Origin of the sequence: Paramagnetospirillum caucaseum (assembly GCF_000342045.1) — a bacterium.
Taxonomy (GTDB): domain Bacteria; phylum Pseudomonadota; class Alphaproteobacteria; order Rhodospirillales; family Magnetospirillaceae; genus Phaeospirillum; species Phaeospirillum caucaseum.
Genome location: NZ_AONQ01000037.1, coordinates 1 through 46,114 on the forward strand (window position 1 = coordinate 1; position 46,114 = coordinate 46,114).

Here is a 46,114-nt window from a genome sequence, read left to right on the forward strand (position 1 = left end):
GGCGCGCTTGAACTCGGCGTAATTGCAGGCGCTGCACACGCCGTGCTCGTCAAAGGCAATGCGGGGCCGCTGGTTGGAAATCGTACACTTCTTGCAGAACTTGACCTCACGCGGCAGGTTATACTTCGTAATGATATCGTGCTTTTGCATGGGTTCTACTCTGTGGGACGGAATGGTCAGGCCGAGACGAGTTTAGCCAGGTTCCTGAAAATGGCGAGCCCGATGGGGCCGCTGCGCTCAGGGTGGAATTGGAAGGCGGCGATGTTGCCGTGCTGAACGGCGGAGCAATAGCTTTCCCCGCCATAGGTGGTCAACGCCAATCTGGCCTGGGGATCGCTGGGCCGCACGTAGAAGGAATGCAGGAAATAGACGTAGGAATCCGGGGCGATGCCGTCGAGCAGGTTGCCGGTCCACGTCTCGCCCTGCGATGGCCGGATGCGGTTCCACCCCACCTGCGGCACCTTGCTGCGCAAGCCTTCCTCACGGGTCTCGTCGAAGCGGACCACGTCGCCCTTCAGCAGTCCCAGGCCGCCATGGGTGCCGAATTCCCGGCTTTCCTCGAACAGAAGCTGCATGCCCAGGCAGATGCCGACGAAGGGCCGGCCCGAGGCGGCGGCCTTTTCGATGGGGGCGATCAGATTGCGGGCGCGGATCTCCTCCATGGCGGTGCCGAAGGCGCCGACCCCGGGCAGGATCACCGCGCCGGCATCGGCGATGGCGCCGGCATCATGGGTGACCAGTGGCTCCAGTCCGACCCGCTGGCAGGCCTGGGCGATGCTGAACAGATTGCCATGGGCGCAATCGATGATGGCGATAGTGGGCCTGGCATCAGTCATGGTCGGTCACCGCGGGCCGGACGGGAATGTGCGCCGCCGCCATGGCCTGCTTGAGGCTGTCCACGGAATTGGGTTGGACGCCGCGCGCCGAGTGGCCGTAATGGGCGTGTGATGAACTGGTTCCCACATCGGTCACCTGGATGGTGTGGTAGTGCAGGATCGAGGCCACCGCCACCGCGTCGGCTCCGGCCGTGGTGACGGCCTCGCAGACATGGGCGGGGGTTCCGGCCCCGCCATGGGCGATCACCGGAATGGGCACGGCGGCGGCGATGGCGGCGATCAGTTCCAGGTCGAAGCCCTTGCCGGTCCCATCCCTGTCCACCGAGGTCAGCAAGATCTCGCCGGCACCGGAGGCGGCGACCTGTTTGGCCCAGGTGATGGCGTCGCGGCCGGTGAATTCGCGACCGCAATCGGTGAAGCACAGATGGCGACCGTCGGGCTGGCGGATGGCCTCGATGGCCACCACGATGGTGGACGAGCCGAACATGTTGGCCGCCTCGGCGATGAATTCAGGGCGGTTGATGGCGGCGGTGTTGATGGACACCTTGTCGGCCCCCGATTGCAGCGCCACCCGGATGTCGTCCACGCTTCTGAGGCCGCCGCCGACGCACAACGGAATGAAAATCTCGCGCGAGGTGCGCTCGATGATGTCGAGCAGGCTGTTGCGTTCGTACAGCGAGGCGACAGCGTCCTGGTAGAACAGTTCGTCGATACCCTCCGCCGAATAGTGCCGCGCGAACAGCTCGGGCTTGCCCAGGACGCGCAGCCCCTCCAGCTGGATTCCCTTGACCAGGTTGGGGGCCTTGATGTCGAGGCGGGCGATCAGGCGGACGGTCATGGCGGGTGGCTCGTCACGACTCTTTTGGTGCTGGGGCCTCGACCGCCCGAGCCATGGTGTCGGTGGGCGGCTCGATGATGAAGGAATCCAGGGACATTCCGGCCTCGGCCAGGATGGCGCGGCAGCGCGCCACGTCCTCGGGGGTGAAGACCGATTTCCACTGGCCGATTTCGCCCGACCGGGTGAAGAAGCCCTTGTAGCCGGGGCGCGAATGGATGGGGCCGGCGGCCTCCTCCTCCTTGCGCACCACCTTGATGTCGGAATCGCGCACGGCGCGGTCCAGCACGTCCACATCGACGGGAATGTTGAGATATTCCAGCAGCGGCCGGTAGGAGGCATGGGGATAGAGCATCATGTTCTCATAGGTGATGGAGAACATGTCGCGCTTGGCGCCGATGCGCTGCATGTCGGTGTAATGACGGATGTAATTGCCCAGGTCACCGTCGATGATCTCCTGGACCATGGCGAACTTGTCCGACAGCTCGGGGCGGTACTTGTATTGGTTGTAGAAAAACGAGACCAGGTAATCGAGCGGATTACGGTAGACGAAGACCAGCTTGCCGTCGAAATACTCGAGGAAACGGGTGGTGTGGCAGTTGATGATGTCGTCATAGGGCAGACCCTTGAAGACATGTCGCCACTTGTCCCTGGGCTTGTAGTTGTCGGGATTGGCCAGATAGGCTTCGCGCGTATTGGGGATTATGTCGTCGGTCATGGCGTAGGTGACCAGCGTGTCGCGATCCACGTAGTACTTGTACAGGTAATTGGCCAGGAAGATGCGCAGCTTGTTGGTTCCCGATTTGGGGATCGAGTTGCAGATGGCCACGTGGCTGTCGATGCGCGGATGGATGACGGCGCGATAGAACGCCTGCTTCAAGAGCGGCTTGACCGGTCCCGCCAGCCGCGAGCCCGCCACGTAAAGGGGTTGAAACTTCATGATTCTTCCTTCTGTGCGGGCTTGGAGCCAGCCTCAGGTGTCGCGAACAGGTCCATGTAATCCCAGCAATCCTTGCACACCGGCAATTCGTCGTGGCGCATGTCCACCAGCATCTCGCGGTACTTGGTGATGACCCGGTCGCTCCAGATCTCCGCCAAGGTCTGGGTCGCGGTGTCGCCCACCAGCATCAGATTGTCCGGATCATTGCAGCAGGCACTGACCGAACCGTCCCAGTTGATGGACAGCTTGTCGAAGATTTCGGGGCATTCCGGATGGTTCTTGACCAGGCTCTCGTGTTCCTTGAGCCAGCGCAGGCGCTCGACCTCGTGGGGCTTGAGACGGACGGCGTTGAGATCGACCAGATCCAGGATGGTGCGCCCGACGCTGACCTTTTCCACCAGGCCGGTGACGCGCTTGGTGAAGGCCTCCACCTGCGCGGGTGTCTCGTAGGTGATGGTGGTCGAGATGTGCAGGTAGGGAAAGGCACGGTCGCCCCTGACCCGGGCCAGCATCTCGATGGTCTCCAGCAGGCCGTCGAAGAAGTCGGTATTGCGCATCTCCTCGTAGGATTTGCGGTCCACGCCCTGAAACGAGAATTTCAGCGATTTCAGGCCGGCATCGATCAGCTGCCCGGCCAGTTCCTCGGTCAGCTTGCTGCCATTGGTGTTCATGTGGCTGACGATGCCTGCGCGCGAGCAGGCCTCGATAAAGTCCACCACCTTGGGATGGAGCAGCGGCTCGCCCCAGCGGATGAAGCGGATGGGGGTGCGGGTGGGGGCCAGCTGGTCGAGGACGCGGTAGAACACCTCCTCGCTCATCAGGCCCTTTTCCCTGCGCTGCGAGAAATTACCAGTCGGGCACATCAGGCAGCGGAAGTTACAGGTATTGGTCAGTTCCAGGTCCACCAGCCGGGGAAAGGCGGGCAGTCCGGCGTACTTCTCGGCCGAGTTGCCCTGGTTGCACAGGGCGTAAAGAGGATCGAGGGGATTGGCACGCTCGGTCATGGCTCTATTCCGCGGCGACACGGGCCTTGACCCGCTCGCATTTCCGCCAGAAGAAGGTGATGTCGTAGTATTCCAGGATGCGCGGGATGGTCAGCGACATGTCCTTGCCGTACATGGACACGCCGGTGTTCAGGATGTCGCGGATCGACTTGGCGTCCCACCACAGGCGGTAGGTCACCTGGCCGGCATAGGTGACCAGCGGACCGCTTTCGTCGCGCCCGTTGTACCAGGACATGACGTCGAAGGCGAAGGGGACCTCTTCCTCGCCGGACTCCAGGCGACCGGCGAAGGCGTCGTGGGCCATGCGCACGGTGGTGGCCCAGCGCCGTGCCTCGCGCAGGCTTTCGGCCTGGTCGGCGGTGACGCGGCCCTCGGCCAGTTCCAGCAGGCATTCATAGGCGAAGTCGAGGGCGGCTACCGCCTGCTGGCTGAACACTTGGCCACGGAAGCGGCGGATCAGGTTGTCACCGATCTCGCCGTTGAGCAGACGTGCATGGTTCTCTGGGCGGGCATAGAATTCCTCGACGGCAGCCTGGGTGTCGAACAGTTCACCTTCGGACTGGCGCAGATATTCGGCGTAGATGCCGGCGACCGGGCTGTCGCCCTGGGCCGAGCGGCCCCAGATCTTCAGCATCAGGTCGTGCTGGGACAGGCCGAGTTCGCGCACATGGCGCCGCACGATGTCGAACTGGGGTTCGGAGAACACCGTGGAGATGAAGCCGAAGCCGCGGCATTCCAGATATTCGGCGAAGGACATGGTGCTGGTGGCAATGCAGACCTCTTCGACCTCGAAACAGGTCTCGCCGTAATAGGTGCCGTGCTGACGGGCGACCAGGCGCCATTTGGTCTGCATGGCGTATTTCTCGCGGCAGGCCTTGGACGCCATCTCGGTGCCCTTGAGCATGCACAGCGTGTTGGAGGAAATCCAGTCGATGCCGGCCTCGGTGTTCATGCGGTAGGCGTCGAAGAAGCTTTCCTTGGTCTCCAGCGGCATGGGCATGATCAGGTCCGAGGAGGACAGCATGCCGCGCTTCTTGATCTCCGAGTGCACCATGTGGAACTGCTCGGGCGTCATGTTCTTGCGCTTGACCACGTCCAGGGTATCCAGGTTCATGGATTGCAGCGCGGTCAGGATCTTGAAGCGGTTCTGCATCAGGTCGGAGACGTGCAGGATGCGCTCGTACTGGCTCTTGCCGGTGGTGAAGTCGAAGGCCATGGGCCAGTGGTAGGTGTCCTGGAGCTTGCGGATGTGCTCGGCGATCTCCACGTCACGCTTGAAGCTGCCAAAGTTGGAATCGGTGATGGCCAGGATCAGCTCGGGCTTGTCCTTGACCCGCTCGGCGATGAAGTCCAGTTCGGCGCGGATGCGGTCCAGGCTGAAGGCGGCGATCTTGTTGTACCAGTCCTGGGCTGCGTTGCAGAAGGTGCAGGAATAGGGGCAGCCGCGCGCCGTCTGGATCATGGGCGAATGCTCGCCGTCGAAGAACTGGTCCATCAGGCCGTCGAGGAAGGGCGAGGGAATGACGTCGATGTCCATCAGGCGCGCCGGGCGCTCGCCCTTGAGCAGGTGACCGTCATGGACGGCCATCAGGCCTTCCTGCACCTCGGCCTTCAGCGTCGCCAGGGTATCGCCGGCCATCAGGCGACCGAGCAGCTTGGCGAAGGGGACCTCGCCCTCGCCATAGGCGAAGAAGTCGATTTCCGGGTGGCTGGACAGCAGCTCGATGCATTCCCCGTCATTGTCGGGGAATTCCGGCCCGCCGGCGATGCAGGTCACGTCCGGCAGCATGGCCTTGGCGTGGCGCATGGACAGATAGTTGAGCTCGGCGTTCCAGCAATAATGGGACATGCCCACCACGTCCGGCTTCCACTCGGCCACCAGCCGTTCGAACTCGTTGGGGTCCTCGACGATCCGGATGTCGAGGTTCTCGGGGCCGCAGACCTTGCGGCCATAGGCGGCGATATAGCCCAGCGCGATGGGCATGAAACTGGAATGGCGCCCCGAGGTGATGTGCTTGAGATGGCTCAACAGGATGCGCAACGGCTTGGTGGACATCGGTAACCTCGTGGAGGGTCGGTTTAGATCTGGCCGCGACCGCGCAGCACGCGCAGGGCCTCGGCCAGTTTGCGGGCGTCGGCGAGCGCGTCGTGGGCCGCCAGGTCACAGGTGAATCCCAGGACTGAATCCAGCTGGCCGGTCACCAGCCGGGGCCTCGGAATGCCGGTACGCTCCACCAGGATGGGGCGCAGATTGGTGAAGGTGGCGTTGGCAAGCGGAAATTCAAGGCCGTACAGTTCGGCATTCTCGCGCATGATGACATCGTCGCCGCCATTGCTCGCCCCCCAGCCCTCAGGCGTCATGAAGGTGGCGAAGCGGTCCAGCGCCTCGGGCAGATCAAGCCCCTCGCGGTCCACCCGCGACTGCTTGATGCCGGTGAGATCCTTGAAATAATCCGACAGGACCGGATTGAAACGGGGCCGGACCATCAGTTCCAGCCGGTCGGTTTCCTCCAGGGTCAAGGCATCCAGCTTGACCGCGCCCACCTGGACCAGTTCGCGGTATTCGCCCGGCCCCGACCAGTCGCGGGCCATGGATCCTTCCCAGGCCGTCCATTCGGTATCGAAGACGACGAATTCGGGGTCGTCGGAGAAACGCATTGGCGGGAAACTCAGGGTCTCCACAGCACGGATGGTGTCCAGGGACATTCTGCTTCCGCTCAATCAAGGTGCATGTTCATCGCACGAACAGGCGGCAAGAATCAAGGATGAGAGACGGGCCTGGGGCCGTCGTCAGGCTGCCGGCGGATCGCCAGCAGGCCGCCGGCGATGATCAGCACCGCTCCTGCCACGTCCGCCCCGCCGGGTGTCTCGCCGAAGAGCAGACTGCCGCCCAGCACCACCACCACGAAGGAGAGGTATTGCAAGGTGGCGACCAGAAAGGCCGGGATCCGCCGCAATGCCTCCAGGAAGAGGATCTGCGCCAGGTTGGCAATGGTTCCCACGGCCAGGTATCCGGCCAGTTCCAAGGCGGTGGGCTTTTGCCAGACCAGGGGCAGGACCAGGGCCGACAGACCCAGGCTGACCAGGGTGAACCACAGCAGGGTGGTCAGGCCGTCGTCGCTTCGACCGATCACCCGGGCCTGGACGGTGCACAAGGCCTCGAACACCGCCGAGGCCGCCGCCAGCAGGAACGGCCATGACGGCAGGCCCAGATCCGGGCGGGCGATCAGCACGATGCCGCAAAATCCCGCTCCGACGCCCAGCCAGCCGTTGCGTCCCGGCTGTTCGGCCAGCAGCGGCCAGGACAGTGCGGCCAGCAGCAGCGGCGACGTGAAGACCACCGCCGTGTAGGTGGCGGCGGTCATGTGGCCGATGGCGGCGAAGCCGGCCAGCATGGCGGCAAATCCCAGGATGGCCCGGACCAGCTGTTGTTTCGGCACCCGGCTCGGGACCAGCGGGCCGCGCAACCGGATGAGCAGCGCCACCATGGGCAGGCCCAGCAGGAAGCGGAAGAACACCACCTCGGGGGCCGCATGGCTTCCTCCCAGCCACTTCAACAGCAGCAAGGTGGCGCCGCCCGCCATGGCGGCGCCCAGGGCCAGGGCGATTCCCGCCCGATGGACGGGTGTCATTCCAGTCCGTTGACGAAGTCGGCGTTGGCCTTGACGAAATCGTCGGGCTGGCCGATGTCGAGCCAGTATTCCCGGATGGGGAAGGCCACCACCTTGCGTTCCGCGGCGATCAGGTCGGTCAGCAGGGTGGTCATGTCGTGATAGGTTCCCTGGGGCAGCAGGGCGAGCACGCTTGGCTCCAGCACGTAGATGCCGGCATTGACGAAGAACTTGTTGACCGGCTTCTCGTCGATGCCCCTGACCTGGTGGTCGTCCATGTTGACCACGCCGAAGGGAACCTCGAACTCGTATTCCCGCACGCCGATGGTGGCGTCGGCGCCGTTCTCCTGGTGGTATTCCAGCAGGCTTTCGAAATTGACGCTGGTCAGCAGGTCGCCGTTCATCACCATCAGGGGGGAGGCCGGAGGCTCGGGGATCAGGCCCAGGGCGCCGGCGGTGCCCATGCGCTGGTCCTCCTCGATGTAGCGGATCTCGCAGCCCCAGCGCGAGCCGTCGCCGAAATGCTCCATCACCATTTTACGCTTGTAGTTCACCGCGAGGTAGAAGCGGTGGAACCCGTGCTTGATGTAGCTTTCCAGGATGATTTCCAGCACCGGCTTGTTGCCGACGCGCAGGAGCGGCTTGGGCGTGCTCTGGGTCAGCGGGTGCAGTCTGGTGCCCAGTCCGCCGGCCATCAACACCACCCAATTGTCACGGGTGGAGGGGCCGCGCTCCAGTTCCTCGATGGTCTCGACGCCGACCACGATGCCTTCCGAATCCACCAGGGGAATCTGGCGGACCTTCAGCGTGTGCATCATGGTCAGGATATTCTCGCGCGAATCCTCGTTATTGGCGGTCTTGGGCGTCGGGTTCATCACCTGGGCAACGCTGTCCTCCAGCCGATGCCCGCTGAGCAGGCCGCGGCGGACATCGCCATCGGTGACGGTGCCCAGCAATTTGCGCCGCGGGTCCACCACCAGCAGGGTGCGGCCCGACACCTCGTCCAGGCGCCGCACCGTGTCGAGGATCGTCACGTCGGATGAGATAAGGCAATTCATCCACTTCATTTGAACGTCCCGATCTCCTTGGCGGGAATTCCGAGCGCCAGCTTGCCGGCGGCCACATCGCGCACCACGGCGGCCCCGGCGCCGATCACCGCCCCCGCTCCGATGCGGATGCCTTGTATCACACTTGCCCCGGCTCCGACATGGGCACCTTCACCGACGCTCACCTCGCCGGCCAGCACGGCGCCGGGGGCAATATGGGCATGGGCGCCGATCCGGCAATCGTGGTCGATGGCGGCGCGGGTGTTGACGATGGCCCCGTTGGCCAGGCGGCAGCCGGGTTGGATGACGGCACCCGCCATGACCTGGGCGCCGTCGGCCAGTTCAACCTCGCGACCGATCACCACCGAGGGGTGGATGATGGTGGCGAAGCGGTAGCCGAGGGCGGCGAAGGTGGCCTGGATTCCGGCCCGCGACGAGGAATCCCCGACCGAGCCGATGCCGTTGACCAGCATCACGTCGGCGCAGGCAAACGTACGGACCCAATCATCGCCACCGGTGACCGGGATTCCCAGCACCTTGGTGCCATGGCGCGAAGAATCGGCATCGGCAAGGCCAAGCACGCGGTGGCCGGTCGCCAGACAGGCATCCAGCACCACCTTGGCGTGGCCGCCGGCACCGATGATGATCAGGGGGAGATGGGAGGGCATGGGGGAGGATAAGGCATGGGGGAGGATTCCGGCACGCTACCGCAGTCCGGGTGAGCCAAAACAGGCCCGCCACGGCTGGGGAAACGGCGCGCAGCATAGTGCGTTCATGTCGTGAACGTCAAGCCGCACGGCGGCCCGAAGGCTCCGATCCGGGCCAGGGCGCCGGCCAGGGCACGGGCATCGTCAAGGGCATCGTGGCGGCGCCCGTCGGCGGGAGCGGCGGTGCCCATCAGGGCGGGGAGGTCGGCGCTGACCAGCTGGGCGCTGGGCAATCCGGTGCTGGCGATCAGCAGCGGATGGCCGTCCTGGAAGCGGTTTTCCTCCAGGGCCAGGGTCAGGCCTTCGAGGTGGCAATTCGCCTGCAGGATCGTTTCGTCGCCGCCATTGCTCCAGATGGCACCATCATCGCCGACGAAGCGGGTGAAGGCGTCCAGCGCCTGGGCCAGGGGCACGCCGCCGGCATCCAGCTCGGCCTGGGTGATGCCGGTCAGATCAATGAAATACGCGCTCAGGATGAAATTGATTCGGGGCCGAATCAAAAGGGACAGGGCGGCGGTTTCGGCCAGCCCGTTCGTGTCGCGCTCAAGGCGGATGGCGCCGATCTGCACCACCTCCATGGTCTCGCCCGGCCCGCTCCAGCCGCGTGCCTGGGCGCCTTCCCAGGTGGTCCATTCCATATCGAAAACGAAGATGGGGGGGGTCATACCTGCCAACCTTTGAAGTGACTCGTTGACCGGTATCTGGCCGCCATTGCCCTTAGGTCCGGGCGGACCATGGTCCGCAGGGCGGCGGCGGCCAAGCGGGCGGAGGCCCGCGCCCGGCGAGGGACGAGGTCGGTCATTTCAATGGCCGACCGGTATCATGGGTCGATCAACTCGTCGGTCCGGTAGCCGTGTCCGGCGACACGGCCCAGCATGTGCCAGTACAGCAGCGGCGAGAGGCCGGTGCCGGGGCGCTTCACCGCCAGGTCCGCCTCGGTCAGCACGGTACCCGCCGCGATGGGCCGCGCGGCCACCAGGCTGGCGCGGGCCACCTTGGCCACCTGCAGCTCCGCCGGTGTGGGCGCCTTCTCGGCCACGCCCAGGGCCTGCTCGACCTCGCGGATGGCGCCGACCATGGCGGCCAGCTCGTCAGGCTCCAGCGAGGCCTTGTGGTCGGGGCCGGGCAGGGCGCGGTCCAGGGTGAAGTGCTTTTCCACCACCATGGCGCCACGCGCCGCCGCCGCCACGGTGACGGTGATACCCTGGGTGTGATCGGAATAGCCCACCGGCAAGCCGAAATGGGCGGCCAGCCCATCCATGGCCCGCAGGTTGACCTGGTCGAGGGGGGCGGGATACTCGGTGGTGCAGTGAAGCAGGGTGACCCGCCCGGCCAGCGGAGCAAGGTCACGGGAGGCCAGGACGTCCTGGCTGGGGTTTCCCACGGGCTGGGTGACGCCGAAGGCCAACACCGCCAGGGCGCCTTCGATCTCGCCCATGGTGCTCATGCCGGTGGACAGGATGATGGGCAGGCCGGTGCGCGCCGCCGCCAGCAGCAGCGGCCCGTGCACCACGGCGCCCGATGACAGCTTCAGCAGATCGATGCCCACTTCGTCCACCAGGAAGCGCAGGCTGCCCAGGTCGAAGGGTGTGGACAGGAAGCGGATGCCTCGGCTACGGCAGCGTTCCTGCAAAGCGGGATAGCACTCCTTGGGCAGCACCAGACGGCGCAGCATGTCCAGCTGGCTTTCACCGCTGCCGGTGGTGACCTTCTGGTACTCGGCCTTGCCGGCGGCACCGGTGGCCAGGGCCTCGGGCTCGAAGGTCTGGAACTTCACCGCGTCGGCTCCGGCCCTGGCGGCGGCGTCGATCAGCTCCAGCGCCAGGGCGGGATCGCCGTTATGGTTGACGCCGGCTTCGGCGATGATGAACACGCCCATGGCTCAGACTCCCAGATCGCGGAACGGCTTGATGAGGCAAGGCTCGGCTTCGGCCAGGATGGCGGCGATGCGGGCCGCGCTGTCGCCCTGGCCATACAGGGACAGAGGGTTGGGCCAGCCGGCGCGGAACGCGGGGTCCAGCGCCCGGACGATGGCGTCCGTGATGGCACCGTCATCCTCGGCGCAGTCGATGATGCTGGCGGCGCGCAGGCGCCCACCCTGGCGCGGCCCGATATTGACCGTGGGTACGCCCAGTGCCGGCGCCTCGATGATGCCGCTGGACGAATTGCCCACCACCGCCGCCGCCAGGGCCATGGCGCTGAGATAATTGACCTGTCCCAGGCTGTCCTTGACCAGCACGTTGGCCCGTCCGGCGGAGAAGGCGGCGATACGCCCGGTGACCGCGTCGCGGCCCGCATCGGAATTGACGCCGGTGATGATGACGCGGGCCTGGGGAAACCTGTCCAGCGCCCGCAGCAAGGCCTCGATCCCGGCCACCGAGGCGGTCGGGTCCATGGTCACCGGATGGTAGGTCGCCAGCAGAAGAGGACCCGGCTCCAGGGGGAAGCCCAGCTCGGCCCCCAGTTCGGGCGCGTCCTTGAGGCGCAAGTCGCGGATGGCGTCCAGGCCGGGCGCGCCGGTCATGTGAACGCGGGAAGGGTCCTCGCCCATCTGGATGATGCGGCGGGCATAAGGCTCGGCGGCGGCGAAATGGAGCTGGGCCATCTTGGTGATGGCATGACGGACCATGTCGTCCACCGCGCCCTCGGTGGCTTCTCCGCCATGGATGTGGGCCAGCGGAATGCGCAGCAGCATGGCGGCCTGGGCGGCGCCCAGGATCTCGGTACGGTCGCCCAGCACCACCACCATGGCGGGCTTCAGGCGCTCGAAGGCCTCGGCCAGGCCGATGACGGCGCGACCGACGGAGCGGGCACTGGCCAGCTCGCTGTCCCCGTCCTCCAGGATGGGCACCCGCGCGGCGATGGCGAAGCCGTCGCGCTCGATGGCTTCGATTGTATGGCCGAAGCGGGGCTCGAGATGCATGCCGGTCACCACCACCTGCAGCTCGATTCGGGGATCGGCGGCCAGCAGGCGCATCAGCCCGGCCAGCAGGCCGTATTCGGCCCGCGACCCGGTGACCACGGCGATGCGCCGGCGATTCATGGCTCTCCGGCCATCTGGGGCGAGGACGGAATGTTGATCAGGCGGCCCGCCACGTCCTCTGTCGTGGACAGGTCCATGCGCGGGCAGCCTTCATGCATGGCCAGCAGATGCATGGGCCGCCAGGCCGGGCGGGTCTGCAACCCGGCGGCGTTGGTGGCGTCGAGCACCGGCTCCAGCAGGGCCGCGTCGTCCAGCAGCATGACGTTCAGCCAGTAATTGCTGCGTGCGAAGTCCGGCTCGGTCAGGAAGCGCAGGCCGGACAGGCCGGCCAAGGCGGCGGCATAGGATGCGGCCAGGGCGCGCTTGCGCTCCAGCTTGGAGGGCAATTGCTCGAGCTGGGCGCAGCCCATGGCGGCGTTGAGGTTGGGCAGGCGATAGTTGAAGCCCATCTCGTCGTGAACGAAATCCCACTTGTGCGGCTGCTTGGCGGTGGTGGTCAGGTGCTTGGCCCGGTCGGCCAGGGCCGGGTCGTTGGTCAGGATCGCCCCGCCGCCGCCGGTGGTGACGATCTTGTTGCCGTTGAAGCTGAGTGTCGAGATCAGGCCGTGATTGCCGGTGTGGCGGCCCTTGTAGAGGCTGCCCAGCGACTCGGCGGCATCCTCGATCAGCTTCAGGCCCCAGGCGGCGCACAGCTCCACCAGCGGGTCGAGATCCACCGGATGGCCGTAGGTGTGCATGCAGACCAGGGCGCGGATCACCCGCCCGGTCTCCCTGTTGACCACATGGCCGTTCTTGCGGATGGCCACCCGGTCGAGATGGGCGGCCAGCTTCGGGATGTCGAGGCCGAGATAATGGGGCTCGGCATCCATGAAATGGGGGATGGCGCCCAGGTAATGGGCGGCGTTGGCGGTGGCGACGAAGGTCAGCGAGGGCATCAGCACCTCGTCGCCCGCCCTGACGCCGGCCAGATGCAGGGCCACATGCAGGGCGGCGGTGCCGTTGACCACCGCCACGGCCCGCGCCGCGCCGGTATAGGTGGCCAGATCCTTCTCGATGCGGTCCACGTAGGAGCCCACCGATGAGACCCAGCCGGTATCCAGGCATTCCTTGACATAGGCCCATTCGTTGCCGGCGATCTCCGGCTCGTGCAGGCCGCAGCGCCCCGCCGGCAGGACCGAGCGCATGGCCGCCACGATGGCCTGGGGCAGGGCGGCGGGCAGGCTGCTCATGGATAGGCCAGTTCGTAATTGCCGTAGAAGGGCTTGTTGACCTCCACGTCGCTGAACAGGCCCTGGTTGAGGGCGCCCAGCAGCTCGGCGACGCCGTCACGCACGGTCATGGCGGGCTCGAAATGCAGGACCCGCTTGATCTTGGCGAAATTGACCCGGTAATTGCGCGGGTCGGCGCCATGGGCCTGATAGCGCACCGGCGCCGCGGGCAGGAAGGCTTTGATGGTATCGACGATGGTCTGCTTGGTGGCGTTGTTGACGTCGCCGCCAGCGTTAAACACCTCGAAGGCGACGCGCTCGGGCGGGGCCTCGATCACCCGGCGGATGACCTCGGAGAAATCCTTGAGGTGGCAATAGGGCCGCCAGGTATGGGCGTCATAGACCAGCAGGTCCTCTGCGCGGAACATGGCGCGGGTGAACTCGCCCACCGTCAGGTCGAAGCGCATGCGGGGCGACAGGCCGAAGGCGGTGGCAAAGCGCAGCACGGTGGGCTGGTAATCCACCTTGCCCTTGAGCGCCATCAGCTTCTGCTCGGCGGCCACCTTGGACTTGGCGTAGAGCGACAGCGGCGTCAGCTCGAAATTCTCGTCGGCGGTGGCGTCTTCCGGGATCAGGCCGTAATTGGAGCAGGTGGAGACGAAGATCACCCGGTTGAGACGGCGCCCGTTGCAGGCATCGATCAGGCGCAGGATGCCGTCATCATTGATGCGGCCCGAGGCCTCCGGGTACTTCTTGGTGATGGGATCGCCCACCAGCCCGGCCAGGATGACCACGTCGGTGATGCCGTCGAAGGCCTTCTCCAGGTGGGCGGGATCGGCCAGATCGCCCTTCATGAACTGGTAATCGGCGTGGTTGAGGTAGGGCGTGACGGTGACGCCGTTGCGGTACAGCAACAGGTCCGAGCAGCGCACCTGATAGCCGGCATCCAGCAGCTTGCCCGTCAGCACCGAGCCGATATAGCCCGCCCCGCCCACCACCAGCACCTTGCGCCGGGCCAGGCCGCGGGGGGCCAGCACCTCCTTGGCGGCGCGCAGCTGCTCGGTCAGGATCTCGGCCTGATACTCCTCGGGCAGATGGGCGTTGACGGTGAAGGCGACCTGATCGGCCCGACGGTACATGCTGGCGCTGATGGTCACGCGGAACCCCTTCTTGCAGTGTCGGCCACCCAGGGCCGACAGTTCGGATCATTATGACTGATACCTCATTCCCGTCCGGGCATGCTAGGGCCAAAACCCGGCAAGACCATAGATGCCGTGGGCGTGAACCACCGAATCCGGGCGATGAGATAATGGTGGAATAATGCCTCCAGGCACTATAATCGTCGGCACATTGTGGTCTATGCCGGGACGGTTCATCGATCGCAATGGTCGATGGAACCTTGAGGGGCGGGTTCATGTGCGGGATTGCCGGGACGGTACGATGGGACGGCCGTGATGATGAGGCCGTTGCCGGGCTTATGAGCCGTGCACTGGCACATCGCGGTCCCGACGCGGACGGATTGGCCCGGCGTGGCCCTGCCGTCCTTGCCCACCGCCGGCTGTCGATCATCGACACCGGCTCCGCCGCCAACCAGCCCATGGATCTGCCCGAGGCGGGGCTGACCATCGTCTTCAACGGCGAGATCTATAATTTTGCCGTTCTGCGGACAGTGCTGGAAGGGCGAGGGCATCACTTCCAGACTCACAGCGACACCGAAGTCCTGCTCCACGCCTTTGCCGAGTGGGGAACCGGTTGCCTGGAGCGTCTGGTGGGGATGTTCGCCTTCGCGGTGTGGGATCAGAGGCGCCGGGTCCTGACCCTGGCACGGGATCGTCTGGGGAAAAAGCCACTGTTCTTTGCCCTGCGCGGGGAAGGCATCGCCTTCGCCTCGGAGCTGAAGGCCTTGCGGCTGCATCCTTTCGTGGACGGTTCCATCAGTTCCAGGGCCGTGTCGCAGTTTCTGTCGCTGGGATATGTGCTGGGGGATGCCTGTATTCTGGACGGCGTGGAAAAGCTTGGTCCGGGGGAAGTGCTGGAGGTGGGCGAAGCCCATGTGGAGCGCCGTTCATACTGGAATCTGGCGGCCCATTTCCAGGCCAAGCGCCGCTTTACCAGCCGGGACGCGGCCATGGACGAACTGGGCGAACTGATCGACACCGCCGTGCGGGACCGGATGGTGAGCGATGTCCCACTTGGGGCCTTTCTGAGCGGGGGGCTGGATTCGGCGATGGCGGTCGAGGCCATGGCGCGGAGCGGTCGCCTGGGCGGAATCGAAACCTTCACCATCGGCTTCAGCGAGCGCGGCTATAGCGAGGCGGCGGAGGCGCGGATTTCCGCCGATGCCCTGGGTGTGCGCAATCACGCCCATCACGTGGATGCGGCCATGGCGGGAATCCTGCCGGCCATGGTCCATGCCGCCGACGAACCCTTCGCCGATACCTCGATGATTCCGCTCTGGTTCCTGTCGGAATTCGCCAGACGCCACGTCACCGTCTGCCTGTCCGGCGACGGCGGGGACGAGGCTTTCGGCGGCTACGTCACCTATGCCGCCGACCGTATCCATCAGATGACCCGCTGGATTCCGGGCTGGGCCGCCGCCTCCGGGGGTAGGATTCTCGATGCCGTGGTGCCGGCTACCCACGCCAAGGTCGGCTGGGACTACAAGGCCCGGCAATTCCTGGCCGGCCATCCGCTTCCCTTTCCCCAGGCCCATTATTCCTGGCGAACCCTGTTCGAGGGAGACGCCAAGACGGCGCTGCTCCACCCTGACCGGCGGGCGGCGGTGTTGGCCTGCCGGCCTTTCGACAGCTTCGCCCGGCATTTCCAGGCGGTTGAGGGCTGCCATTACCTTGATCAGGCCATGTACGTGGACATCAAGACCTGGCTGGCTGACGACATCCTGGTCAAGGTCGACCGCATGACCATGGCCCATTCGCTGGAGGCACGGGCTCCGCTGCTCGACCACCGGGTGGTGGAGTTCGCCGCCGCCCTGCCCGTCGACTGGAAGCTGCGCGGGCTGACGACCAAGTATATCCTTAAGGAGGCTGCCCGCCGCCGCCTGCCGGCCCGGGTCATCGACCGCAGGAAGGCGGGATTTAATGCGCCCGTCGCCCACTGGCTGAACGGCGGATTGGCCGAACTGGCCCGCGGCGTCACCTTGGGCGGGCCGCTGCTGGAATGATGCGACCGGGCGGCGGTGGAACGACTGTGGCGCGAGCATGGCGAGCGTCGTGCAGACCACGGCTTCCGCCTGTTCGCGCTGACTTGCCTGGGCCTCTGGCTGGGCGAAGCCGATGGACTTGGGTCCGGCCTCGGCATATGATCGCCGCCGCTTTTGGGGCGGAGCCCCGCCTTGCAAACAGGGATCTCTGCATGATTTCCGTCGTCATACCGGCCTATAACGAAGAGGGTGCCATCGCCGATACGGTCGAACGTGTCCGCGCCATTCTGGCCGGCATGGAGAGGGGCGGCGAGGTGATCGTCGTCGATGACGGTTCCCTGGATGACACCGCCGCCCTGGCCGAGAAGGCGGGAGCTGTACTGGTGCGCAAGCCGCACAACGTGGGTTACGGCCATTCCCTGAAGCTCGGCATCAAGGCGGCCACCCACGACACCATCGTCATCGTGGATGCCGACGGCACCTATCCCATAGAGACTATCCCGGCGATGATTGAACGATATCGTCAGGGATTCGATCTGGTGGTCGCCGCCCGTACCGGCCCTCATTACCGCGAGTCGGCGCTCAAGCAGCCGTTGCGCCAATTGTTGAAATTCCTGGTGGAGTTCACTGCCGGGCGCACCATTCCCGACGTCAATTCCGGCCTGCGGGTGTTTTCCAAGGCGACGGTGACGTCCTATTTCCCGCATTTGTCCAACGGGTTCAGCTTCACCACGTCGCAGACCCTGGCCTACATGCTGTGCAGCAAGTATGTGAATTACATGCCGGCGGACTACCACAAGCGAGTGGGGGGCACCAAGGTCAGGCTGTTCCGCGATTCGCTGCGCACCCTGCAATACATCGTCCAGGCGATTCTGTTTTACAATCCGCTCAAGCTGTTTCTGGTTCTATGTGCGCTGACCGGGTTGCCCAGCCTGCTGCTGCTGGCGCTGAGCGCCGGGTTCGATGGTGAGACGGGCGTACTGATCGGTTTCCTGGGACTGATGACGACGGTGTTGATTTTCTGTTTCGGCCTGCTGGGTGAACTGCTCCGTCAGTTCCTGGTCGTGTCGAAGAACGAATGAAGGGCGTGCCGTGAGTTCCCTGCTGCGCGAGTTTCACCGTCGCCATTTCACCACGCGCCGGGCCGAGGTGCTGGCGGCCAGGATCGCCGCCCTGCTGCCACAGGGGGCGTCGGTCCTGGATGTCGGCTGTGGCAACGGCCTGGTGGAAAGCCTCATGCTGCGCCGGCGGCCTGATCTGTCGGCCCAGGGCGTCGATATCAGGATTCGACCCGAATGCCTGATTCCGGCACGGGAATATGACGGCAAGACCATTCCTCTGGCCGATGACAGCGTCGACTACGCCATGATCATCGACGTCCTGCATCATACCGACGACCCTGAGGTGTTGATGCGCGAAGCCTGCCGGGTGGCGCGCAAGGGTCTGGTGATCAAGGACCATCTCATCCACGGCTTGTTCGCCGAATCAACGCTCAAGCTGATGGATTGGGCGGGTAATGCGCCCTATGGCACGGTGCTGACCTACAATTTCTGGGCCGAGGAACAGTGGCGTGCCGCTTGGCTCCGCCTGGGGCTTCGGGTCACGGACTGGCAGGGGGCCCTTGGAATCTACGGCTGGCCGCTTACATTGATGTGTGACCGGTCGCTGCATTTTCTGGCCCGGTTGGACAAGGCGTCCTGATTGGCGGCCGCAGGAGTTGACCGTGTTTTTGCTTCAGATAGCGGCTATTTTTGGGCCAAAGGCGGCGGGTGTCGGCGCATTCCGCTGGACTGTGATACGCCCACCGGCCCTAAGGGGCCATGGCGCCAACGCCCGCCATCCGCATTGAGTCCAAATCTCATCACCCTCTAACGCCCCGGATCACCAGATGATGCCAATGAACCATGTGGCTCGCCCCACTCCCCAGCGGCTTTGGGACATCCCACGCACGCGGCCCATCCGCATCTTCTTCAGTACCGTGCCATACGATACGATGAAAATGGGGTACGGCATCAACACGAAGAAATCGAAGAAGAAGATTTACGGCTATACGCCCCCGTTGGGGCTGGGAATGCTGGCGAGGGTCGCCAAGGACTATGGTTGTGATGTGACCGTGAACGATGCCGGTCCTCTCGGTGATGATTTTGAAAGCCTGATTCGGAAAATTGTCGAATTCAAACCCGATATTGTCGGGTTCAGTGTTTTTACGGCCAACTTTGCCCAGGCCGTGGAATCCGTGCGGCTGGTTCGCGAGCATCCGGCTCTGCGCGACACCTTGGTGGTGATTGGCGGCCCCCATGTCTATACATTCCGCGAGAAGACGCTGGCCGACATTCCGGCCGACGTGGCGGTGTATGGCGAGGCCGAAGCCGACCTGATCGAGTTGCTGGAGTTTTACGACGGTACCCGCGCCTCCCTGGAAGAGGTAAACGGGCTTTTCTTCCGGTCGGAACAGGGGATCGTTCAAACCCAGGAAACCCACTCCTCCCGCTCCCTGGATCACTTCGGCTTCCCCGACTGGGATCAGTTCGATTTCTCGCTGTACCGGAACATTCCCGGCCAGATCCGGCGCTATCCCATGACCAGCATGGTGACGTCCCGAGGCTGTCCGTTCCGATGCAATTTCTGCTTCCAGGCCGGACGCTTCGCCGACAAGTACCGTCGCTATTCGCCTGAATTGGTGATCGACGAGATCCAGCGCCTGCAGTCCAGGTATGGAATCCGGGAAATTCAATTCTGGGACGATATCTTCTTCATCAACAAGAAATGGGTGGAGACCTTCTGCCGCCTGATCCAGGAAAAGAAGATTGATATCACCTGGTCGGGCTATGCGCGTGTCGACCTGATCTCGCCTGAGCTGTTGCGCATGGCCCGCGATTCAGGTTGCTGGAACATCTTCTACGGGTTCGAGACCGGAACGCAGGAGATGCTCGATTTCCTCGAAAAGAAGGCAACCCTCGAACAGGCGGTCAATGCCAGCCGATGGACGCGGGAAGCGGGGATCATCTCGCGCGGGTCGTTCATGCTGGGCTTGCCCAACGAGACCCCGGAACTGGGCGAGAAGACCATCGATTTCGCCATTCAGCTGGATCCGGATTACGCTAATTTCAACATCTTCTTTCCCGAACCCGGAACCGGTCTCTATGATTTGGCGGTCCAATCGGGGCGAATGCTGTCCGGTGAATACCTCGGTCGCTCCGTCCCCGTCTATCTGCCTGACGGCTACCAGTCCATCGACCAGATCCGTGATCTTCAAAAGAAAGCATTCCGGCGGTTTTATTTCAGGCCGTCCTATATCGCCAAGCGCATCAGCCGGATTCGCAGTTGGAGCGAGATCGGGCAATACGTGGACGGAGCGATGATGCTGCTGTCCATGAACAAGCCGAAGATCCCCTTTGCCTTTGCGACAGAGAGCTCCAAGACCGGCCAGAAGGGGCGGAATGTATTCTGACGTTGTTGATTCTGAGGGCTAGATTGATGAATTCCATGATCGGTCACGGGAAGTCACCCTATCTGATGTTGGGGGCGGGCCTTTGGGCTGCCTGGGTCCTCCTGGTCTCGTGGTACTATCCGGTCGGGGGCGACGAGCCGGGCTATTATTATTCCGCCCAGCAGATCGCCCTGGGCCGGTGGCCGGTCCTTGATTTCCTGATCCTGCAGGCACCTGGGTTCTACCTGCCCTATGCCCTGATCTCGAAATTCCTGTCGCCTTCCCTCGAAGCGGCCCGTCTGATCTCGGTGGCCTGCGTCATCCTGCTGGCGTGCATGTCCGGCTCCCTGGCAGCCCGCGCCTGGGGCCGCGCCTGGGGCGCCTTGGCCTTCGTCATGGTGGGGCTGTCGCATTTCATGTTCTATTGGAATGTCCAGGTCATTCACTTCCCCCTGGCCAATATGACGGCGCTGGCTGCCGTGTGGTGCATCCTGAGTCGCCGTCCTTCCCTGGCTGTCGCCCTGACCGCAGGCTTCATCACCGGCTGGATGGCCGATACCCGCCTGGTGCTCGGTCCGGTTGGCGGCGTCATCCTGTATCTGGCGCTCCGTCAGGGGAAGGCCGTGTACGGTGGCTGGGGCCCGGCCGCCAAGCGCATCGTGGCCCCCTTTATCCTGGCGGGTATTGTGGCCGGATTACCGCTCCTGGTTCTGCTGGTCGCGGATTTCCAGGCCACGCTGTTCAATCTGGTGGGCGCGCGCGCCCAGGCCGAGGTGGTGAATCGCTGGCAGGCGGATACCGCGCTGCAGGTGGTGCTGAATTTCCTCAGCATACGTTGGGAAACGCTGACGTCGTTCCTGGTGCGTGCGGACGGTTCGCCCAAGGCGTCCTTCGGCAACTGCATCGTCTTTGTTCCGCCTGTCCTGGCGGTGATCCTGGTGGCGAAGCAAAGGCGCCTGCGGGCCTGGTGGGCCGAGGTCAAGGTTGATTCCGTGGTGTCAGCCTCGGCCTGGATGGTTGCCGGAATTCTGGGCATTCACTTCGTCACGGTAGTGTCCGGCGGTTCCTACATCCAATCGATCTTTCCCTTTCTGGTCCTGATCTCGGTGGGGGCGCTGGCGCACGCCACAAGGGGCTCACCCTGCCCACGTCCGGCCAAGGTGGTTCTGGCCCTGGTATTGGCGGCTTACGGGCTTCACTTTTTCTTCTTCACGTTCTCCGCGCTGTTGCGTCGCAATGAACCCAGCGACGGGCGCCCCGTTACGGCGGCCCGGGTGGCCTGCTGGCTGGAACGCTATACCGATCCGGGTGAGTTGCTCATGAATACAGGGGTACTGCCGGTGGCCATGGCGGTGCGTCGCCTGCCGGTCGGTTTCGAGTACAATAACGGCATCGCCTGGATGTTCTGGCGCCTGCACCTGGACGAAGCCGTCGCGCGTCGCTACCACATTTTCAGGGGCGAGGATTTCGAGGCGCTGATGGAATCGGGTGAAATCCGCGTTCTGGTGGATGATGCGCATCTGGACACAGAACTGGTGGATGCGCCCCGCGTGCGGCCTCTGATCGCTCAGAACTACCGAACCCTGTGGAGTACGGGAGGGCCTTGGGCCTACGAGGTCAAGCTGCTGAAATCCGCCTGGCGCGACGATCTGCCCGTGGTGCGACCGGTGGCGGCAGGCGAAGTCACGCGGGCCAAGCTGGCGCGCAAGGGACAGGCCGAGGTGGTGCGTGCGACCGTCATGGATTTCGGCAATTCGCTGCGAGCCTTACCGGCCGACCTCGGCGATACCTGGGCGCGCCTGACGCATGCGCCGTATGAGAGGCGCTGTGCCTCGACCTTGCGCGACATGACCGGTCCCTAACCCGGGACCGCGCCAGGGTCTCATACCAGATCCCAGTGATCGGAACCGATCACTGGGATCGCCCTCATGCGCCGGGCGGGCGCGAGCGCCCTTGGCTGTCGCCGCACCGCACGCGCAGGCGTGCTGCCGAGGTATTTGCCGGCGAAGCCGGCGTCGGCGCGGCCCGTTGGGCCTAGCCATGTCCCAATGAGTCCATCTCATCGGGACATGGTCTCACCCGCTCATGGCCATGGCGTCGAGCACGATACTCCAATAGGGCCGCTCGGGCGAGCCGGGCCGCTTGACGTAGTCGCGCATGTACTGGCCATAGCGGCCACGGTCGAAGTCCAGCGCCCCGGACAGGTCCACCGAGGCCGGATCGTCGATGAAGCGGATGGGCTGGCCCAGGATGGCGGCGAAGGAGTCGAAATAGGGCTTCTGCTCCGGCGCTTCATAGCTGGTGCGGTGCGCCACCTGCATCACCGGCTTGCCGAAGATGATGGCGAAGGCGATGGCCGTGGAGCGATGCGCCAGAACCAGGCGCGACTGCGCCACCAGCCGGGCGGTGGCGTGCTTCAAGACGGTGCGGGTCCCGAACAGGCCGGGCTTGTCGTCGTATTCGGCGCGCGGGCAGGCGGCGATCACCACTTCGAGGCCCAATTCTGCCTCGATACGGTCGAAGATCTCGCGCAGGCGGGCGTAGTAATAATCCGGCGGGGTCGGATGGGTGCCGCCCCTTCCGATCACATCGGGATGGAACGGGTGGTATTCGTCCAAAAAGACGGCGATGGGCCGTTCGGGCTGGCCCATCTCGGGCAGGGCGGCCTCGTAATCCATGGCGTGGGCCCAGACCTCGCGGGTCTCGGGGCCGACGAAGCGGTTGGCAATCTTGCTCTTCTCGCCGCCATGGACCACCCAGGCTGCCTTGGGGATGCCGGCCCAGGTGGGATCGATGCGAGCGGCGAGAGAATGCAGCGGGCGGAACGTCTTGAGGCGTTGGACCAGGCCCGACCCCTCGCTGCCGCCATATCCTGGAAAGGCGTTGGACGAGATCACCATGTAGGGCTGCCCGGATTTGGCGATAGCGCGGTAGACCGGAATGGAGCGCGGGTCCAGCGCCCCGGTGCTGATCAGGCTGATGATGGCGTCGGCCTCGGACAGGGTTGGTGTCACGCGGGCCAGATCGCTCCAGCTGGACACCACGTCAAGGCGGAAGGGCAGGGATTCGCCGTAACACGACCGGTCGCGCGGCACCTCGGGAAAGGTCAGGCCCGACAACTCGATCACATGGACGTCGATCCCCTGGGCCAGCAGGGCGTCGATGCCGAAGCGCTGGCGGTTGCGGGGATTGGCCACATCCTCGATCAGATAGGTGATCTTCTTCACCACGTGGTGCGCCCGCCATCCATGGATACCACCGCCCCGGTCATGTAGGACGAGGCGTCCGAGCACAGGAACTGCACGGCGCCCCGGTATTCGTCGCGCCTGGCCATGCGGCCCAGGGGAATCAGGGCGGCCAGCTTGGCGACGAAGGCGTCGGGCTGGTCCACATGGACGCCGCCCGGCGCCAGGGCGTTGCAGCGCACCCCCTGCTCGGCCCAGTAGGTGGCGAGATAGCGGGTCAGGCCGATCAGCCCGTGCTTGACCACCGAATAGGTCACCGGCTTGACCGGCTGGCATTCGGGCGCCACGTCGTCCTTGCGGTAGAGCCGCTGGTCGGGGGCGATGATTCCTAGATCCGAGGCGATGTTGAGAATGACGCCGCCACCCTTCTCCGCCATGTGGCTGCCGATCAGACGGGCGCAGAGGAAGGCGCCGGTCAGGCCGACGGCGATGTCCAGATCCCAGGCGGCGCGGGGAAACACTTCCAGGCGCGAGCCGGGAATGCCGCCGGCATCGTTGACCTTGGGATTGTTGGCGGCGTTGTTGATCAGGATGTGAATGCCGCCGGTTCGCTCCAGGGTCAGGCGCACCGCCTCTTCCACCTTGGCCTCGTCGGTGATGTCGACGCCCAGGCCGAAGGCCGGGACGTCCCATTCCCTGGCGATGGCCTCGGCGGTTTCCTGGGCGCGGCCCTGATCCAGATCCCACAGCACCGGAACGGCGCCCAGCTCGGCCAGGGCGCAAGCGTGCTCGACGCCTAGCAGCCCGGCCCCGCCGGTGACGATGGCCGTGCGGCCCTTGAGGGAAAAGCGTTCCGGGATCATGGTTCCATTCCTTTGCGCACCTGGCGCAGCATTTCCGAGGCCAGGTCCTGTCCGGCCCGGCAGGCGGCCAGCGACGACAGCGGCTCGGCCCGGCGAGCCACGCAATCGAGGAAATGCGAAAGCTCGGCGAGGAACAGCTCGTTGCGGTCGAAATCGGGCAATTGCTCGGCCAGCGGCGGGCGGCCCGCCTCCTCGATGGTGATGGCAAGCTTGGGCAGTTCCATGGTCAGCCGGCCCTTGGAACCATTGACCACGAAGCGCCGGGCCGGCGGATTCTGCACGAAGGACAGGCTGACCGCCGCTGGGACACGGCGGCCCTCCACCTGGAATTCCATGATGGCGGCGACGCTGTCCTCCACATCGATGGCCCACTCGCCGGTGGTGCCGCCCACCGCGTGAATGTTGGAGGCCGGGCCGAACAGCCAGCCCAGCAGGTCGAGCTCGTGGATCTCGGTCATCACCACGCCGCCGCCCAGGGCGCGCTGGCCGGCATAGAACTCGCCCGGCTTCTCGTAGCCGTGCCAGGAGGGCATGTGGGAATGGACGGTGACTTCCAGCGACTGCACCCGCCCCACCCGTCCGGCGGCCAGCAGGGTGCGCAGGCGGGCCACCAGCGGGTTGAAGCGCTGCTGATAGGCCACCATCAGCGGCAGCCCGGCCTTGGCGGCGGCTTCTTCCAGGTGGGCATAGCCCTTCGAATCAGTGGCGGCGGGTTTTTCCACCATCACCGGCACGCCGGATTCCAGCAAAGCGAGGCAGTGCTCCACATGCAGGGCCGACGGCGTGGACACCACCGCCAGATCGGGCGCCCAGGCCAGGCCGGTGGCCAGATCGGGCAGGGCCGTGACCCGGTACTTGTCCATCACATCGACGCTCTCGTCGATGGTGAGGTCGTTGTTGATCTCGAAGGCGCGACCCTTGGTCCGCACCGCCCGGATCTCCGCCTCGGGGTGGAGGCGGCGCAGGTTGCGCAGGTGGCGCTGGCCGACGCCGCCCAGGCCCAGGAACAGCGCCCGCATCAGCCGCGCTTCTTGGTGACGTAGGAATTGAAGTCGGCCACTTTCCGGAACACCGGCTTGACCGGCTCGCCCTCGATCAGCGGACGCAGGGACTGGCCCGAATCCACCACCTTCCGGAACAGGCCCAACACCTCGTCATAGGCCTCCAGGGTGTATTCGATGTCGTCCATGGAATGCGACCAGCACAGCGCATGGTAGGCGGTCCACAGGATGCCGCGGCGGATCATCTCCTGCTGGAAGTAGGACTTCATCTCCAATTCGTCATAGCGGCCCTGGCCGGTGAACGAGATGATGGTGCGGCAGGGATAGCCGATGCAGGAGGTGAATTCCTCCAGCCCGTGGCTGGCGACCAGGGCGTTGTAGCCGTCCTTCAGCCGGGTGCCCACTGTCCACAGGTGATCGGGAACCTTTTCCCGCTTCAGCTTGGGAATGCAGGCCTTGGCGGCGGCCAGACCGATGCAGTCGCCGCCATAGGTGAAGGAGAAGAAGGTCTTCTCCAGCGCGAACATGTATTCTTTCTTGCCGACGATGGCCGACAGCGGAATGGCGTTGGAGATGGCCTTGGCGAAGGTGGCCAGATCGGGGGTGACGCCGGTCAGCGCCTGGGCGCCGCCGAAATGGAACCTGAAGCCGGTGATGATCTCGTCGAAGATCAGCAGCGCGCCGTAATGGTGCGCCATCTTCTTGACCTCGTGCAGGAAATTGTCCTTGGGCTCGAGGATGGTGAGCGGCTCCATGATGACGCAGGCCACCTGGCCGGGATGGGCCTTGAAGATGGCTTCCAGCGAATCCAGGTCGTTGTAGTTGAACGAGTGGCTGAGCTGCTTGGCGAATTCGGGAATGCCGGAATTCAGGTCGGTGTTGGCGATGTACCAGTCGTGCCAGCCGTGATAGCCGCAATAGGCCACATGCTCGCGCCCGGTCACGGCGCGGGCCACGCGCACCGCCACCGTGGTGGCGTCGGCGCCGTTCTTGCCGAAGCGGGCGGCTTCCGCGCAGGGAATGGCGTCGATCAGCTGTTCGGTGACGTCCACCTCCAGCTCGTTCATCAGCGAGAAGGTGGAGCCCAGCTCCAGCTGCTCCATCACCGCGGCATTCACGTCCGGGTCGGCATAGCCCAGGATGATGGGATGGCAGGCCATGATGTAGTCGAGATAGTCGTTGCCATCCACGTCCCACACGCGCGAGCCCTTGCCGCGGTGCAGGTATTTGGGCGCGAAGCCCTCGACGAACTGGGTGACGCCCTTGGAGAAGGTCTGGCTGCCGGCGGGCACCACCTTCTTGGCGCGCTCGTAGATCTCGTTGGAGCGGGTGATGACGGGCGTGCGGTGGATCATCGGTTCTTCTCCGCCTGGAAACGCTGCCAGCGCTCCAGGTCCTCAGGGGTGTCCACTTCGATCAGGTTGCGGGCGGTGGCTTCGCTCAGGAAGACCGGCATTGTCGCCGACCCCACCAGCTCGCTGTTCAGCTGGTCCAGGATGCCGGCCCGGAAGCAGCAGGTATAATGGTAGGTCATCCAGGCCGGCGGCATGTCCTGGCGGCGGAAGAGATCGTTCTCGATGTACTGGGTGAGGGTGCCGCCATCCCATTGCCAGCAGGAATAGGGATGGGTCTTGGCCGGGATGAAGCTCATCACGCTGCGGGTGCCGGGCGTTTCGGCCACGGCGCGGGCGGTGGCGAAATCCTCGGCGTTCTTATAGAGCACCGGCAGGTAGAACAGCCAGAGCACATCGTCGGGCTCCACCGCCATGGCGGGGATCAGATCCTCGAACATGGATTTGATGGACACCGCCGGCCCGGCCAGTGTGGCGGGGCGGTTACGGACCTCGTAGCCGCGTCCGCGCGCCTTGTCGGCCACCACCGGATCATCGGTGGAGACGATGGTGCGCCCGAACCAGCCCTCGGCATCGATGAAATTTGCGGTCGCGTCGAAAAACATGCGGTTCTTGCCGGGCAGGCCGACCGAGCCGGCACGGGCGGGAATGACGGCGATGTGGCGGGTCATGGTTTGGTGCCTCCGGGAACGGCCATCTTGGAGGCGGCGATCACGGCGCTCCTGGCGCGGTGGAGAATTTCCGGCGGGGTCGAGAACATATCGGTGATGCCGATCAGCTCGGCGGGCCGGCTTTCCTGCCAGTCCACCATCACCCGGCGGATGCGCAGGATGCCGCCATTGGCGATCACCCGGACGGAGCCGTCCGACAGCCGGCTCAACACGCGACCGGCGGCGTAGGGGTGCCAGATCTGGCCGTCCGGCTCGATCTCGGCGTCGAGGACCGCGACCTTGGTCTCGCCGATGAAGGTGAAGGCGCCGGGATAGGGTGGGCCGAAGGCGCGAATGAAGCGCTCCAGTGCCTCGATGGGCCACGACCAGTCAATGGCGCCGTTGGTCTCGGTGTGCAGGCGGGGCAGGTAGGTGGCCTGGTCCTCGTCCTGGGGCCGGGCGGGCAGGGGCTGGCCGGCCTCGGCGGCATCCAGGAAGTCCTCGATCAACTGAGCATAGACCCGGTTGGTGGCCGCCAGGAAGTGGTTGGGCAGGGGATAGGGGTGGTTCAGTTCGCCGGTGCGGGTGCTGAGTAGCAAGCCGGTGTCCACGCCCTCGTCGATCATGTGCAGGGTCGCCGACACCTCGTCGGAGCCGTTCATGATCCGCCAGGAGAAGGTGCCGCCGCCTCGCTCGAGCGGCAGACGCGACGGGTGCAGGTTGAAGACCAGCCCGCCAAAGGCGCGGATGAAATCGCCCCGGATGATGGAGCGGCAACTGCACGAAAAGGCGGCGGTGCAGCCCATGTCCGTGAGGCGGGCGATCAGGGCGCCATCGGTCAGTGTCTTGCTCTCGATGACCTCTACGCCCAATTCCGCCGCTACATCGAAGACATAGGAATAGACTTCCGGGTCGGTCAGCAATTGCCGGTCACGCTCATGGTCGGAGCGGGGATGGGTGACCACCACCGGGGCCGGAAAGCCGCGTTCGGTCAAGCGGCGCATCAGGGTGCACAGATGATGGCCATGGCCCAGCAGGGCCAGCTTCAGCTCGGACTTCGGCGGCAGGTGGATCTCGGTGGTCATCCCGCCTTCTCCCGCAGCCAGGCCAGTTGGCGACCGAACACCTCGAGGCCTTCATCATCGCGGAAGGCCTGCATGATGACGGGGCCGGAAAAGCCCGCTTGCCGCATCAGGTCCAGCACCAGGGGGATGTCGGCATTGCCGCTGCCCAGGTCCACCGAACCGCCGCTCAGCACCCTATCCTTGATGTGGACATCGGAAATCCGGGGGCCATAGGCCGCCCATTCGGCGCGCGGGTCATAGCCCCAGGATGCCGAATTGCCGATGTCGTAATTGACGGTGACGCGAGGCGACGGCAGGCGGGCCAGCAATCCGGCAAAGCGGATTGGGTCGAGATCGGTTTCCAGCGACAGGTTGATGCCCAGGGCTTCGGCCTTGGGCAGGATTCGGGTGAGCGCCGCCACCAGGGAATCTTCCTGGTCGGCATCCTCCAGGCGGGAATGATCGACGCAGGGAATGACGATGTCGCCGATCCCCAATTCGCCGGCGCGGTCCAGCAGGAGGTCCAGGCAGGCGGCGGCTTCGTCCCGGCGCTCGCCCCGGTGCAGCGGTGCCTCCATGAAGTAATCGGCGCAGATGGAAGCCACCCGCACGCCGCTGGATTCCATGGCGGCGCGCAAGGATTCGAGACCGCCTTCGGCCAGCAGGGGATTCTCGGCGGCATCCTCGTAATCGAGGATGAACTCGATCAGCTCCAGCCCGAAGCGGGCGGCCACCGGGAACTCGTCGGCCCAGTATCCCTTGGGATGCGCCTGGTAGCGGCCCTTGTACTTGGGCAAGAGCCGCCCTTCCATGACACCCAGGCGCCAGGGACCCAGCATGGTTAGACCTACAGTCCCATGGCGGCGGGGGTGGGCTTCAGCTTCTCGAGGATCTTGGCCTCGGCCTCGCTGACCTTCTTGACGCCGTCGCCCATGGCGGTCTCGACGGCACGGACCATCTTGACCAGCTTCTCCAGGCCGACCAGTTCCACCGAGGCGGCCTGGTCCGAGCCGTACATGGCGCGATCCAGCGTGATGTGGCGCTCGAGAGACGTAATCCCCATGGCGGCGGCGCCCACGGACACGGCCAGGCCGGTCTCGTGGCCGGAATAGCCCACGCCGCAGCCGTAGCGGGCGCGCAGCGTCTCGATGCACTTGAGGTTGGCGTCGGCCACCGCCATGGGATAGGTGCTGACGCAGTGCATCAGCTCATAGGGGCACTTGGCGGCCTTGAAGATTTCGACCACCGTGTCGATGTGCTCGAGCGAGTGCATGCCGGTGGAGATGAAGGTATGCTTGCCTTCCTCGGCGATCAGCTTCAAGAGCGGGAAGTTGCCCAGCATGGCCGAGGCCACCTTGTTGTACTTGCCGTCGAACTGGCGCAGGAACTTCTGGGCCTCCACGTCCCAGGCCGAGGCGAACCACTCGATGCCCAGCTGCTTGCAGTAGCGGTCGATCTCCTTGTATTCGGCGACACCGAATTCCAGGCCTTCCTTTTGCTGGCGCTGGGTGGTGCCCCAGGGGCTTTCGCGGGGCGAATCCAGCAATTCCTGGGAATAGACCAGATCGAGGGTGCGCTTCTGGAATTTGACGGCGTCGGCGCCGAACCTGTGGGCACCCTCGATCAGCTTCTTGGCGATGTCGAGGTCGCCGTTATGGTTGATGCCGATCTCGGCGATGATGAAAATGGACATGGGTGTCAGGCTCCTGCGGCGCAGAGGTAGTTTTCGACGAAATCGCGGATGACCCCTTCGCCACCCCGCGCTCGGGTAACGAAGACGGCCAGGGAAAGGATGGTGGGGTGGGCGTCGGCGGGGGCGATGGGCTGCCCTACCAGCCGCATGGCGGAAAGGTCGTTCAAGTCGTTGCCGATGAACACGGTATGGGCGGCATCGAAGCCGTTTTCGGCGAGATGGCGGGCCAGGACCTCGCTCTTCTCCTCCAGACCCTGGAGCACCGGAATCTGCAGTTTGCGGGCGCGCGCCGCCACCACCGGATTGGTCTCGGTGGACAGGATGATCTGGGGAATGCCCAGCTTGCGAAGGGCCGCCACCGCCATGCCGTCGGCGCGGTTGACCAGCACGGCCTCATGCCCGGTCTCGTCCACCAGCACGCGGTTGTCGGTCATCACGCCGTCGAAATCGTAGCAGACCAGATCGATGCGGCGGTTCGGGGTCCAGCCGAAGGTGGGGGAGACGGTCATGGCTCAGCGCCCCTTGCGCAACGGGACCATGGCCGGGCTGTCCAGTCCCTCCAGGCTGGCGGTTTCCTCGACCAGCTTGCGCAGCGAGCGGTAGCTGCCCTCGTTCTGGGTTCTGGAGACGAATCCCAGCTTGACGGCCAGCCATTCGCGCAACAGGCGCCAGGTCGGGCCGAGCCCGGATTCCCCCGCCACCTTGAGCAGTACGAGGAGCGGCAGGAAACGGCGCAGCCGGTAGGCGAGCTCCGGGTAGCAGATGACCGCCAGCCCCAGGTTGCGCTTGCGCAGCAGGCCGAACAGCGACGGCAGTTCGGGCGCCTCGCCCTCCAGTTCCATGGCGTCCTGGGTGCCGTGCAGCGAATCCACGGCCAGGCTGCGCTCCACCAGCTGCTTCGGATTGGCGAAGTAGCCGTCGATGGGGCGTTTGCGCTGGCGCTTGAAATAGTTGGTGTCGCCCAGCAGGACCTTACGGTAATGCTCCAGGCCGTACTTGGCCACGTAGGCGTGATTGACCTCGATAGTCACCAGGCTGCGCCATGTGCGCGCGGTCAGGACCGGCTGGTCGGTGAAATTCAGCGTCGAGGTCTCGTCATGGGCGTCGCGGTCGGAAATCTGCGACAGATAGCGCTCCTCGCCCTCCAGGCCGGCGGCAATCATTCCATGGCTGCGGGCGAAGTCGTAGAGCGGCGTGCCGGGCAGCGCCTGGGCATAATTGATGGACAGGTCGTTGGGGTTCTGGTGCGGCGCCAGGGTCATGGCGAACTTGCAGAACTCGATGGTCTCGCGGATGGTCTGGGTGGTCTCACCCGGCATGCCGACGACCAGCTGCACCACGGTGTAGAGACCGGCCTGCACGGTCCACTCCATGGCGTTGTAGTTGTCGGCCAGCTTGACCTTCTTCTCCATGACCTGGAGCATCTTCTCGCTGCCGGTCTCCATGCCGTACATCAGCGTGACGCAGCCGGCATCGCGCATCATGGAGATCAGCTCGGGATTGACACAGTTCACCCGCATGCCGGACACGCGCCACAGCATGTCCAGCGGCTTGATCTTGGCGCAGAACTCGGCCAGCCAGCGTTTATCGGTGCCGAAATTCTCGTCACCCACCACGAAGAAGCCGACGTCGTGATGCGCCTTGAGTTCCGTCAGGCGCGCCACCAGCAGGTCGACGGGAATGTAGCGGATGCCCTTGTCGAAGCGATGGCAGAAGGTGCAACGCGCCACGCAACCCTTGGAACAGCGGATGGTGGCCAATTTCTTGCCTCGGCGGTGTGGCTGGGAGGCACGGGGCTCGCGGGTCAGCCAGAATTCCTCCTCGCCGTCGCACAGGGGATCGTAGACGTAGATGTCGAGAGTGCCGGCACCCTCCAGGTCGGACCAGCAGATGTCGAAGATCTGGCTGGCCGGCAGCGAGGGCGGATACCCCGTGTTGACCAGCTGGCCATCCTTGTTCAGGTAGACTAGGCCGGGAATATCCGTGTAATCGGCGGGATCGATGGTGCTCTCGGCGCGGCGAACCACCTCCAGGAAGCATTCCTCGCCCTCGCCGGTGGCGCACATGTCCACGCGCGAGCGGCGCAGCAGCACCTCGGCGCTGGCCGCCAGGTTGCCGCCCACCACGATCAGGCAATGGGGCAGGGCGGCCTTGACCGCGTCGGCCAGGCGCCTGGTATAGCTGAAGGCGGTGGAAACCACGGCACTGATGCCCAGAACGCGGGGGTTCTGAGCCACGATGTGGCGAACCGCCTCGTCGAAATCGGGGCGCAGGGCGTCGATGTGGTAGAAACCCACATCCTCGATGCCCTTCTTGCGCAGGTAGTTGAGGATCGCAAGGCTGCCGAAGGGCGGCGTGCTGGTCGGCCTTGGCCGGATCGGGGTGGTGACGATCAAGGCCTTCATTGGGGGCACGCCCTGACCGCGTCACGGGGCAGATCGACCCGGACCTCTCCCTGCATCATGTTCATCAGCACCACGACTCTCTCGCTGTCTGTCAATTTCAGGAGGGTTCCGATCTGGTCGGCCAGGGGGCCGTCGATGACACGCACCTGCTCGCCCGGCTGCGGGGTGGGCGGCATCCCGTCCACGATCAGCCCGCCGACCTCGCGCGAGCGGATGGCTTCGATCACCTCTTCAGGCACCGGCAGGGGCGTCTCGCCCTGACAGACCAGATGGCTGACCCCGATGGTGGAGCGGATGGCCCGCCAGCGGCTGCTCTCGCTGTCCATGGAGACGAACAGATAGCGGGGGAACAGCGGGCGCAGAACTTTTTCCTCCCGTCCGGCGTGCCGGCGGGTGCGGCTGAAATGCGGGCAATAGGAGGTGAAGCCCTGGCGCCCGAGATGGGTTTCGGCATTCCGTTCGGCATTGGGCTTGGTGTAGACCACGTACCAGCTCATGAGGGGCCATCCTCGGGGCTTGCGCCGCGGTTCACGTGCAGGACGTGAAGCGTGAAGATCCGCTGCTCGGGGAAGGTCCGCCGCGCCAGTTCATAGGCCGCCTGGGTCTCCGGCATGGCGGTGATCAGCACCGCGTCCACCGGCGGCAGTTCCCCGAAATTCCGCGCCACCGGAGCGCCGCAATCACCGGCGATGCCGTTTTCATCCAGGATGGCCACCACCTTGATGCCGGCGGCATGGGACACCAGTTCCGCCACGTCGGCCAGATCGCCCCCACCCACCAGGGCGATGCGGGTCCAGCCGTTCTCCTTGCACTTGGCGAAGGCCTCCAGGCATTGCAGCCGGGCATATTTCAGCAGCTTGAACGATTGCGACAGGTATTCCGCGGTCAGGCGGCCCTTCTCGCTGAGGCCCTGGGGTGTCAGGTAGTAGCAATAGCGCCGGGCCGGAGCCTGGGTGACCTTGATCAGCCCCTTCTTCAAGCAGCGCTTGAGATAGGAATTGACCAGCCCCAGGGCCACGTCCAGCTGGCTGGCGATGGAGCGCTGGGTCAGCTGGGAATCGCCGTGGACCGCCGTCAGGAGCCCCAGCATGATCTGGGAATCCTGGTCGAAGCGGGAGGCCAGAACCTCGTTGGTGTTGCCTGAATCGCGCATGGGGTTCACGGCCCAAGCTTCTAGCGCGTTCACCCGATGAACGTCAAGCGATCCCGCCATTGCTGACCGACGGATTGAGGGGCTATAACCCTTCACCAAATCATTTGCCAGGATACGATCAAGCCATGTGCGGCATCGCGGCCATCCTTGCCGGGTCGTCGGCCTCAGTTCCGGTGGACGGGGGCGAGCTGCTGCGCATGCGCGAGCGCATGATTGCGCGCGGCCCCGACGGGGCGGGGTTGTGGCTGTCGCCCCATGGGCTTGTGGGCCTGGCCCATCGCCGCCTGGCCATCCTGGATCTGTCCGAGGCCGGTGCCCAGCCGATGGCCTCGGAATGCGGGCGTTTCCGTCTGGTGTTCAACGGCGAGATCTACAATCACCGGGAGCTGCGGGCGGGCCTGGAGGCCGAGGGCGCGCGCTTTCGTTCGCACAGCGACACCGAGGTGATCCTGGCGCTTTATGCCCGCCGGGGCCGCGCCATGCTGGATTCCCTGCGCGGCATGTTCGCCATCGCTCTGTGGGACGAGGAAAAGCAGGGCCTGCTGCTGGCGCGGGACCATTTCGGCATCAAGCCGCTCTATGTGGCCGATGACGGCAGGACGTTGCGGGCCGCCTCGCAGGTCAAGGCGCTGCTGGCCGGCGGGGGCATCGGCACCGCGCCCGATCCGGCGGGGCATGCCGGTTTCTTCCTGTGGGGGCATGTGCCCGAGCCCCATACCCTCTATCGCGCCATTCGTCCGCTGCCGGCGGGGTCGTGGCTGTGGGCCGGGGCTGATGGACGCCGCGACGAGGGGCGGTTCTTCGATTTCCGCCGGGAACTGGCCGACGCAAGGGCTGGGCAAGGCGACCTGCGCGCCGCCCTGGCCGAGAGCGTGCGCCTGCATCTGGAGGCCGACGTGCCGGTGGGCGTGTTCCTGTCGGCGGGCCTGGATTCCACCACCCTGGCCGCCCTGGCCCGCGAGGCCGCACCGCTGGCGCCGCGCACCGTGACTCTGGGCTTCGCCGAGTTCGAGGGCTCGGCGCGGGACGAGGTGCCGCTGGCCGAGCTGGTGGCCGCCCATTACGGCACCGATCACCAGACCCACCGGGTGACCGGGGCCGAGTTCGCCGCCTGCCGCGACCGGATTCTCGAGGACATGGACCAGCCCTCGGTGGACGGGGTCAACACCTGGTTCGTGGCCCGCGCCGCCGCCCGCGCCGGCTTGAAGGTGGCGCTGTCCGGCCTGGGCGGCGACGAGCTGTTCGCCGGCTACAATGATTTCACCGCCATCCCCAAGCTGGTGCGGACCTTCCGGCCCTTCCAGGCCTTGCCCGGATTGGGCCGTCTGCTGCGCCAGGCCGCCCGGCCCTGGATCGGCCGCGTCACCTCGCCCAAGGCGGCGGGACTGGCCGAGTATGGCGGCCAGTGGGCGGGGGCCTATCTGCTGCGGCGCGGGCTGGTGATGCCCTGGGAGCTGGATAAAGTGCTCGATCCCGACATGGCGCGGGCCGGACTGGACGCGCTGGCGCCGCTCACTGCCCTTGGAGCGGCCAGCGATGGCATCGGTTCGGACCGGCTCAAGATCACGGCGCTGGAAACCGCCTTCTACATGCGCAACCAGCTATTACGCGATTCCGACTGGGCGGGCATGGCCCATTCCCTGGAGATCCGCACGCCTTTGGTGGATATCGGCCTGTTCCGCGCCGTCCTGCCGCTGATCATGGGCGCCGACCCGCCGGGCAAGCGCCAGATGGCCTGTTCCGCCCGCCCGCCCTTGCCCGCCCCGGTGATGGAGCGGGCCAAGACCGGCTTCTTCGTGCCGGTGGCTCAATGGCTGGGCGAGAAGGATCTGCGCGGCTGGGCCGGGCGGGTCTACCGGGCCTTTGGCCAACCATAGAAATCTATTGCGCCGTTTCCCGCCCCGGAGGTAGCGTGCCGGGCCTTGATTTTCCTGGAAAGAAGAGACCGACCGTGGACGCAGCCGCCTTTCTCGACAACCAATTCGCCGAGCACCTGGATGCCGCCGCCGCCGCGCGCGCCGTGCTGGGGCCTGATTTCGCCCGCCTGTGCGATTCCTGCGTCGGCTCGCTCCGGGCCGGCGGCAAGATCATGCTGTTCGGCAATGGCGGCTCCGCCGCCGATGCCCAGCATCTGGCCGCCGAGTTGGTGATCCGCTACCGCTACAACCGCAAGGCCATCGCCGCCATCGCGCTGTCCACCGACACCTCGACGCTGACCGCCTGCGCCAACGACTTCTCCTACGAGGAGATCTTCTCGCGCCAGATCGAGGCGCTGCTCCGGCCCGGCGACGTGGCCTTGGGCATCACCACCTCGGGCCAGAGCCCCAACGTCATCAAGGCCCTGGAAGTGGCCCGCGAGATGGGCGGCATCGCCGCCGGCTTCGCCGGGCGCGACGGCGGCAAGATGAAGGGTCTGGCCGATCCTCTGCTGATCGTGCCGTCCAACGTCACCGCCCGCATCCAGGAAATGCACATCCTGCTGGGCCATGCCCTGTGCGATGTCATCGAGCGGACCCTGACCCCGCAATGAGCGCGCTCGACCAATCCGACATGGGCTTTCTCGTCGAGCTGGCCGACCGGGCCGGGGCCGAGATCATGGAGATCTATGCCGGCGACATCGCCGTGGCGGAAAAGGAAGACCGCTCGGTGGTGACCAAGGCCGACACCGCCGCCGAGGCGGTGATCCTGGCGGGCCTCGCCCAGCGCTTCGCCGCCATTCCCGTGGTGGCCGAGGAATCGGTGGCCGCCGGCAAGATCCCCGAGGTGGCCGACCGCTTCTTCCTGGTCGATCCCCTGGACGGCACCCGCGAGTTCATCTCGCGCAATGGCGAGTTCACCGTCAACATCGCCCTGGTGGAGAACGGCGTGCCGGTGGCCGGGGTGGTCACCCTGCCGGCGCTGGGCATCGCCTATTGGACGTCGGGCGACGGCACGGCCTGGCGCCGCGACAAGGACGGCACGCGGGCCGTTTCCTGCCGCGCCGTGCCGCCGGAGGGCGCCTCGGTGGTGGCCAGCCGCTCGCACCGCGATGCCGAGACCGATGCCTTCATCGCCACCATCAAGGTCAAGGAACTGGTCTCGGCGGGATCGTCCCTGAAGTTCTGCCGCGTCGCCGAGGGTTCCGCCGACGTCTATCCTCGCTTCGGCCGCACCATGGAATGGGACGTGGCCGCCGGCCATGCCGTCCTGGCCGCCGCCGGGGGAAGCGTGACCGGAGCGGACGGCTCGCCCTTCCGCTATGGCAAGCCGGGCTGGGACAACCGCGCCTTCATCGCCCGGGGGCGGGGTTAGCCCCCGTTTCCCAGCGCCATGGCCGGACGCTCCGTCCTCATCCTCACCCAGCCGCCCTTCGAGGGCGGGGTGCCGGCCAAGACCCGCATCCTCTGCCGCCATCTGCGTGCCCTGGGCCATGAGGTGAGGGTGGCGTGGTACGCCACCTTCGCCCATGACCCGGACCTCAATGTTCCGTCCTGGCGGTTGGGGCGCGGATGGCCGGCAAGCCGGGCGCAGACCTGCTTCGGCGATTTTCCCGGCATCGCGGTGGGGGCGTTCCTGCCCGAGCTGGAAGCGCCTTATTACATTCCCAATGGCGAGTGGCGGCGGCTGATCGCCGCCCATGACCGCCACATCGCCGTGGGCGGCCCGCCGCTGGTTGGGAACCTGCTGGCGACCACGGGAACACCGGGGCTGCTGTGGTGCGCCAGCGACCTCGAGTCCGACCGCAAGGACCGGGTGGCGGCCATGGGCCTGGGCCGCCGTCTGGTGCATGATCTGGTCACCAGGCCCTGGGTGCGGGCGCAGCAATCCAGGGTGCTCGGCACCTTGGGGCGGGTGATGGGGGTCAGTTCCTACACCATCGGGCAGTTGCAAGCCCATGGCTGCCCGGCGGAGCGGCTGCGCCGCCTGCCCATTCCCGTGGACACTTCGGTCTTCGTCCCCCCCGCCGTCCCGCTGCCCTCGGGTGTGCTGGGCTTCGCCGCCCGCTTTGAGGACCCGCGCAAGAATCTTCCCCTGGCGCTGGAGAGTCTGGCGTGTCTGCGCCGTGACGGCGCCGACCTGCGTCTGCGCCTGGCCGGGGCGCGGCCTTCGGACTCCACCCTGGCCAGGGTGCGGGATCTGGGCCTCGAGGGGGCGGTGGAGTTCGTGGGCGAGTTGGGGCTCGATCAATTGCCGGCCTTCTACGCCGGCCTCGACCTGTTCGTGCTGCCCTCCCATCAGGAGGGCCTGTGCATCGCCGGGCTGGAGGCCATGGCCTGTGGCGTGCCGGTCATCTCCACCCGCTGCGGCGGACCGGAGGATTACGTGCGCGACGGCGAGACGGGATACTTGTGCGACGGCACGCCCCCCTCCATGGCCGCCGCCATCTCCCGCGCTCTGCCCGAGCGGCGGAGGTTGGGCGAGGGGGCACGGCTTGTGGCGGAAAGCGAATTCTCGCACACCGCCTTCGCCGCCGGGCTGGCCGAATCCTGGCGCGCCGTGTGGGGGGACCTGCCATGAGGATCGTGCTGGTGGGCGAGGCCAACGAGGGCTCGCGCACGCCGCAGCGGCTGCGGGCGCTGCGCGACCTGGGCCACGAGGTGACCATGGTGGCGACCACGCCGCCCGGCTGGCGCTACGAGACCAAACCGGGATTGCTGGAGCGGCTGCGCTATCGCCTGCGTCTGCCCGCCGATGCCGCCGGCGCCAATCAGGCCCTGCTGACTGCTGCCCAGGGGGCCGAATTGGTGATCCTCGACAATGCCCGTTCCATCCGCCCGGCCACGCTCCGCACCGTGCGCGAACGGGCGCCCGGAATCCGGCTGGTATGGTATTCCGAGGACGATTCCATGAATCCCATCCATCGCACCCGCTGGATGGAAGGCGCCATGGCGCTGTTCGACCTGTGGGTCACCACCAAGTCGTTCAACGCCGATCCGGGCGAAGTGCCGTCGCTGGGCGTGCGCCGGGTTCTGGTGGTGGACAATTCCTATTGCCCCCATGCCCATGCCCCCATCGATCCGGACGGGCGCTTCGCCGCCCAGGTCTCCTTCGTCGGCACCCATGAGGCGCCACGCGCCGCCGATCTGCTGGCCCTGGCCGAGGCGGGCATTCCGGTGCGGGTGTGGGGCAATGGCTGGGGCGGGCTGGCCGGGCGATCCCCCAATCTGCGTGTGGAGAACGCCCCGGTCTACGGCGACGATTACCGCCGGGTGGTGTGCTCGTCTTCCATCAACCTGTGCTTCCTGCGCAAGGGCAACCGCGACCGCCAGACCTGCCGCTCCCTGGAGATTCCCGCCATGGGCGGCTTCATGGCTCACGAGGACAGCGCCGAGGTGGCCCGCCTGCTGGCGCCCGACCGGGAAGCCGCCTATTTCGCCGATACGGCGGAATTGATCGGCCAATGCCGCCGCTGGTTGGCCGATGACCAGGGCCGCCGGGCCGTGGCCGAGGCCGGTCGGCTCCGGGTCGAGGCCGATGGCCATTCCCATGCCCGGCGGTGGGCTCAGATCCTGGAAGAAGTCATACCGGCGAGCCACTGATGTGCCTCGCCTTATCGCCCTCAGTCGCCGGGCGCTCGCGCTCGGGCTTTCGCGGCATAAGCCGCGGCGGGCCTTGCCCTTGCCTTCTCACCGTCGAACTGAGAATTCAGTTCGACGGTTCGGCGGTATCACCTGCTCGAACACCTCTTCCAGCAAGGCGGCCTGCCCGTCCCAGCCATAGGCGGCAAGGCGTTCACCATCGGCGGGCACGGGGGCCTGGCGCCTGTCCCAGGCCTGGGACAGGGCGCGGGCCAGATCCTCGGGCGTGGCGCAGCCGGTGAAATCCCCCGTCACCTGCCGGGCGATGGAATCGGCCTCCGGCCCGTCGGGCGGCAGGCAGAGGATGGGCCTGCCCACGCATAACAGCTCGATCAGCTTGGAATGGAAGCGGTCATGATCGCCGATGCAGCAATAGAGATTGGCGAAGGAGGGCCGCTGCAGCGCCACCAGCTCGTCCTGGGGAAGCTGTCCCCGGATGTCCACGGCGCAGGGCAGGGAACGGGCCGCTTCCGCCACCTGCCGATGATCGGTTCCGGCATAGGTGAAGATGGTGCCGGGCCGCACCGCGCCCGCGATACCCGCCATCACCGCCGACAGGGTGGCGGGGGAATAGGTGCTGCCCGAAAGCGTCAGGCGGTCTTCCGCCGCGCCATGGGCGGGTTGGTCCAAGAGAGCCTGGGACACGCCGCTGTAGATCACCGTTCCGGGACAGGAAAAGCGCGGCCTCACATGGTCGAGATAGGAGCGCGCCAGGGCGGTCAGCCGGGCGGCATCGTTGAACCGCCAGGCGAGATAGGCGCGCAACGGCGCCGGGATGAAGACATCCCACTTGTCCTTGACGTCCATGACCCAGGGACAGCCCGCCCGCCGGGCCAGGGAGCGGGCGATGATCCAGGCATCGGTATTGCCGAAGGTGCCCCACACCGCCTGGGGCCGGAAGTGTCCGGCCAGCACCGGCAGCAATGGCGCCACCCCCAGGCTCCAGTCGGGAAACACTCCACCGCGCGCGAGGTAAAGACCGGCGATGACCAGGGCGCGCAAGGGCCGGGGCAATCGTCCCTGGCGCAGCGCGTCCAGCAGAGGCACTCGCCGGGCTCGCGTGGAAACCATCAAGGGCCGGGTCCAGTCATGCTCCGCCAGACGCGCGACCAGGGTGGCGGGCTCGTCCCCTTCTCTCCCGGCTATGGCTTCGGTCAGCAGCACCACGTGGTGGCCGCGCCGGGCCAGGGCATGGGCGAATTCCCGCAGGCGGGCGGCGCCCACCAGGGGGGAATCGGGATGCAGGTGATTGACCAGCGCCAGCCTCACGGCAGAACTCCCGGCACAGACGGCTCGGCATTGATCCGGCCCAGGAAATGGCGGCGCCAGCCCTCGATCATCAAGGGCCGCCACAGCATCCAGGCCAGATGGCCCTCGCCGGAACGCAGGCGCTTCACCGCGCTTTTCCACCAGCCGACGTTCCAACACCCGGCGGCGGCGAAGGACGGGTCCTCGATCACCCGTTCGGCCTCCTCGGCCAGGCCTTGGGTGAACCACAACTCCTGGGGCGGCAGGAAGCCCTGCTTGTTCCAGCGGCTGCGCACCGGCTCGGGCAGGATGCCCTTCATGGCTTCGCGCAGCAGCCTTTTGGTCTGGGCATCGCCCATCAGCAGGCGGGGATCCAGGGACAGGGCGAATTCGGCGATGCGGTGGTCGCAGAACGGCAACCGCACCTCGCGCGAATGGGCCATGGAATTGCGGTCGCCATAGCGCAGCAGCACCGGCAGATGGGTGGCAAAGGAATCGCGGGCCAGTTCGGCGGACAATGGCGGCCAGTTTTCGGGCACCGGCGGCTCGGCATTGGCAAGCGCCACCTGGGCGGCCAGATCGGCGGTCAGGCCGAACAGCAGGTCGCTGCCGCGTCCGCTGACCCTGGCCAGCCAGTGGCGCAGGCGCGGCGGCAAGGCCTTGGACAGGGCCTGCCTGGGATTGTCGAGCGCGCCGGGATAGCGGGCGCGGATGGCCCGCTCCTCATCCGCCCTTTCCGTCTCGGGCCGACCGGCGAGATAGCGGGCGAAGTACTGCTCGTAGCCGCCCAGGATCTCGTCGGCGCCCTGGCCGTCCAGCAGCACGGTGACGCCCATCTCCTTGGCAAGACGGAAGACGCAGTACTGGGCGTACTGGCTGGCGCTGCCCACCGGCAACTCGTTGGCCCACAGGAAATCCGGAAGGTCGGCCAGCAAGCCGGCGGCGCCCGGCTCCACCTGATGCACAATGGCGCCCGCCGCCAGGGCGGTGTGGCGGGCAACCTCCCACTCATCGGCCTTGGTGCCGGGAAAGCGCCCGGTGAAGACGTGATAGGGCACGCCGTCTCCCAGCAGGCGCCGGGCCAGCATGATGATGGAGCCGGAATCCAGTCCGCCCGACAGGCACGATCCCACGGCAACGTCCGAGCGCAGGCGCAGGCGGACCGAATCGGTGAGCAGATCGCGGAAGCGTTCCGCCGCCTCGTCAATGCCGAGACCGGCGAGACCCTGATCTCGCCTCAGGGTCCAGTAGCGGTCTATGCGGTGCTCCAGGCTGTCCAGGTCGAGGATCAGCCTTTCGCCCGGCAGCAATTGGGAGATGGCTGGAAAGACCGTGGCGCGCTGGTCGTCCAGGCCGGTGGCCGGGCGATGGGCGAAACGCAGCAGCGGCAGCAGCTCGAAATCCCGGCTGACCTCGGACAGCGCCAGCAGCGCCTTATATTCCGAGGCGAAGGCGAACAGGCCGGGACGCGCGGCGAACAGGAAGGGCTTCTCGCCGAAGCGGTCGCGCGCGCAGACCAGCCGGTTGCGGGGCTGATCCAGGATGGCCAGGGCGAACATGCCGTTGAAGCGGGCAAAGCAATCTGTCCCCCAGCGGCCATAGGCGGCCAGGATCACCTCGGTATCGCTCTGGGTGGCGAAGGTCTCGCCCAGTTCCGCCAGTTCCGTCCGCAATTCGACGAAATTGTAGATCTCGCCATTGAACACGGTGACCAGATCATCGCGCGCCATGGGCTGGTGCCCGGCCATGGAGGTGTCGAGAATGGACAGCCGCCGGTGGCCGAGTGCCGCCTTGCCGTCGCCCGAGCGCCACAGACCCTGGTCGTCGGGGCCGCGATGGGCCAGTTTCCGGGTCATGGCCTCGACGGCCTGGGGATTGACCGGCCTCTTGGCGATGATCCCCGCGATACCGCACATGTCGTGCTTTCCCCCTGGTGACGGTTCGATGTACCCCAGCCGGGGCAGGGGCGCAAGCGGTCCCCATTTGCCCTTGGTCCCCGGATCGGGTAAGGGTTCCCCATGAAGCACGCCAGACCCTCCTCACCCCGCCATATCGCCGTCGATCTGCTGTCCATGGTGCTCGACAAGGGCCGCCTGCTGGACGACGTGCTGGACGATTCCCGCCTTAAGGACCTGGACGAGCGCGACCGGGGCTTCGTGCGCATGCTGCTGGGCACCACGCTCAGGCGCCTGGGCCAGATCGATGCCCTGATCGCCCATTGCGTGGACAAGCCCATGCGCGCCGGCGCCGCCTGGGCCGAGCACGCGCTGCGGCTGGGCATCTGCCAGCTCATGTTTCTGGATGTGCCGCCGCATGCCGCCATCTCCACCAGTGTGGATCTGGTCAAGGGCGGCTCGCAGGCCGGTTTCGCCAAGCTCTTGAACGCCGTGCTGCGCCGCCTCGACCGCGACGGCCGCGAGATGGTGGCGGCCCAGGATGCCGGCCTGCTCAATACGCCGGAATGGCTGTGGCGCTCGTGGGGCAGAGCCTATGGAGAGGATGTGGCGCGGGCCATCGCCAGCGCCCATCTGGCCGAGGCGCCGATGGACATCACGGTCGCAGCCGATCCCCAGGGCTGGGCCGAACGCCTCGAGGCCGAGATCCTGCCCACCGGCAGCTTGCGCCGTTCAGGCGGCGGCGCGGTGGCCGGGCTGCCCGGCTTCGACGAGGGAAAATGGTGGGTGCAAGATGCCGCCGCCGCCTTGCCTGCCCTCCTGCTGGGTGATGTGAAGGGCAAGGCCGTTGCCGATCTGTGCGCCGCGCCCGGCGGCAAGGCGCTGCAACTGGCCGCCGCCGGAGCCGATCTCACCGCGCTGGACCGTTCGGCCAAGCGGCTGGTGCGCTTCACCGATAATCTGCGCCGTCTGGGTCTGACCGCGAACGTTGTTGAGGCGGATGCCGGGGCCTGGGTTCCTCCGCAGCCCTTCGATGCCATCCTGCTCGATGCTCCGTGCTCGGCCACCGGCACGCTGCGGCGCCACCCCGACGTGGCGCGGCACAAGAACCCGGCCGAGGTGATGAAACTGGCGGGGGTGCAGGCCCGCCTGCTGCGGGCTGCGGTAGGCATGCTGAAGCCCGGTGGATTGCTGGTCTATTGCACCTGCTCGCTGGAGCCCGAGGAGGGGCCGGAGCAGATCGCCGCCCTGCTGGCCGAAGGCGCCCCGCTGGAACGCCTGCCCATCGTTGCCGAAGAGGTGGGGGGCTTGTCCGAACTGATCACGCCCGAGGGCGATCTGCGCACCCTGCCCTGCCATCTGGGGGACAGGGGCGGCATGGACGCCTTCTTTGCCGCGCGGTTGCGGAAAGTCTGACCCCCCGATGCGCATCCTGTTCCTCACCGAGAACTATCCCCCCGAAACCAACGCCGCCGCGACAAGGGTGTCCGAGCGCGCCGCCTATTGGCTGAGGGACGGCCATGAGGTGACGGTGCTGACCTGCGCCCCCAACTTTCCCGGTGGCAAGCTGTTCGACGGCTGGGAGAACCGCTGGCGGCAGGTGTCGGACATGGGCGGCGTGCGGGTGGTCCGGGTCAAGACCTACATCGCCCCCAACGAGGGCTTCGCCAAACGCATCGCCGATTTCGTGACCTTCATGGTTATGGCGGTGATCATGGGGCTGTTCGAGAAGAAGCCGGACGTGGTCGTCTCCACCAGCCCGCAATTCTTCGCCGCCGTCGGCGGCTGGATGCTGGCGGGTCTGCGCGGCGTGCCCTTCGTGTTCGAACTGGGCGATCTGTGGCCGCGCTCCATCACCGCCGTGGGCGCCATGAAGGACAGCCTGGCGATCCGCTGGCTGGAAAAGCTGGAACTGTTCCTCTATCGCCGTTCCGCCGCCGTGGTGGCGCTGACGCGGGCCTTCAAGGCCGATCTCGCGGCGCGCGGCATCCCGCCGGAAAAGATCGCCGTGGTGATCAACGGCGTCGATCTGCCGCGTTATGCGCCGCGCCCCCGCGACGAGGCGCTGGAAGCCGAATGGGGCCTCAAGGACAAGTTCGTCATCGGTTATGTGGGCACCCACGGCATGGCCCATGGCCTGATCAACGTTCTGGATGCCGCCGAGCGCCTGCGGGGTGACGAGCGCATCCGCTTCCTGCTGGTGGGCAACGGCGCCGAGCGCCAGATGCTCAAGGACGAAGCGGCCCGGCGCGGGCTGGTCAACGTGGTGTTCGGCCCGCCCCAGCCCAAGGAGCGCATGCCCGCCGTGTGGTCGCTGTGCGACGTGGCGCTGATCCATCTCAAGGATTCGCCCGCCTTCGCCGAGGTGATCCCGTCCAAGATGTTCGAGGCCATGGGCATGGGGCTGCCCTTGCTGCTGGTGGCGCCCCGTGGCGAGGCCTCGCACATCGTCGAGGCCGACAAGGCGGGGCTGTTCGTCCCCGCCGCCGATTCCCAGGGTCTGGCGGATGCGGCACGGCGTCTGGAGAGCGATGTCGGTTTCCGCAGGCAGCTGGCCGCCGACAGTCTGGCCGCCGCCTCCAGCCATACCCGCGAGCGTCAGGCCGAGCTGTTCATTCAGGCCCTGACCCTGGTGGTCAAGGGCGAGGGGCCGCTCAAGGCGGGGAGTGTCGAGGGGTGATGCGGGGCGCCGCCCCGGTCCCCGCCTGGAGGCTCTCGCCTCCAGACCTCCTCCTGATTTATCGATAGAATCAAAAGGGTCTGGGGCATGCCCCAGATGGGTGCGGGCGATAGCCCGTTCGCGAAGCGATTATTACTTCACCCTGCGCCGCCACAGCGCCTCGGCGGCTTCGGCGACTTTGTCCACCTCCAGGTCGAGCATCATGCAGGCTTTGCTGCGATGGTCGAAATCAGGGGCGTGGCAGATGTCCTCGAAGCTGCGCGGCCCCCGGACCGTTGCCGTCCGTTCGCCGCACGGGCCGTAGAACACTTCCGACGACGGGCCGAACAGCCCCAGGGTCGGGACACCGGCGGCGGCGGCCATGTGCATCAGCCCGGAATCATTGCCGATATAAAGGGTGGCGCGCTCCAGGCAGGCGGCGGCGGTGGCCAGCCCGCAGGTGCCCAGCAGGTCGATGCGCTGCTCTTGTGGAATCGACTGGATCAGGGGCAGAACGGATTCCCGCTCGCCCGCCGCGCCGAACAGCGCCACCGAGGCACCCTCGAGAATTCCACCGGGGCCGATCAGCCGCCGCACCAAATCGGCGAAGCGTTCCGCCGGCCATTGCTTGGCGCCCCAATTGGCGGTGGGGCCCAGGGCCAGGATGGGCCGTCCTTCGGGCAGCAGGCGGGCAGCCTCGCCCCGCCGCTCGGGCGTGGTCCACAGGACGGGAATCTGGGCGGGAATGCCCAGGACCGAGGCGATGTGGATGGTGCGGTGCTTGGGCTCCCACGAGGATTTCAGCACCCGGCGGCGCAGCGTGGGCACCACCCAGGCCAGGGCCGAGCCGCGCAGATCCACCACCATGTGCCACCATGTGCCGCTTGTGGCCCGCCACAGGTCCAGCCAATGACCGGCCCGCTTGCGCTTGACCATGGGGATCACCCGCTCGACCCGCGGCGCCCCTTCGAACAGCGGCGCCGTCGCCTGCCCGCAGGCCACCGTGAAGCTGGCCTGGGGATAGGTGCGGGCCAGCCAGTCGAGCAAGCCGGAGGACAGGACGGCGTCGCCGATGCGGCTGGCGGTGATGAACAGGATGCGCAAGGCTATTCCGTCCTTACAGCCGCCAGATGCGGAGGGTATCCGGGATGTCCATGGCGCGCCACATGCCCTTGACGTCGGCGACCAATCCGCCGGGGCGGAGCAGGGTTTCGAAGCTTTCGGCGGAAAAGCCGAGATAGGGCGCATGGGGCACGGCGCCGATCAGGCAATCATAGCCGCCGGCCCCGTCGAGCGACGGCATCAGGGTCTCGGAATATTCGCCCATGGCCTCTGCGGGATCGGCGAAGGGATCGTGGACATCGACCTGGTGGCCCAGGCGGCGCAGTTCGGCGATGACGTCCACCACCTTGGAGTTGCGCAGGTCAGGCACGTTCTCCTTGAAGGTCAGGCCCAGCACCAGCACCTTGGAGGCCGGGGCCAGACCCGCCGCGATCCGTCCGGCGATCCACGGACCCATCTGGTCGTTGATCCGGCGTCCGGCCAGGATGATCTCCGGATGGTGGCCCCTGTCCTGGGCGCAGCGCGCCAGATAGAACGGGTCCACCCCGATGCAGTGGCCGCCCACC

42 protein-coding genes are annotated in these 46,114 nt (G+C 66.1%); 12 read left to right on the forward strand and 30 right to left on the reverse strand.

Translation table 11 applies throughout. The features are described 5' to 3' along the window. Window positions 1-176: 176 nt before the first annotated feature. The 14 genes from hisH to H261_RS13780 form a co-directional block, all read right to left on the reverse strand. Entirely contained in the window at window positions 177-836 is a 660-nt protein-coding gene (gene hisH / locus H261_RS13715; RefSeq protein WP_008618560.1) for an imidazole glycerol phosphate synthase subunit HisH, read from the reverse strand. Beyond that, complete coding sequence (gene hisF / locus H261_RS13720; protein WP_008618561.1) at window positions 829-1,674, reverse strand: imidazole glycerol phosphate synthase subunit HisF; 846 nt, start codon at window positions 1,672-1,674, stop codon at window positions 829-831. The genes hisH and hisF overlap by 8 nt, the downstream gene beginning before the upstream one ends. 13 nt (window positions 1,675-1,687) lie before the next feature. After that, window positions 1,688-2,611 (reverse strand): sulfotransferase domain-containing protein, encoded by a 924-nt coding sequence (locus H261_RS13725; protein WP_008618563.1) that lies wholly within the window; start codon window positions 2,609-2,611, stop codon window positions 1,688-1,690. Then, complete coding sequence (locus H261_RS13730; protein ID WP_008618564.1) at window positions 2,608-3,615, reverse strand: radical SAM protein; 1,008 nt, start codon at window positions 3,613-3,615, stop codon at window positions 2,608-2,610. Before H261_RS13730 ends, H261_RS13725 begins: the two co-directional genes overlap by 4 nt. 4 nt (window positions 3,616-3,619) lie before the next feature. Next, window positions 3,620-5,671, reverse strand: a complete 2,052-nt coding sequence (locus tag H261_RS13735; RefSeq protein WP_008618566.1) for a B12-binding domain-containing radical SAM protein — start codon at window positions 5,669-5,671, stop codon at window positions 3,620-3,622. 23 nt (window positions 5,672-5,694) lie between these two features. Then, a complete protein-coding gene (locus H261_RS13740) occupies window positions 5,695-6,321 on the reverse strand; it encodes an exonuclease domain-containing protein (RefSeq protein ID WP_008618568.1) in 627 nt (208 codons plus the stop codon). 53 nt (window positions 6,322-6,374) lie between these two features. Then, window positions 6,375-7,247, reverse strand: coding sequence for a DMT family transporter (locus H261_RS13745; protein ID WP_008618570.1), 873 nt, complete (start codon window positions 7,245-7,247; stop codon window positions 6,375-6,377). Next, window positions 7,244-8,293, reverse strand: a complete 1,050-nt coding sequence (locus tag H261_RS13750; RefSeq protein ID WP_008618572.1) for a nucleotidyltransferase family protein — start codon at window positions 8,291-8,293, stop codon at window positions 7,244-7,246. The genes H261_RS13745 and H261_RS13750 overlap by 4 nt, the downstream gene beginning before the upstream one ends. After that, window positions 8,290-8,940, reverse strand: a complete 651-nt coding sequence (locus H261_RS13755; RefSeq protein ID WP_008618574.1) for an acetyltransferase — start codon at window positions 8,938-8,940, stop codon at window positions 8,290-8,292. Before H261_RS13755 ends, H261_RS13750 begins: the two co-directional genes overlap by 4 nt. Window positions 8,941-9,044: 104 nt before the next feature. Next, complete coding sequence (locus H261_RS23415) at window positions 9,045-9,644, reverse strand: 3'-5' exonuclease (RefSeq protein WP_008618576.1); 600 nt, start codon at window positions 9,642-9,644, stop codon at window positions 9,045-9,047. 155 nt (window positions 9,645-9,799) lie between these two features. Beyond that, a complete protein-coding gene (neuB, locus tag H261_RS13765; RefSeq protein ID WP_008618578.1) occupies window positions 9,800-10,858 on the reverse strand; it encodes an N-acetylneuraminate synthase in 1,059 nt (352 codons plus the stop codon). A gap of 3 nt (window positions 10,859-10,861) precedes the next feature. Then, window positions 10,862-12,022: a UDP-N-acetylglucosamine 2-epimerase gene (gene neuC, locus H261_RS13770; protein ID WP_008618580.1), complete on the reverse strand. Its 1,161-nt coding sequence runs from the start codon at window positions 12,020-12,022 to the stop codon at window positions 10,862-10,864. Beyond that, a complete protein-coding gene (locus tag H261_RS13775) occupies window positions 12,019-13,191 on the reverse strand; it encodes a LegC family aminotransferase (RefSeq protein WP_008618582.1) in 1,173 nt (390 codons plus the stop codon). Before H261_RS13775 ends, neuC begins: the two co-directional genes overlap by 4 nt. Beyond that, a complete protein-coding gene (locus H261_RS13780) occupies window positions 13,188-14,327 on the reverse strand; it encodes an NAD-dependent epimerase/dehydratase family protein (protein WP_008618583.1) in 1,140 nt (379 codons plus the stop codon). The genes H261_RS13775 and H261_RS13780 overlap by 4 nt, the downstream gene beginning before the upstream one ends. A 320-nt stretch (window positions 14,328-14,647) precedes the next feature. Between H261_RS13780 and asnB (H261_RS13785) the strand changes: the two genes are divergently transcribed. From asnB (H261_RS13785) to H261_RS13805, 5 genes are all read left to right on the forward strand, one after another. Then, on the forward strand, window positions 14,648-16,351 hold the full coding sequence (gene asnB, locus H261_RS13785) for an asparagine synthase (glutamine-hydrolyzing) (RefSeq protein WP_008618585.1): 1,704 nt from the start codon (window positions 14,648-14,650) through the stop codon (window positions 16,349-16,351). Between the two features lie 191 nt (window positions 16,352-16,542). Further along, the gene (locus H261_RS13790; RefSeq protein WP_008618587.1) at window positions 16,543-17,412 is read left to right on the forward strand and encodes a glycosyltransferase family 2 protein; all 870 of its coding nucleotides are present in this window, start codon (window positions 16,543-16,545) and stop codon (window positions 17,410-17,412) included. A gap of 10 nt (window positions 17,413-17,422) precedes the next feature. Then, complete coding sequence (locus tag H261_RS13795; RefSeq protein WP_008618588.1) at window positions 17,423-18,031, forward strand: class I SAM-dependent methyltransferase; 609 nt, start codon at window positions 17,423-17,425, stop codon at window positions 18,029-18,031. A 187-nt stretch (window positions 18,032-18,218) separates the two neighbouring features. Continuing rightward, the gene (locus H261_RS13800; protein WP_081608949.1) at window positions 18,219-19,781 is read left to right on the forward strand and encodes a B12-binding domain-containing radical SAM protein; all 1,563 of its coding nucleotides are present in this window, start codon (window positions 18,219-18,221) and stop codon (window positions 19,779-19,781) included. A 26-nt stretch (window positions 19,782-19,807) separates the two neighbouring features. Further along, entirely contained in the window at window positions 19,808-21,622 is a 1,815-nt protein-coding gene (locus tag H261_RS13805; protein ID WP_008618590.1) for an ArnT family glycosyltransferase, read from the forward strand. Window positions 21,623-21,835: 213 nt separating this feature from the next. Here the strand turns inward: H261_RS13805 and H261_RS13810 are convergent, their stop codons facing one another. The 12 genes from H261_RS13810 to H261_RS13865 are packed head-to-tail and all read right to left on the reverse strand — an operon-like array spanning window position 21,836 to window position 33,126. Beyond that, window positions 21,836-22,990 (reverse strand): hypothetical protein, encoded by a 1,155-nt coding sequence (locus H261_RS13810; protein WP_008618591.1) that lies wholly within the window; start codon window positions 22,988-22,990, stop codon window positions 21,836-21,838. Then, complete coding sequence (locus H261_RS13815) at window positions 22,984-23,808, reverse strand: SDR family oxidoreductase (RefSeq protein WP_008618592.1); 825 nt, start codon at window positions 23,806-23,808, stop codon at window positions 22,984-22,986. The genes H261_RS13810 and H261_RS13815 overlap by 7 nt, the downstream gene beginning before the upstream one ends. Beyond that, the gene (locus tag H261_RS13820; protein WP_008618593.1) at window positions 23,805-24,827 is read right to left on the reverse strand and encodes a Gfo/Idh/MocA family protein; all 1,023 of its coding nucleotides are present in this window, start codon (window positions 24,825-24,827) and stop codon (window positions 23,805-23,807) included. The genes H261_RS13815 and H261_RS13820 overlap by 4 nt, the downstream gene beginning before the upstream one ends. Beyond that, a complete protein-coding gene (locus H261_RS13825) occupies window positions 24,827-26,164 on the reverse strand; it encodes an aminotransferase class III-fold pyridoxal phosphate-dependent enzyme (protein WP_008618594.1) in 1,338 nt (445 codons plus the stop codon). Before H261_RS13825 ends, H261_RS13820 begins: the two co-directional genes overlap by 1 nt. Beyond that, on the reverse strand, window positions 26,161-26,832 hold the full coding sequence (locus tag H261_RS13830) for a glycosyltransferase family protein (RefSeq protein WP_008618595.1): 672 nt from the start codon (window positions 26,830-26,832) through the stop codon (window positions 26,161-26,163). Before H261_RS13830 ends, H261_RS13825 begins: the two co-directional genes overlap by 4 nt. Next, window positions 26,829-27,896, reverse strand: a complete 1,068-nt coding sequence (locus H261_RS13835; protein WP_008618598.1) for a methionyl-tRNA formyltransferase — start codon at window positions 27,894-27,896, stop codon at window positions 26,829-26,831. The genes H261_RS13830 and H261_RS13835 overlap by 4 nt, the downstream gene beginning before the upstream one ends. Continuing rightward, complete coding sequence (locus tag H261_RS13840) at window positions 27,893-28,714, reverse strand: sugar phosphate isomerase/epimerase family protein (RefSeq protein WP_008618606.1); 822 nt, start codon at window positions 28,712-28,714, stop codon at window positions 27,893-27,895. Before H261_RS13840 ends, H261_RS13835 begins: the two co-directional genes overlap by 4 nt. Before the next feature lie 8 nt (window positions 28,715-28,722). After that, window positions 28,723-29,568, reverse strand: coding sequence for an N-acetylneuraminate synthase family protein (locus tag H261_RS13845; RefSeq protein WP_008618607.1), 846 nt, complete (start codon window positions 29,566-29,568; stop codon window positions 28,723-28,725). 5 nt (window positions 29,569-29,573) lie between these two features. Continuing rightward, window positions 29,574-30,077: a KdsC family phosphatase gene (locus tag H261_RS13850; protein WP_008618608.1), complete on the reverse strand. Its 504-nt coding sequence runs from the start codon at window positions 30,075-30,077 to the stop codon at window positions 29,574-29,576. Window positions 30,078-30,080: 3 nt separating this feature from the next. Continuing rightward, complete coding sequence (locus H261_RS13855) at window positions 30,081-31,973, reverse strand: B12-binding domain-containing radical SAM protein (RefSeq protein WP_008618609.1); 1,893 nt, start codon at window positions 31,971-31,973, stop codon at window positions 30,081-30,083. Further along, a complete protein-coding gene (nusG, locus tag H261_RS13860) occupies window positions 31,970-32,470 on the reverse strand; it encodes a transcription termination/antitermination protein NusG (protein WP_008618610.1) in 501 nt (166 codons plus the stop codon). Before nusG ends, H261_RS13855 begins: the two co-directional genes overlap by 4 nt. Beyond that, window positions 32,467-33,126, reverse strand: coding sequence for a winged helix-turn-helix transcriptional regulator (locus H261_RS13865; RefSeq protein WP_008618625.1), 660 nt, complete (start codon window positions 33,124-33,126; stop codon window positions 32,467-32,469). The genes nusG and H261_RS13865 overlap by 4 nt, the downstream gene beginning before the upstream one ends. A gap of 125 nt (window positions 33,127-33,251) precedes the next feature. Here H261_RS13865 and asnB (H261_RS13870) point away from each other — a divergent pair, with 125 nt between their 5' ends. The 5 genes from asnB (H261_RS13870) (at window position 33,252) to H261_RS13890 (ending at window position 38,645) form a co-directional block, all read left to right on the forward strand. Then, window positions 33,252-35,003, forward strand: a complete 1,752-nt coding sequence (gene asnB, locus H261_RS13870) for an asparagine synthase (glutamine-hydrolyzing) (RefSeq protein ID WP_008618626.1) — start codon at window positions 33,252-33,254, stop codon at window positions 35,001-35,003. Between the two features lie 74 nt (window positions 35,004-35,077). Further along, on the forward strand, window positions 35,078-35,656 hold the full coding sequence (locus H261_RS13875) for a D-sedoheptulose 7-phosphate isomerase (protein WP_008618627.1): 579 nt from the start codon (window positions 35,078-35,080) through the stop codon (window positions 35,654-35,656). Beyond that, window positions 35,653-36,417 (forward strand): 3'(2'),5'-bisphosphate nucleotidase CysQ, encoded by a 765-nt coding sequence (gene cysQ / locus H261_RS13880; protein ID WP_008618628.1) that lies wholly within the window; start codon window positions 35,653-35,655, stop codon window positions 36,415-36,417. Before H261_RS13875 ends, cysQ begins: the two co-directional genes overlap by 4 nt. Before the next feature lie 18 nt (window positions 36,418-36,435). After that, a complete protein-coding gene (locus H261_RS23420; RefSeq protein ID WP_008618629.1) occupies window positions 36,436-37,623 on the forward strand; it encodes a glycosyltransferase in 1,188 nt (395 codons plus the stop codon). Further along, complete coding sequence (locus H261_RS13890; RefSeq protein WP_008618631.1) at window positions 37,620-38,645, forward strand: CgeB family protein; 1,026 nt, start codon at window positions 37,620-37,622, stop codon at window positions 38,643-38,645. Before H261_RS23420 ends, H261_RS13890 begins: the two co-directional genes overlap by 4 nt. A gap of 87 nt (window positions 38,646-38,732) precedes the next feature. On the opposite strand, the gene H261_RS13895 is transcribed toward H261_RS13890, so the two are convergent. Both H261_RS13895 and asnB (H261_RS13900) read right to left on the reverse strand, forming a co-directional pair. Then, on the reverse strand, window positions 38,733-39,953 hold the full coding sequence (locus H261_RS13895; protein WP_008618636.1) for a glycosyltransferase family protein: 1,221 nt from the start codon (window positions 39,951-39,953) through the stop codon (window positions 38,733-38,735). Next, window positions 39,950-41,848: an asparagine synthase (glutamine-hydrolyzing) gene (gene asnB, locus H261_RS13900; protein WP_008618638.1), complete on the reverse strand. Its 1,899-nt coding sequence runs from the start codon at window positions 41,846-41,848 to the stop codon at window positions 39,950-39,952. The genes H261_RS13895 and asnB (H261_RS13900) overlap by 4 nt, the downstream gene beginning before the upstream one ends. Window positions 41,849-41,950: 102 nt before the next feature. Between asnB (H261_RS13900) and H261_RS13905 the strand changes: the two genes are divergently transcribed. Further along, complete coding sequence (locus H261_RS13905; protein ID WP_008618641.1) at window positions 41,951-43,243, forward strand: RsmB/NOP family class I SAM-dependent RNA methyltransferase; 1,293 nt, start codon at window positions 41,951-41,953, stop codon at window positions 43,241-43,243. A gap of 7 nt (window positions 43,244-43,250) precedes the next feature. After that, window positions 43,251-44,507, forward strand: coding sequence for a glycosyltransferase family 4 protein (locus H261_RS13910; protein ID WP_008618644.1), 1,257 nt, complete (start codon window positions 43,251-43,253; stop codon window positions 44,505-44,507). Between the two features lie 132 nt (window positions 44,508-44,639). Here H261_RS13910 and H261_RS13915 read toward each other — a convergent pair whose 3' ends face one another. Next, on the reverse strand, window positions 44,640-45,590 hold the full coding sequence (locus H261_RS13915) for a glycosyltransferase family 9 protein (protein ID WP_008618646.1): 951 nt from the start codon (window positions 45,588-45,590) through the stop codon (window positions 44,640-44,642). A 13-nt stretch (window positions 45,591-45,603) separates the two neighbouring features. After that, window positions 45,604-46,114: UDP binding domain-containing protein (locus H261_RS13920; RefSeq protein WP_040476505.1), on the reverse strand; the 511-nt coding region annotated here is incomplete at its 5' end.

Coding starts and splice junctions, on each gene's coding strand:
- H261_RS13830 (WP_008618595.1), bottom strand. CDS start 26,832: ATGACCCGCCACATCGCCGTCATTCCCGCCCGTGCCGGCTCGGTCGGC.
- H261_RS13845 (WP_008618607.1), bottom strand. CDS start 29,568: ATGTCCATTTTCATCATCGCCGAGATCGGCATCAACCATAACGGCGAC.
- H261_RS13740 (WP_008618568.1), bottom strand. CDS start 6,321: ATGTCCCTGGACACCATCCGTGCTGTGGAGACCCTGAGTTTCCCGCCA.
- H261_RS13725 (WP_008618563.1), bottom strand. CDS start 2,611: ATGAAGTTTCAACCCCTTTACGTGGCGGGCTCGCGGCTGGCGGGACCG.
- H261_RS13840 (WP_008618606.1), bottom strand. CDS start 28,714: ATGCTGGGTCCCTGGCGCCTGGGTGTCATGGAAGGGCGGCTCTTGCCC.
- H261_RS13850 (WP_008618608.1), bottom strand. CDS start 30,077: ATGACCGTCTCCCCCACCTTCGGCTGGACCCCGAACCGCCGCATCGAT.
- H261_RS13800 (WP_081608949.1), top strand. CDS start 18,219: ATGATGCCAATGAACCATGTGGCTCGCCCCACTCCCCAGCGGCTTTGG.
- neuB (WP_008618578.1), bottom strand. CDS start 10,858: ATGGGCGTGTTCATCATCGCCGAAGCCGGCGTCAACCATAACGGCGAT.
- asnB (WP_008618626.1), top strand. CDS start 33,252: ATGTGCGGCATCGCGGCCATCCTTGCCGGGTCGTCGGCCTCAGTTCCG.
- H261_RS23420 (WP_008618629.1), top strand. CDS start 36,436: ATGGCCGGACGCTCCGTCCTCATCCTCACCCAGCCGCCCTTCGAGGGC.
- H261_RS13825 (WP_008618594.1), bottom strand. CDS start 26,164: ATGATCCACCGCACGCCCGTCATCACCCGCTCCAACGAGATCTACGAG.
- asnB (WP_008618585.1), top strand. CDS start 14,648: ATGAGCCGTGCACTGGCACATCGCGGTCCCGACGCGGACGGATTGGCC.
- hisF (WP_008618561.1), bottom strand. CDS start 1,674: ATGACCGTCCGCCTGATCGCCCGCCTCGACATCAAGGCCCCCAACCTG.
- H261_RS13790 (WP_008618587.1), top strand. CDS start 16,543: ATGATTTCCGTCGTCATACCGGCCTATAACGAAGAGGGTGCCATCGCC.
- H261_RS13865 (WP_008618625.1), bottom strand. CDS start 33,126: ATGCGCGATTCAGGCAACACCAACGAGGTTCTGGCCTCCCGCTTCGAC.
- hisH (WP_008618560.1), bottom strand. CDS start 836: ATGACTGATGCCAGGCCCACTATCGCCATCATCGATTGCGCCCATGGC.
- H261_RS13890 (WP_008618631.1), top strand. CDS start 37,620: ATGAGGATCGTGCTGGTGGGCGAGGCCAACGAGGGCTCGCGCACGCCG.
- H261_RS13820 (WP_008618593.1), bottom strand. CDS start 24,827: ATGCGGGCGCTGTTCCTGGGCCTGGGCGGCGTCGGCCAGCGCCACCTG.
- H261_RS13905 (WP_008618641.1), top strand. CDS start 41,951: ATGAAGCACGCCAGACCCTCCTCACCCCGCCATATCGCCGTCGATCTG.
- H261_RS13735 (WP_008618566.1), bottom strand. CDS start 5,671: ATGTCCACCAAGCCGTTGCGCATCCTGTTGAGCCATCTCAAGCACATC.
- H261_RS13805 (WP_008618590.1), top strand. CDS start 19,808: ATGAATTCCATGATCGGTCACGGGAAGTCACCCTATCTGATGTTGGGG.
- H261_RS23415 (WP_008618576.1), bottom strand. CDS start 9,644: ATGACCCCCCCCATCTTCGTTTTCGATATGGAATGGACCACCTGGGAA.
- neuC (WP_008618580.1), bottom strand. CDS start 12,022: ATGAATCGCCGGCGCATCGCCGTGGTCACCGGGTCGCGGGCCGAATAC.
- H261_RS13855 (WP_008618609.1), bottom strand. CDS start 31,973: ATGAAGGCCTTGATCGTCACCACCCCGATCCGGCCAAGGCCGACCAGC.
- H261_RS13750 (WP_008618572.1), bottom strand. CDS start 8,293: ATGAAGTGGATGAATTGCCTTATCTCATCCGACGTGACGATCCTCGAC.
- H261_RS13755 (WP_008618574.1), bottom strand. CDS start 8,940: ATGCCCTCCCATCTCCCCCTGATCATCATCGGTGCCGGCGGCCACGCC.
- H261_RS13835 (WP_008618598.1), bottom strand. CDS start 27,896: ATGACCACCGAGATCCACCTGCCGCCGAAGTCCGAGCTGAAGCTGGCC.
- asnB (WP_008618638.1), bottom strand. CDS start 41,848: ATGTGCGGTATCGCGGGGATCATCGCCAAGAGGCCGGTCAATCCCCAG.
- H261_RS13775 (WP_008618582.1), bottom strand. CDS start 13,191: ATGAGCAGCCTGCCCGCCGCCCTGCCCCAGGCCATCGTGGCGGCCATG.
- H261_RS13815 (WP_008618592.1), bottom strand. CDS start 23,808: ATGATCCCGGAACGCTTTTCCCTCAAGGGCCGCACGGCCATCGTCACC.
- H261_RS13730 (WP_008618564.1), bottom strand. CDS start 3,615: ATGACCGAGCGTGCCAATCCCCTCGATCCTCTTTACGCCCTGTGCAAC.
- H261_RS13745 (WP_008618570.1), bottom strand. CDS start 7,247: ATGACACCCGTCCATCGGGCGGGAATCGCCCTGGCCCTGGGCGCCGCC.
- nusG (WP_008618610.1), bottom strand. CDS start 32,470: ATGAGCTGGTACGTGGTCTACACCAAGCCCAATGCCGAACGGAATGCC.
- H261_RS13910 (WP_008618644.1), top strand. CDS start 43,251: ATGCGCATCCTGTTCCTCACCGAGAACTATCCCCCCGAAACCAACGCC.
- cysQ (WP_008618628.1), top strand. CDS start 35,653: ATGAGCGCGCTCGACCAATCCGACATGGGCTTTCTCGTCGAGCTGGCC.